56 protein-coding genes, 1 tRNA gene and 1 other RNA gene (2 of these 58 only partly in view) are annotated in these 57671 nt (G+C 44.9%); 15 read left to right on the forward strand and 43 right to left on the reverse strand.

What is annotated here, in order from left to right:
• From EI981_RS19095 to EI981_RS19175, 17 genes are all read right to left on the reverse strand, one after another.
• Positions 1-1083: the 5' portion of a discoidin domain-containing protein gene (locus tag EI981_RS19095; protein WP_127000860.1), read on the reverse strand. 519 nt of this gene lie to the left of the window's left edge; the window shows 1083 of its 1602 coding nt (coding positions 1-1083); its start codon is at positions 1081-1083; its stop codon lies beyond the left edge, outside the window.
• A gap of 68 nt (positions 1084-1151) precedes the next feature.
• Entirely contained in the window at positions 1152-2357 is a 1206-nt protein-coding gene (locus EI981_RS19100; protein WP_127000862.1) for a radical SAM/SPASM domain-containing protein, read from the reverse strand.
• A gap of 31 nt (positions 2358-2388) precedes the next feature.
• Entirely contained in the window at positions 2389-3384 is a 996-nt protein-coding gene (locus tag EI981_RS19105) for an ABC transporter ATP-binding protein (RefSeq protein WP_127000864.1), read from the reverse strand.
• Between the two features lie 21 nt (positions 3385-3405).
• On the reverse strand, positions 3406-4200 hold the full coding sequence (locus EI981_RS19110) for an ABC transporter permease (RefSeq protein ID WP_127000866.1): 795 nt from the start codon (positions 4198-4200) through the stop codon (positions 3406-3408).
• Positions 4201-4207: 7 nt separating this feature from the next.
• Positions 4208-4999: an ABC transporter permease gene (locus EI981_RS19115; RefSeq protein ID WP_127000868.1), complete on the reverse strand. Its 792-nt coding sequence runs from the start codon at positions 4997-4999 to the stop codon at positions 4208-4210.
• Complete coding sequence (locus tag EI981_RS19120; RefSeq protein WP_127000870.1) at positions 4993-6117, reverse strand: nucleotidyltransferase domain-containing protein; 1125 nt, start codon at positions 6115-6117, stop codon at positions 4993-4995. Before EI981_RS19120 ends, EI981_RS19115 begins: the two co-directional genes overlap by 7 nt.
• Before the next feature lie 36 nt (positions 6118-6153).
• Positions 6154-7209 (reverse strand): hypothetical protein, encoded by a 1056-nt coding sequence (locus tag EI981_RS19125; RefSeq protein ID WP_127000872.1) that lies wholly within the window; start codon positions 7207-7209, stop codon positions 6154-6156.
• A 6-nt stretch (positions 7210-7215) separates the two neighbouring features.
• A complete protein-coding gene (locus tag EI981_RS19130; protein WP_227011921.1) occupies positions 7216-8748 on the reverse strand; it encodes a B12-binding domain-containing radical SAM protein in 1533 nt (510 codons plus the stop codon).
• A 26-nt stretch (positions 8749-8774) separates the two neighbouring features.
• Entirely contained in the window at positions 8775-10031 is a 1257-nt protein-coding gene (locus EI981_RS19135; RefSeq protein WP_127000876.1) for a DegT/DnrJ/EryC1/StrS family aminotransferase, read from the reverse strand.
• A gap of 1 nt (position 10032) precedes the next feature.
• Positions 10033-11160, reverse strand: coding sequence for an adenosine deaminase (gene add, locus EI981_RS19140; protein WP_127000878.1), 1128 nt, complete (start codon positions 11158-11160; stop codon positions 10033-10035).
• Positions 11161-11172: 12 nt separating this feature from the next.
• Positions 11173-12093, reverse strand: a complete 921-nt coding sequence (locus tag EI981_RS19145; RefSeq protein ID WP_127000881.1) for a phosphotransferase family protein — start codon at positions 12091-12093, stop codon at positions 11173-11175.
• 21 nt (positions 12094-12114) lie between these two features.
• On the reverse strand, positions 12115-13221 hold the full coding sequence (locus EI981_RS19150; protein WP_162616217.1) for a radical SAM/SPASM domain-containing protein: 1107 nt from the start codon (positions 13219-13221) through the stop codon (positions 12115-12117).
• Positions 13222-13226: 5 nt separating this feature from the next.
• A complete protein-coding gene (locus tag EI981_RS19155) occupies positions 13227-14069 on the reverse strand; it encodes a PHP domain-containing protein (protein ID WP_127000885.1) in 843 nt (280 codons plus the stop codon).
• Entirely contained in the window at positions 14066-14317 is a 252-nt protein-coding gene (locus EI981_RS19160; RefSeq protein ID WP_162616218.1) for an acyl carrier protein, read from the reverse strand. The genes EI981_RS19155 and EI981_RS19160 overlap by 4 nt, the downstream gene beginning before the upstream one ends.
• 61 nt (positions 14318-14378) lie before the next feature.
• Positions 14379-16682 (reverse strand): non-ribosomal peptide synthetase, encoded by a 2304-nt coding sequence (locus tag EI981_RS19165; protein WP_127000889.1) that lies wholly within the window; start codon positions 16680-16682, stop codon positions 14379-14381.
• Between the two features lie 42 nt (positions 16683-16724).
• Positions 16725-18080, reverse strand: a complete 1356-nt coding sequence (locus tag EI981_RS19170; RefSeq protein WP_162616220.1) for a serine hydroxymethyltransferase — start codon at positions 18078-18080, stop codon at positions 16725-16727.
• Between the two features lie 670 nt (positions 18081-18750).
• A tRNA-Leu gene (locus EI981_RS19175) sits at positions 18751-18834 on the reverse strand.
• 225 nt (positions 18835-19059) lie between these two features.
• Between EI981_RS19175 and EI981_RS19180 the strand changes: the two genes are divergently transcribed.
• Entirely contained in the window at positions 19060-19473 is a 414-nt protein-coding gene (locus tag EI981_RS19180; protein WP_127000893.1) for a YhjD family protein, read from the forward strand.
• Positions 19474-19561: 88 nt separating this feature from the next.
• Here the strand turns inward: EI981_RS19180 and EI981_RS19185 are convergent, their stop codons facing one another.
• The 3 genes from EI981_RS19185 to EI981_RS19195 all read right to left on the reverse strand — a co-directional run bounded on the left by EI981_RS19185 (position 19562) and on the right by EI981_RS19195 (position 20923).
• Positions 19562-19777 (reverse strand): hypothetical protein, encoded by a 216-nt coding sequence (locus EI981_RS19185; RefSeq protein WP_127000895.1) that lies wholly within the window; start codon positions 19775-19777, stop codon positions 19562-19564.
• Between the two features lie 157 nt (positions 19778-19934).
• Positions 19935-20261 (reverse strand): hypothetical protein, encoded by a 327-nt coding sequence (locus EI981_RS19190; protein WP_127000897.1) that lies wholly within the window; start codon positions 20259-20261, stop codon positions 19935-19937.
• A gap of 89 nt (positions 20262-20350) precedes the next feature.
• Complete coding sequence (locus EI981_RS19195) at positions 20351-20923, reverse strand: xanthine phosphoribosyltransferase (RefSeq protein ID WP_127000899.1); 573 nt, start codon at positions 20921-20923, stop codon at positions 20351-20353.
• A 300-nt stretch (positions 20924-21223) separates the two neighbouring features.
• Between EI981_RS19195 and EI981_RS19200 the strand changes: the two genes are divergently transcribed.
• The gene (locus tag EI981_RS19200) at positions 21224-22273 is read left to right on the forward strand and encodes a YkvI family membrane protein (protein ID WP_127000901.1); all 1050 of its coding nucleotides are present in this window, start codon (positions 21224-21226) and stop codon (positions 22271-22273) included.
• Positions 22274-22389: 116 nt separating this feature from the next.
• Here EI981_RS19200 and EI981_RS19205 read toward each other — a convergent pair whose 3' ends face one another.
• The gene (locus tag EI981_RS19205) at positions 22390-23511 is read right to left on the reverse strand and encodes a glycosyltransferase family 4 protein (RefSeq protein ID WP_127000903.1); all 1122 of its coding nucleotides are present in this window, start codon (positions 23509-23511) and stop codon (positions 22390-22392) included.
• 524 nt (positions 23512-24035) lie between these two features.
• On the opposite strand from EI981_RS19205, the gene EI981_RS19210 reads away from it, so the two are divergent.
• Positions 24036-25445, forward strand: a complete 1410-nt coding sequence (locus tag EI981_RS19210; protein ID WP_127000905.1) for an RsmB/NOP family class I SAM-dependent RNA methyltransferase — start codon at positions 24036-24038, stop codon at positions 25443-25445.
• A 164-nt stretch (positions 25446-25609) separates the two neighbouring features.
• On the forward strand, positions 25610-25708 hold the full coding sequence (locus EI981_RS19215; protein WP_127000907.1) for a dihydroorotate dehydrogenase: 99 nt from the start codon (positions 25610-25612) through the stop codon (positions 25706-25708).
• A 66-nt stretch (positions 25709-25774) separates the two neighbouring features.
• Here the strand turns inward: EI981_RS19215 and EI981_RS19220 are convergent, their stop codons facing one another.
• The 6 genes from EI981_RS19220 to EI981_RS19245 all read right to left on the reverse strand — a co-directional run bounded on the left by EI981_RS19220 (position 25775) and on the right by EI981_RS19245 (position 31718).
• On the reverse strand, positions 25775-26569 hold the full coding sequence (locus EI981_RS19220; RefSeq protein WP_127000910.1) for a Cof-type HAD-IIB family hydrolase: 795 nt from the start codon (positions 26567-26569) through the stop codon (positions 25775-25777).
• Positions 26570-26816: 247 nt separating this feature from the next.
• Positions 26817-27572 (reverse strand): pseudouridine synthase, encoded by a 756-nt coding sequence (locus EI981_RS19225; RefSeq protein WP_127000912.1) that lies wholly within the window; start codon positions 27570-27572, stop codon positions 26817-26819.
• A 5-nt stretch (positions 27573-27577) separates the two neighbouring features.
• Positions 27578-29134, reverse strand: a complete 1557-nt coding sequence (locus tag EI981_RS19230; protein ID WP_127000914.1) for an RsmF rRNA methyltransferase first C-terminal domain-containing protein — start codon at positions 29132-29134, stop codon at positions 27578-27580.
• Positions 29135-29325: 191 nt separating this feature from the next.
• Positions 29326-29787 (reverse strand): DUF309 domain-containing protein, encoded by a 462-nt coding sequence (locus EI981_RS19235; RefSeq protein ID WP_127000916.1) that lies wholly within the window; start codon positions 29785-29787, stop codon positions 29326-29328.
• The gene (gene yjbM, locus EI981_RS19240) at positions 29777-30595 is read right to left on the reverse strand and encodes a GTP diphosphokinase (RefSeq protein WP_127000918.1); all 819 of its coding nucleotides are present in this window, start codon (positions 30593-30595) and stop codon (positions 29777-29779) included. The genes EI981_RS19235 and yjbM overlap by 11 nt, the downstream gene beginning before the upstream one ends.
• 28 nt (positions 30596-30623) lie before the next feature.
• Positions 30624-31718, reverse strand: a complete 1095-nt coding sequence (locus EI981_RS19245; protein WP_127000920.1) for a quinone-dependent dihydroorotate dehydrogenase — start codon at positions 31716-31718, stop codon at positions 30624-30626.
• Between the two features lie 460 nt (positions 31719-32178).
• On the opposite strand from EI981_RS19245, the gene EI981_RS29285 reads away from it, so the two are divergent.
• Positions 32179-32316 carry a hypothetical protein gene (locus EI981_RS29285; protein ID WP_179015858.1) on the forward strand — a complete coding sequence of 46 codons (138 nt, stop codon included), beginning with the start codon at positions 32179-32181 and terminating at the stop codon, positions 32314-32316.
• An 18-nt stretch (positions 32317-32334) separates the two neighbouring features.
• Here the strand turns inward: EI981_RS29285 and EI981_RS19250 are convergent, their stop codons facing one another.
• The 3 genes from EI981_RS19250 to EI981_RS19260 form a co-directional block, all read right to left on the reverse strand.
• Positions 32335-33798 (reverse strand): L,D-transpeptidase, encoded by a 1464-nt coding sequence (locus EI981_RS19250; protein ID WP_127000922.1) that lies wholly within the window; start codon positions 33796-33798, stop codon positions 32335-32337.
• A 336-nt stretch (positions 33799-34134) separates the two neighbouring features.
• A complete protein-coding gene (locus EI981_RS19255; RefSeq protein ID WP_068780421.1) occupies positions 34135-34377 on the reverse strand; it encodes a ferredoxin in 243 nt (80 codons plus the stop codon).
• A 120-nt stretch (positions 34378-34497) separates the two neighbouring features.
• Entirely contained in the window at positions 34498-35796 is a 1299-nt protein-coding gene (locus EI981_RS19260) for a DNA polymerase IV (RefSeq protein ID WP_127000924.1), read from the reverse strand.
• Positions 35797-35979: 183 nt separating this feature from the next.
• Here EI981_RS19260 and cimA point away from each other — a divergent pair, with 183 nt between their 5' ends.
• Positions 35980-37602, forward strand: coding sequence for a citramalate synthase (cimA, locus tag EI981_RS19265; RefSeq protein WP_127000926.1), 1623 nt, complete (start codon positions 35980-35982; stop codon positions 37600-37602).
• Positions 37603-37736: 134 nt separating this feature from the next.
• Here cimA and EI981_RS19270 read toward each other — a convergent pair whose 3' ends face one another.
• Complete coding sequence (locus EI981_RS19270; protein WP_127000928.1) at positions 37737-38447, reverse strand: MerR family transcriptional regulator; 711 nt, start codon at positions 38445-38447, stop codon at positions 37737-37739.
• 180 nt (positions 38448-38627) lie between these two features.
• Here EI981_RS19270 and EI981_RS19275 point away from each other — a divergent pair, with 180 nt between their 5' ends.
• A complete protein-coding gene (locus EI981_RS19275) occupies positions 38628-39512 on the forward strand; it encodes an alpha/beta fold hydrolase (protein WP_127000930.1) in 885 nt (294 codons plus the stop codon).
• A 131-nt stretch (positions 39513-39643) separates the two neighbouring features.
• On the opposite strand, the gene EI981_RS19280 is transcribed toward EI981_RS19275, so the two are convergent.
• On the reverse strand, positions 39644-40231 hold the full coding sequence (locus EI981_RS19280) for a TlpA family protein disulfide reductase (RefSeq protein ID WP_127004835.1): 588 nt from the start codon (positions 40229-40231) through the stop codon (positions 39644-39646).
• A gap of 471 nt (positions 40232-40702) precedes the next feature.
• Entirely contained in the window at positions 40703-42214 is a 1512-nt protein-coding gene (locus EI981_RS19285; RefSeq protein WP_127000932.1) for an ammonium transporter, read from the reverse strand.
• Positions 42215-42498: 284 nt separating this feature from the next.
• On the opposite strand from EI981_RS19285, the gene EI981_RS19290 reads away from it, so the two are divergent.
• Both EI981_RS19290 and EI981_RS19295 read left to right on the forward strand, forming a co-directional pair.
• The gene (locus EI981_RS19290; RefSeq protein ID WP_127000934.1) at positions 42499-42927 is read left to right on the forward strand and encodes a MerR family transcriptional regulator; all 429 of its coding nucleotides are present in this window, start codon (positions 42499-42501) and stop codon (positions 42925-42927) included.
• Between the two features lie 67 nt (positions 42928-42994).
• Positions 42995-43675: a zinc metallopeptidase gene (locus EI981_RS19295; RefSeq protein ID WP_127000936.1), complete on the forward strand. Its 681-nt coding sequence runs from the start codon at positions 42995-42997 to the stop codon at positions 43673-43675.
• Between the two features lie 87 nt (positions 43676-43762).
• Here the strand turns inward: EI981_RS19295 and EI981_RS19300 are convergent, their stop codons facing one another.
• Together EI981_RS19300 and EI981_RS19305 are read right to left on the reverse strand one after the other, a co-directional pair.
• Positions 43763-44674, reverse strand: a complete 912-nt coding sequence (locus tag EI981_RS19300) for a glutamate biosynthesis transcriptional regulator GltC (RefSeq protein ID WP_127000938.1) — start codon at positions 44672-44674, stop codon at positions 43763-43765.
• Between the two features lie 171 nt (positions 44675-44845).
• Positions 44846-45460: a rhomboid family intramembrane serine protease gene (locus EI981_RS19305; RefSeq protein WP_127000940.1), complete on the reverse strand. Its 615-nt coding sequence runs from the start codon at positions 45458-45460 to the stop codon at positions 44846-44848.
• A gap of 112 nt (positions 45461-45572) precedes the next feature.
• On the opposite strand from EI981_RS19305, the gene tpx reads away from it, so the two are divergent.
• Positions 45573-46094, forward strand: coding sequence for a thiol peroxidase (gene tpx, locus EI981_RS19310; RefSeq protein WP_127000942.1), 522 nt, complete (start codon positions 45573-45575; stop codon positions 46092-46094).
• An 84-nt stretch (positions 46095-46178) separates the two neighbouring features.
• Here the strand turns inward: tpx and EI981_RS19315 are convergent, their stop codons facing one another.
• The 3 genes from EI981_RS19315 to EI981_RS19325 form a co-directional block, all read right to left on the reverse strand.
• Positions 46179-46571: a DUF1499 domain-containing protein gene (locus EI981_RS19315; RefSeq protein WP_127000944.1), complete on the reverse strand. Its 393-nt coding sequence runs from the start codon at positions 46569-46571 to the stop codon at positions 46179-46181.
• A 170-nt stretch (positions 46572-46741) separates the two neighbouring features.
• Positions 46742-46932, reverse strand: a non-coding RNA gene (gene ssrS, locus EI981_RS19320) — 6S RNA.
• Positions 46933-47016: 84 nt separating this feature from the next.
• Positions 47017-47880 (reverse strand): YesL family protein, encoded by an 864-nt coding sequence (locus EI981_RS19325; RefSeq protein ID WP_335926207.1) that lies wholly within the window; start codon positions 47878-47880, stop codon positions 47017-47019.
• Positions 47881-48019: 139 nt separating this feature from the next.
• Here EI981_RS19325 and EI981_RS29290 point away from each other — a divergent pair, with 139 nt between their 5' ends.
• Positions 48020-48151: a sporulation protein YjcZ gene (locus tag EI981_RS29290; protein WP_193556388.1), complete on the forward strand. Its 132-nt coding sequence runs from the start codon at positions 48020-48022 to the stop codon at positions 48149-48151.
• A gap of 71 nt (positions 48152-48222) precedes the next feature.
• Here EI981_RS29290 and cshA read toward each other — a convergent pair whose 3' ends face one another.
• Positions 48223-49800, reverse strand: a complete 1578-nt coding sequence (gene cshA, locus EI981_RS19330) for a degradosome RNA helicase CshA (protein ID WP_127000948.1) — start codon at positions 49798-49800, stop codon at positions 48223-48225.
• A 305-nt stretch (positions 49801-50105) separates the two neighbouring features.
• Between cshA and EI981_RS19335 the strand changes: the two genes are divergently transcribed.
• The 4 genes from EI981_RS19335 (at position 50106) to EI981_RS19350 (ending at position 53294) form a co-directional block, all read left to right on the forward strand.
• Positions 50106-50927, forward strand: a complete 822-nt coding sequence (locus EI981_RS19335) for a YitT family protein (RefSeq protein WP_127000950.1) — start codon at positions 50106-50108, stop codon at positions 50925-50927.
• 185 nt (positions 50928-51112) lie between these two features.
• The gene (locus tag EI981_RS19340) at positions 51113-51307 is read left to right on the forward strand and encodes a hypothetical protein (RefSeq protein ID WP_068780509.1); all 195 of its coding nucleotides are present in this window, start codon (positions 51113-51115) and stop codon (positions 51305-51307) included.
• A gap of 139 nt (positions 51308-51446) precedes the next feature.
• Positions 51447-52820 (forward strand): MATE family efflux transporter, encoded by a 1374-nt coding sequence (locus EI981_RS19345; RefSeq protein ID WP_127000952.1) that lies wholly within the window; start codon positions 51447-51449, stop codon positions 52818-52820.
• A gap of 18 nt (positions 52821-52838) precedes the next feature.
• Positions 52839-53294 (forward strand): peroxiredoxin, encoded by a 456-nt coding sequence (locus EI981_RS19350; protein ID WP_127000954.1) that lies wholly within the window; start codon positions 52839-52841, stop codon positions 53292-53294.
• Between the two features lie 371 nt (positions 53295-53665).
• Here the strand turns inward: EI981_RS19350 and pfkA are convergent, their stop codons facing one another.
• The 4 genes from pfkA to EI981_RS19370 form a co-directional block, all read right to left on the reverse strand.
• Positions 53666-54637: a 6-phosphofructokinase gene (gene pfkA / locus EI981_RS19355; RefSeq protein ID WP_127000956.1), complete on the reverse strand. Its 972-nt coding sequence runs from the start codon at positions 54635-54637 to the stop codon at positions 53666-53668.
• 56 nt (positions 54638-54693) lie between these two features.
• The gene (locus EI981_RS19360; protein ID WP_127000958.1) at positions 54694-55773 is read right to left on the reverse strand and encodes a tetraprenyl-beta-curcumene synthase family protein; all 1080 of its coding nucleotides are present in this window, start codon (positions 55771-55773) and stop codon (positions 54694-54696) included.
• A gap of 580 nt (positions 55774-56353) precedes the next feature.
• The gene (glpX, locus tag EI981_RS19365) at positions 56354-57346 is read right to left on the reverse strand and encodes a class II fructose-bisphosphatase (RefSeq protein WP_127000960.1); all 993 of its coding nucleotides are present in this window, start codon (positions 57344-57346) and stop codon (positions 56354-56356) included.
• Positions 57347-57401: 55 nt separating this feature from the next.
• Positions 57402-57671: the final stretch of a pyruvate, water dikinase regulatory protein gene (locus EI981_RS19370; protein ID WP_127000962.1), read on the reverse strand. It continues 549 nt past the right edge of the window; the window shows 270 of its 819 coding nt (coding positions 550-819); its start codon lies off the right edge, out of view — the gene reads right to left on this strand; its stop codon occupies positions 57402-57404.

Below are 57671 nucleotides of genomic sequence, written 5' to 3' on the forward strand. Positions count from 1 at the left end.
AGTCTTATTCGTTGAAGCAATCCCTATTGAATTAAGTTGAATATTGTACGTATATTGTTCATATTGCTCATCCTCTTTATTATTCCAACTTAACCAAGCGCTTGAATCTGTGATATGATTAACCTGAATATCAATCGGTGGATTTGGATATTTCTTTATTAATTCTCGTTTTTCCCCACTCAAAAATTCATCTCGGATAGCATTCAAAAATTCTAATTCCATCTTTTGAAGATCATTAATTTTTCGGATACTATTAAAAGTATCTTTCTCTGAAACAAACCCTTTTATAGAATATTTTAACATTAATTGCTTAATAATTTCAGCTAGATTAGTAATCTTTTTAATCGAATCTACAAGATATTCAGATAAATTATTATTAATCATGTAAATAAAGGTTAATTCTCTTGAGAGCGCAATCACTCCAAAGAAATAAACAAGTTTCTCTTTTAAGTCGTTTCCTTGGTAAAGTAATGTTTTTAACTCCTCATAAATGCTAAAATCATCATTGATTTTAAGCATTCTAGACTTGAATAGTTGATAATGAGTAGATATGTTCTCTATGGTCGTAGCATCTTTTTCTAATCGATAGTATGTTATAAAGTTACTACTAACTTGATCATATGCTTTTTGTAATATTTCAGATGAGTACTCTTTTTCGAACGGAAAATCATATATTTTAAATACATCCTTGGTATCATCATATGATGTTAAAGTTAGTGTATGTACACCTTCTAAATTACTATTTAATTCAACCATATGTGGTATATTTCTATTTTTTGTTCTGATTTGAACAGTGTAACCGTTCTCTAATAAATTAATAATTTTTTGTTTAATGAATTGGAAGTTATCAGAAAAAACAATCTCCTGTAGTATCCCCATATCTTTATCGAATGGTTTAATATCCCAAGTATATTCCCAAGGTGTTTTATTATCCTGTACAATAGCTTCATAAACAGAATAAACAGGTTCATAAGAACACCAAAATAATGGAGTGATATCAATTTCATTTGCCAAAAATCTAAGTGCATGCGCACTAGAACATGGTAAATAATTATAAAATAAAGATTTTTCTAAAATTGACATTTTGCACCCCTTAATTTACAAGTGGCAAGGGCAACAACGGTCATCCTTGCCACAATGATTTCTAGGATCTAATTCTTCGGTCTACCGATCCACGTACATAAATAATCCCGATGCACCAGATGAACTTTCTCCATTTGAGGGTTATAAGGAAAAGGTACGTTAATTGGGTTATCTTTAGGGCAGAACGGATCTCTAGAAAAGAGACTTCGTTCACCGTTATTATGGAGATTATACAAATAGGCACGTGAAGCACAACCTCCTCCACACAAATTAACAATTTCACACTCTTCGCATCCTAAAATAGCTTCAGGATGGGCATTTCGTCTGCGGAAAGTTTGGAATTGGGGAGATTTAATCAGGTCCAGCAGATCATCCTCAAGCAAATTTCCAACCTTATAATCATGTAAATAGACGCAAGGAGAAATCGGAATCTTTCCATCAGGTGTAATAGAATGAATGCGAAAAGACTTTCTTCCGCAAGGGCATCGTTTGGAATCCTGGTATTGTGTTACTGCAGAAAGTGTAGGCTCCGTCAAATCTAATTGGTCGCATAACTCCATCAATAAAGAAAATCCCTCATAATATTGTTCAGCATTTAAGGCTGTTTTCATATGTTCCGCTTCCACAGGTTTGATCGGATTAATGCGGACGTTGGATCCGTAATATCGCGCTAACTTTACAAGTTCGCGTATTCGATCTTCCGTAAAATTCCAATTCATCGCACACATGACTATTGTAAAATCTTTCTGGTGTTTCTTGCATATTTCCAACGCTTCGATAGCCATAGGGAATATTTTTCCCCCACGGTTATCATTATGTTCACTCTCATATGGTGAATCTAGGCTAATATCAACATCATTTAACATGTGGAACTCTTCAGGATAATACTTCTCCAGATAAGTGGCACTAATGCCAGAAGTGGTCAGCCCCACATCCACACCACGGTTAACCAAGGAACTTACAATATAAGGGAGAAGCGTGTTCTTTGGGTTGGGGCCATTGGTGAACAGCGGTTCATTACCGCCCAAATTTACCGTTTTTGCCCCTAAAAGTGCAATCTGATTGGTAACCCGGTCAATCGTTGCAAGATCGAGATCCTTCCCTTTTTTTCGGGCAGACATCGAATAGCAGTGGCGACAGCGATAAGGGCAATCGTTGCCTAGCGTCCAACCAATATTCTGAATATCGATTTCACACTCGGTCAAGTATTCTTTTTCGGCGGGGCCTACATCTCGTGTATAATGTTCCATTGAATCATATACCATCTGTGCCATAAATAAGCTCTCCCTTCAATCTACGCTTTTTTTATTTTTCAAACATTGGAGATTCACTATATTGCCCTTCATATATCAACTTTACGATATCCTGAATCTGCGGCTCCTGTATTGTCAAATCACGAATTTCATAGTTCTTCATAAATTCAGCTATAATCTGTGCTGGGCTAACCAGCTCTTTATCAAAAGATAGCGTAACGGTCAATCCTTCTTCTTGCTCCAGTGTTACACCATTCATTTCTATGCCCTTAAAACTCTCACTTAGTTCCATGACTAAAATTCTTCGTTTTCCGAAATGAGTTTTCATTTCCTGGACATTTCCGTCATAAATTTTTTTTCCTTTATCAATGACAATCGTCCGTTTACATAATCTTTCGATATCTCCCATATCATGTGTAGTTAATATTACGGTTACGCCTCTCTCTTCATTAATCGTCTTAATGAAATGACGGATTTTTTCCTTCACGACAATATCAAGTCCAATGGTCGGTTCGTCCAGAAATAGGATATTCGGATTATGTAGTAAGGAAGCGGCAAAATCGGCACGCATCCGTTGCCCAAGACTTAACTGTCTGACCGGCTTATGAATAAACTCACCAATTGACAGAATGTCATGATAGAGCTCTAAATTCTTTCGGAAGATTGGATCCGGTACCTTGTAGATGTGCTTAAGCAAATTCAATGAATCCGCTACAGGTAACTCCCACCATAACTGGGTTCTTTGCCCGAATACAACACCAATGTTGCTAGCATGCTGTTTTCTTGACTTATACGGAACAAGGCCGTTCACTATCACCTCTCCGCTGGTGGGCACTAAGATACCAGTCAGTATTTTAATTGTTGTTGATTTACCGGCACCATTCGGGCCAATATACCCTACAATTTCACCTTGCTGGATTGAAAAATCAATTCCGTCCACAGCTCTCTTGGTCTCTTGTACATTCAGAAGTTTATCGCGTATTCCTCTTTTAGAGCTTTGGGCTGACTTAAATTCTTTAATCAAGTGCTTGACTTCTATAAAGTTCATCTTAGCCTCCGACTCCGATTTTTAATTTCCAACACTCTCATATTTCTTGATACCCAACTTGGAGAATCCTATTGTTAATACAAACAAAACCACCCCTAGTATCGGAGTGAAAATATACCAATCAGCGTGCAATTCTTTCTTATCGAGTATGAAAACGGCTGGATAATAATTGATAAATCCCCACGGTAAAATAAAGGTTAAGGTATAACGTACAATTTTTCCGTAAATGGTCAGTGGGTAATTGATAAAATAGCGGAATGTGTAATAAAGCACATTGGCTAGTGAAAAAGATTTTCGCATCCAGAAACTTAGTGTCCCAAAAAATAAGTGAGCAGAACATTGAATTAGAATTGCTCCTATGATACTTAAGATTAAAACAATAGCCTTGTAGAAGCTCCATTCGATATCGCCTGCTACCAAAGATCCAATCAAAAAGAAGCTAGAAACCACGATTTGTCCTATTCCCGTCCAAGCAAACCCCTCCAAAGAAAGACTCACCACGGGGTCAATCGGGCGGACAAGCACCTTGTCAAAGCTGCCGTCATTGATTTTTTTTTCCAAACCAAAAATGTAGCCCCACAAGAATGTTGAAGCTATCCCATATGAGAATAGATGAAGTGCGGTCAGAAATACCAGATCGTTATAATTCCAACCATTAAGGGAGTCAAAACGATTGGTTATCACCCATACTGACATGTAGGTTAAAAAATAGGTTAGGAAGTTTGCAAAGAGACCGGTGATAAAATTCGCCCGATATTGAGCTTCAGCTTTTATCAAATATTTTATATACAGAATGAAGAGCTTAATATAATACACGCAGAATCTACCCCCCTTGCACCACTAGCTTCTTAATGTTCATCCGCCACATGTAAATCACGATAACCATGATCAACCCTGTCCAGCCGAGCAGAAGAATTCCGTTTCTTGCTATCTCGTAATTTGTTATCTTGTTAATCAAAATACTTTGGGGGAACTGATATAATAATTGGAAGGGTAGGTACTGAAAGATACTTCTAAGTGTTCCGGGGAAAAACCAAAGTGGAATAATCCCCCCTCCCAAAATCCGGATTACATCAGCTAGTATGCGAGAAAACCAACCTGCATTAATTAATGAAAAGTGAAGCAGTCCTATCATAAAATGCATAAGCCAGAACAACACAATATTGCAAAGTATGACCGCCATTAGCAACAGCACTTTCCAAAAGTGTAAATCCGGTAAAAAGGGCTTCTGTGTGAGTATGGCCAGCACCAAAACTGGTAGTCCTTTAAGTACAAAATCAGTCAGGGAACTGGCCAAAGATGCGGCCAGGTTGCTTAGACTATAGTTGTAGGGTTTGATTAGCTCCATGGCGATGGAACCGTCTCTGACCTGTTGACCAACAATCCATGCAGCACCGCCATTATACAAGGTCCCAAGAAGAATACCGAAAACCTGGTAAGTGATCATCTCATTTAAAGAAAGCTCTGCAATTTCATTCTGATGAAACAGAGCAGTCCATAAGTAGATCTGAACAAATAGTGAAAAAATATTGCCCAGAATTCCTATAGCAGTGTCTAAACGGTATACAAGTAAATTTTTTATGTTAATCTTGATGACCTCATAATAGACTAACATATCATCCCTCTCCTTTGGATCTCTTCATATTTCATCCACGGATGAAACAGTCGATCGAACAAGGATAACTCCCACTCCAGACGATGGCCGTCCAGACCATAAAAATAATTGATTACTCTAGGATCTACATGCAAAGCATTCATAAAAGCTTCGGGAACATCTGTGTCCAATATGTTTCGCACAGATGCCAACGAAAAGTAAACAGGCTCCTCAAGTTGATGCAACCTGCATAAATCCAGCAATAGTTTCCAGTCCACAGGTAAAGCATTAATAAACTCCCTAATGTCGCAAAAACGATATAAACAAACTTCAGACTTATTGCGCTTCCAATCCTTGTCCCACAGAAAATACACCGCTTCGCTGTAAAAATGGGCACAAAGCTGAAGCAACATATGCTCCGGACTCATGGTATAAACTTTCGATCCTAAGATATCTACAGATTTTGCGTTATTCATAAAAATTTCGGAATCGATCTGGAACCGTTCACGGCTGAGCTTATCCGTCCGCCAGAAAATAGCGTGATTAAGATCAATCATAAAAGCAAAACCAGGGTTATCCGGATTCGGCTTAATAAATTCCACCAGCTCATGGGTGTGCATTTGCCGATATATCTCTTCTTTCCGTTTTACAGGAATGACTTGTTGGGTATCCGGATTATAGCTACCTTGCACATAGCCAAGCCGTAAAAGCGCTTCCTTTATAATGGTGGCATCTTCAAGACGGATCAAATAATCGACATCGCCAAATTCTCTCAAGGTAATATCTTGATATAACAGAGGGGCCAGAGCCGCCCCCTTTAGTAATAAGGCCTTAATCCCAATTTGTGAAAAAGCGTGGTTAACCTTTTGAATTTCTTTGTAAAACGATTGATTGCGGTGTGCAACATCTGCGCACACACTCCTCATGGTTCTCCTTACTGTGCTTTCCAAGCGACTCGTTATTTTTAATTTCTCTAAGTTTCTCCAAACTAGCGGAACCACTCTGTGATGGACACAGTAGTATAAAAATTTCCCTGCATTCATCTCGTCGGTTAAATATCGCTTAATTTCATTTGACTCATCCTCACTAAGCTTCAAAGAACACGCTTTCAAAACCAAAAGAGCTTCTATATCTTTCATAAGTCCTCCTTCCTTTTTGCAAACTGGTCCGCCGTTCTAATCCTTAAACTTTTCAACTTCCCCAGTGATAAGCTTGGCTCCATCATCGAGGGCGTCAAAGGTTTGAAAGAGTCTATAACAAGGTATATTTCGGGAAAGAAGTGTTAGCTGTTCATAAAAGTTATTATTCGGTTCCTGAAAATACTTCCCCAGAAAACCGCAATATTTTTCCGGATATTGTTCCAGATTCTGTTCCAGCAGTTCCAGAGCTTCCCCCGGATTAATCCTTTCTAAATAAGCTTTCTTCCCTTCCCTTCCAATAAATTTCGGAAAGACGATCATGGATAAGGGGACCTCCGGCTCAATTCTTTGTCCTGAGGCGATCGCGATCTCCTTAGGATAAAAGTAAAGTCCGAGCGATTTACGATACTGTTCACCTTCTGTATTGTGTTCAACATGCTCGTTGCTAGGATGCTTCAATTCTTCGATCATCCTTACATAATGAGGATTGACAGCTTGCAAAGCATAAAGCGAATCCTTCCTGATACATAAGGAACGCGGCCAGCCCAGAGCCCTTACCTCCGTTTCTTCTACTAGAAATGTCAGATCATCATTCGAGCAGTAATGGGCTCCGTAGTTTAATAAGGCCAGAATAGAAGAAGTCTTTCCTGACTTTTTCCCTCCTAAATAAGCAACTCCTTTCCTTCCAACCCCTGCTAAACCGCCATGCATAAATAATTTTCCTTGCTCATACAATTGCCACCGAAGCAGGTTTCGGATCATTCTGAGAGTATATAATATTCTCCATTTATGGTCAGATTGATTAATTGCCATAACTCGAGCTTCCCCATTCATAAAAACCCTGGTGCCAGGTCCGTCAGGTGAATCTTCTGTTATCTCCTTTAACTTACATCCATCAGGTACGAGTTCAGGTATTACATATATCGTCCATATAGAGTGGGAAATATTACTAATCTTTGAAACTTTTAGGTAAGGCTCAATTAAATCATATAGCAGGGCCAAATCCCCGTCATTAGCGACAAACTGTACCCTAGCCTCTTCTCTCTCGATCAATAAGAATATCGTTGATATTTCAATCGCTCCTTCCTTCACCTAATATTACATATATATCTTTTTCAAATACAAATCATCGCAAGCTTGGAACAAATCCTCCATATGCTCTTCCATGTTTCCGCTTCGCTTAATAAAGTATTTCAGCTGTATTGATTGAAGGAGCATAATGTAGTGCTGAAGCTCAAACGGTGACAGGTTGGAATGAATATACGGCGGCGGAAAACCGTAGCGGTCGAACCGTTCCCACTCGTTTGTCACAAGAATCAACCCGTATTGATTAGGATTCTTGTAAATCGGTGTTCCTGGGTATGGAATAAAAAGCTTCGTGCTGCCATGATATATAAGCCCCCGTTCAAACAGATCGATAATTCCTTGTGTGGTTTTGGAGATAGTTTCGTGCGTTTCTCCGGGAAATCCGACCACCCAATACGTCGATATAAAAGGTGCCTGCACTTCATTCAACACCTCAATGGAACGAACAAGATCCGAAAAGGACTGCCTCCGGTTCATTCCTAACAAAATCTGGTCGTCGGCACTCTCTGACCCGATCAGAAACTCCTTAAAACCTACTTCTATCATTCGCTTCAAAAGTTCCGGCGAAGCTTGTTTATAGAGCTTGGGACTTACATTAATGCTAAGTTGTATTCCAAGATTCCTTTTCTCCAGCTCATCGCACAACTCGGGAATTAATCGGCGGGCAAGTAAAAAATCGCTGTCAATAAGGTGAATAAACCTCCAGTTGAACACATTGGCGAAGTATTCCAGCTCGTTAACCAAATCCATAACAGTTCGGTAGCGTTGTCTGTTTCCCCAATACTTGCCCTCTACGCAATAATCGCAATTGTTGACGCAGCCTCTTCCGAAATAGGTATATAAAATGAATTTGTCAATATCTTCAAGAGGCAAGAGATGAAAAGCCGGGGGGGGATAATCAGCTAGATTAATAGGGAGTCTGTCGGGATTCTGGTATATCTCTCCGCTTCGCTTAAAGGTAATGCCCTGAACGGAAGCGAAATCGCCCCTTTGGGTATGGACTTCCATCAGCTCGCAAAAAGTGGCTTCTCCTTCACCGCGTACCACTATGTCAACCATGTCAAGATTTGCAACTTCATGATCTAGGTAGGATACGTGTGGCCCACCGATCACTGTTAAAAGCTCGGATTTCAATTGTTTGCTGAACTCCAATATTTGAATAGCCCGGTTGAACTCCGGGGTTACTGCAGTTACACCTACAGCGTATCTTGTTTTATCAAGCTCCGATTTCAGTACATTGCTTAACCAGTTCGGATCGCCATCCGACAAATATTTATTATAATCAAGAGACAAGTATTTAACTGAATAACCGCAGCTCTCTAGTGCTGAAGCAATGCAAAGCAAGCCCATTGAAATAGGGAACTTTTCGAAGTATCTGATAACATTGCCACAGTCCTCCTGACCCTCATTGTTATTAAAGAAATCCGGGGTCTTCTCCCGGGCTATCCGATTTGAATACTTCTCGATCAGCTGACGGGTAATATGAAAACTGGGCAATACATTAACCGGCTCGCTCCACGGACTAATGAGAAGAACATCATACATTTCTGACAACCCCTATCACTCTCCTTTCAGATTAATATTCTGCCGGACTGCTTCGATAGTTCCTGCAATTCCCGCTTGTGCGTATTGATTTTACTCAATGCCTTTACATAGTCATCTAAGTCTGTTTCTTCACCTAAGAGGATCGATGAATGAATAGACTGACCGGTAATCACAATTTCACGATATGCGCGTTGAACATTCGGGCAAGATTGTATGCGGCATTCGTATGCCTTGGAATTATGTTCACTTGAGTAAATAGGATTTTCATATATCGGAAATGGAGCGACATCTTCATGTCCTACAGGTATTCCTTCCGCCAATAGTGCTTTTAGAAAGATACCCTTCGGAATATCGCCAAAATACTCCATAATATATCGGGAGGCAAAAGAGAAGAATCCGTGCTTCGTCATATTGACATTCCAGTCTAGCGGCTTAAACCATTTGAGTTGCAATTGATCGATTGCTTCCGCCAAATAAGTGCCAGCCTTGTTTTTCCGCTCCAGATGTTCCTCAAGCCTAGCTAATTGTACCCGAAGCAAGCCGGCATGAAACTCACTAATGCGAAAGTTATAGCCCAATGAAGGATGATGGTATTTCATACCAAATTCTCTTCCATGATTCCGTAATTCAGCAATCTTGTTTGCCAATCCTGAGTCCTGTGTGATCAACGCCCCGCCTTCGCCTGAAGTGATATTTTTAGTTTCTGCAAAACTGAACATGCCTATATCGCCAAACGTTCCTACCTTACGCCCCTTCCACTCAGCTCCAAGAGCTTGAGCACAGTCCTCAATAACTTTAAGGTTGTAACGATGAGCTAGATCCATAATAAAGTCCATGTCACAGGGATGGCCGCCGATATGTACAGGAACGATTGCCTTCGTTTTAGGGGAAATAGCAGCGGAAATGGAATCATTCCTCATACAATGATCCGTTGGGTTGATGTCCACGAATACCGGAACAGCACCCAGCAACGTTGCGGCAGTAGCTGTTGAAATAAAAGACATAGAGGGAACAATAACCTCGTCCCCCGGGCCTATTCCGACAGCTGTATAGGCGGCCATAAGTGCGCATGTTCCATTGCAAACGGCGATTGCGTGTTCTATACCATGGAATGAGGCAAATTCCTGTTCAAACTTCCAAACTTCCGATCCGTCTTTAATTCCTCCCCAGGATAAACTCGAAAGAACGTCCTTCATTTTCTGAACCTCTTCTGCTGAATATATGGGCCATTTGGCAAATGGTTTGCTTCTTATGGGTTTCCCCCCCAATAGGGCAAGTTCCATATCATTCTCCGTCCTTTCTTACTATTGAATCAAAGTCAGGTACAGATTGGTTCCATTTCTGTTCCAGATAGTTTAAATACTTGCGTTTATCATCTAGCGGGAGAAACGCGCAGGTAAAGCCGTTCTGCATTACCTCATACAATTGCTCAGGGGATAAACCCATTTGGTGCGTGCAAATTATGTATTCGTTCATCAAAGTAGTTTCAAAAAACGTCGGGTCATCAGTGTTAATAGTCACCAATACACCCGCCTCAAGCAGTTTCTTAATAGGATGTTTTTGATAACTTTGTATAATTCCAGTACGAATATTGCTGGTCGGACAAATTTCCAATGGAATGTTATGCTCTGCTAAGTATTCAACCAAAGCAGGGTCTTCTACCGCCCGTACACCATGTCCAATACGATCTACGTCCAAAAAGCGGAGTGCCTCCCATACGCTTTCCGGTCCGCATGCTTCGCCTGCATGGATGGATAAATGCATACCGTATTCCCTAGCAGTCTGGTACACTCTAGTAAATTCTCGGGCTGGGCGTGAGTACTCTCTTCCTCCCAACGTAATTCCGACCACTGATTTAAAATTTAAAGCTTTGATTTTATGCAAAAGTAACAGCGCATGCTCTGAACCATAATCCCGAACGAAATCGATAATCCATTGAACCCGAATCCTATTATCTTCCGCCGCCTCATCCAAGCAATCTCTTATCGCCTCGATGGGAATTCCCTGTCTGATATACTCATTAATAGAAATCGTAATTTCCGCATAAATCACACTTTGACCGATCAAATAGTCGATAACACCCCGTATAAGTAAACGGAAATCATCTATTTCACGAAAATAATATCCTGTCAGGCTAAATGTAGCGATAAAATGTTCAAACCCTTTGTACTGAAAGAAAGAACTAAGATCCTCGTAAGTCCTTGTTTTCCCATTCATAACTGATTTGAGATTAGAAAACTTCCGGTAGTATAAACTTTTCTTTGCTGCAGGTTCTTGCTCCCAAATTCCTATATCGGCATATTTATGGATAAGCCTCGCGAATGTATCCACAGGCATAGCACCGCGAAGATGTACATGCAGCTCGCTTTTTGGTACCTTCTGCAAAAAACCTCTCATCATATAACCACTCATTTCTCTGCATCCCTATTTCTTTAATAAGCGCTCCAGCAACAGGACCGATCGATAGTAATAGTTATTGGCTTTCAAATAAGACCAGCTACAAATATCCACACAAAGAGCAATGAGGTAATAGTCAAGCTTTTCATAAAAGCTCGGACTCAACTCTCTACATTTACTGTAGCTGTTCAGATAGATCATCATATCTTCCTGTTCATAAATATCAAACAGCACACGGGCCAAATCCGATTCTCCATCCGAAGGATAGGCTGACTCGAAATCTATAATGCCAACTACGTTCCATTCCCCTTGCTTGTGTTGAACAAGAATGTTCCGCTCATTAAAATCATTATGGCATAACGAATAACGAATAGGAGCTGTCAGAGTATTCTCCAGCCGAAGCAGCCGTTTTTGGGCAAGGCGGAAAAGGGGTGTTTCTGGGTACTGATTCCTGATCAGCAAATCAGCCCGTTTCCTGTTCTTCATACAGGTATACTCAGAATACGTCAATTGGTCTTCGGGCTTAGACAATCCGGATACCCAATCCCCAAAAAAATCAATCTCGCACATATTATGAAATTCGGCATGGCATTTGGCTATTGCGGATGTAAGCTTGTTGCGGAAGCGACGGTCAATCAGGCTTTCTACATCAATTAAGCTATCTCCCTGAATTTTGGTCATCAGTACCCAGGGAACATCTGCTTGAAATATACCATGGTCGACTATCTTAGGAACCGGGATTGGTACTTTCCTCTCATTCAGAAAAGATAGACTCTTTACTTCCCTTACCCATCTTGCATATTTACCATAGATTTTTAAGATCAATTGGTGAGAGGGCAGCAGATATACCCGATTTCTATCCATATTGTCATGTCCAGCCGAAATATATTCGGAATGTGAACCTGTTAGATGAGTTATTAAATCCTCTACCGTTTGTCTGCTAAACATTTTTCGAAATCAACCCTTGCATTATTTTTTCAGGGCTTGTTCAGAAGATCCACCGATTTTGCCTGTGTTTAGGTTTTTTTTCATAATGGGGCAAACTGGAATATATTCTTCTGTCTTCTTCAAATGGCAACGTGGGTCGGCGCGATTCCAATCTCCTTTGTAGATTTGCGCGTACCCTCTGCAACCTCCTTTACAAGTTCCCATTAAATAACAACTTGTGCATTCTTCTGGGACTCGCCCAACGGCTTTATAAAATGAATCTGTCGTGTATCGCTGTAGTAGAGCCTGCAAATTGTCCTGATGCAGATTACCGATGGGCGGGGCATCATTGCTATAAAATACACAAGGATAAACATCTCCGTTTCCGCGGATCAGAAAATAATCAAAATGTCCGGCAATGTCGTAACATCCCACTCCTCTACCTTTCAAAGTACCTTCAAGACTGATCTCATCGTTAAAAATAAAACCTTTCTCGATGACCACCTGCATTGTAAATATTTCTTTATTCACAATTTCTTGCAAGTGATTCGAAAATCTTTGCCATTCCCTTGCCTCAAAAACATTAGCCTTGGCATCCGTGCCAAAACCAAGCGGGGAACCCAGAAAAATCGAATAAATATGAATTCCCATTCGGTTAAATAGCCTGGCCAACTCTACAATTTCTCTTTCATTATCCTTCCATGCAACACTATTAACTCTCAATGTAAAATCATCCAGCAGCAGGGATGATTCAATAAGCTTCATTGCCTTAGCGTAAACACCCTTTCCACGCACGCGGTTATGATAATCCTCGTAACCGTCGATACTGATCATGAGACTACGTAAACCAGCATCATACAGACGCTGAAGCTTCTCTTGATTCATTATTGATCCGTTTGTGATCAACCGGATATTTAATCCCTGTTTAGCGGCAAACCGAATGATTTCTTCCAAATCAGGTCGCAAGGAAGGCTCTCCACCAGTTAAGTGAAGCTCTTCAAGGCCCAATTTTTTTGCTTCTGAAATAATATCGAATATTTTTTCCAGACTCATAGCCGATGGATGGCGGTTATTGGCTTCAATACTACAAAAGGGACAATGCAGGTTGCATTTTTCCGTTAAATACAAATCAATCTCCGTCAATTTCATAACATTCATCCTTGTCTATACTTTATTAAATCCTCCAAAACTGAATAGGGAATTCTTTGATGGCCACAGGCTTGTCCTAATTGATACTCTGGTCTGTGTCTACCGTGGAAATCACTCCCGCCAGTTATGGCAAGATTATATTTAAGGGCAAGTTGAAGGCAATAATCTTTAAACTGCAAAGAATGATCAGGGTGATAGCACTCGATTCCATCTATTCTGGCTCTTTTTAAGTACAGCACAGTCTGCTCGGTTTCTCTCTCATCAAGCCCCATTCTTCCCGGATGCGCTAGAATTGCTAACCCGCCGGTTTCATGAATTACTGAAATGCATTCTTCTGGAGTTAGCTTTTTGGAAGGTACATACGCAGGTTTGCCGCGACCTAAATAACGGTCAAAGGCTTCCTTTCGGGATTCAACATATTTCCGGGCAATCATATAACGAATCACACCGTTCAATTCTATGTTTCCCTCCCGGGTCTTGACGTCATGTAGCGGAATCTGAATTCCGATCCGCTTCAGCTTCATAATCAATCTGATGAGATTCTGGCTGTTCCATTCCTTTATTTCCTTTAAAATACCTGTCAAAAGGGGATGATTAATATTCAGCCAATAGCCTAGAATATGCATTTCGCATGAATAAACTGCGCTGAACTCAATGCCTGGGATAACCTGCAAGCCCAGCCCAGCTGCTTCTTGCTGAGCTTTCAAAACACCATCTACTGTATCGTGATCTGTTATAGCTATTGCCCGAAGGCCTTGGATAGCAGCGGCCCTTACAACTTCGAAAGGACTTAAAGAACCGTCTGAAACCAGCGTATGAATATGCAGATCAATGTACGTAGGGATCACTTTACCTCCATACTCCTTCCCTTACTTTGATAAATTCGTGCAATGATATTCGCCACTTGATTCACATTCTCATATTTCTCAATAATTAGTTCTGAATCTGGAAACTCAAGGCTAAATTCAGTCTCCAACGCAAGGATTAACTCGATAATAGAAACGGAATCAAAACCGTAATCATTCTGTAGAGATGCGTTAATATCAATACTGTCTGGGCGAGGGGGCTTTATCAATTCATGAATAATATCAGTCACTTTGCGGACAATCTCCTCACGTTTCGCTGTTATCACTCCCCACTTTATTTTTCCTGCGGTTCTATGACTTAGTTGCTGACGCTGAATTCCAAAGCTCTTTAAGATGTTTGCGATTGACTTTCCCATTTGGTGTTGTCGGAATTTGGTCAATGAAACAAGTTTCGGAAGGAACGAAATAGGAGGGCAGTCTCTCGCTCAGGTAAACTCGCAGAAGAACAGGATCAATATGCTCACCTTGCTTTGGTTGAACAAAGCTAATTATTTTCTTCTTCTGAGGCTCATATTCAATAGCCAAAGCAATACAGTCCTCAATTTGAGTGTGCTTCTTGAGCCAGTACTCAATTTCCCCCAATTCAATACGGACACCGTTAATTTTCACCTGATGGTCCAAGCGACCCATCAAAATTATAGTGCCGTCGTCTGTATACTTAACCAAATCTCCAGTCTTGTATATCTTAGTATCAGGCTTCCACGGATTGGGTATAAAACGCTCAGCAGTTAATTCTGGTTTGTTATAGTATCCTTCAGCAACACCAACACCTCCAAGGTATAGTTCTCCCGGAACTCCGATCGGCACAGGTTGAAGCAAATTGTCGAGAATATAGGCACATTGGTTGGCCATAGGTTTGCCATAAGGAATACTTGTCCATTCTGGTTCAACTTTCTCAATACCATAAATTATGGAGTCCATTGAAGCTTCGGTAGCACCGCCAAGGCTTATAATTTGAGAAGAGGGTGCCACACTTTTTATCCTATTGGGGAGTTCTACCGGAATCCAATCTCCGCCGAGCAGTATTACTCTTAACGAAGCCAATTTCATCTTTCGTTGGATAGAGCATTTTGCTAGCAGTTCTAAAAGGACTGGTACTGAGTGCCAGATTGTGATGCCTTTAGCAGCAATCTCCTTCATCCAGTGAATTGGCTGATCCGCAAACTCCGGTTGGGGCAGGACTATGGTGCCTCCCGCTGCAATCATGCCAAATACGTCGTAACAAAACATATCAAAACCAATTGCTGATACGGCCAGCAGGCTATCTTTTTCATCTATAGAGAAACGGGTATTAAAATCGTAAAAGTTATTTACCCGCCCCCGATGATTAAGCATAACTCCTTTGGGATTTCCTGTTGAACCGGAGGTATAGATGATATAACACAAATCTTCTGGTGAAATATCCATTTTCGGATTGATATCAAGAAATTTTTCTAGATTCTCTTTTTCCTCTTTTAGAAGTATAATTTTCATCATGTGATTCCTTGGAAGGAGCGGTACAAACTCCCGCTCTGTGATTAGCAATTGAATATTCGCGTCTTCTAACATATAATGCATTCGTTTGATCGGATAAGCCGGATCAATAGGCACATATGCGCAACCAGCCTTTAATACGGCAAGTAAACTCACAATTATTTCTATCGATTTGTCCAAGTAGATTCCTATTGGCTCATTGGGGTGCTTCTTCAGTTCCAGCAGCTTGTATGCTAAGCGATTAGCTCTTCTATTAAGTTCACCTCTTGAGATCGTTTCTTGACCTTGTCGTACAGCCGGGGCAAAGGGGTTTTCCAGGGCTTTTTCTTCAAATAATTGATGTAAGCATTGATGTGCAGGATAAGTCGCATCAGTGGCATTCCACTTTATCAGCATTAGCTCCTGTTCTTCTAAGCTCATTAGCGGAATCCTGAATATATTCGATGTCGATTGTTTTATGCCGCCTAACCAGATATTCCTTAGATGGTCTGCGATTCGACGAATTGTACTCGTCCTGTATTTCCCTACTTGGTATGTCATCGTCAAATTTATCCTATCTTCATCTTTATAGAATATAAAATGAAGTGAGGGGTGCAGGTCGTTAAGTCCGTCATTCAATATCGGTAACTGTCGATGCCAAGAAAATGCAGTTTCAAACAATAACGTTCCTTTATTCCTGAACTCTTGATATATTTTTTTAAATTGAGGTAGTGTTATACATTTCTCTCTCGTCTTCACAGTTAAATCTTGAATCGTTTGAATTAGCTCCATAAATGTACTCGATTCAGATAAAGGGATTTGCATAAATTTAATGTCCCCTGCGAGATTTTCCACAAAATTAAGGGGCGCGACGCTTATCTGGTGATTTGCGGTGTATCGCGCTATTAGCACTAAATAAGCCGCCAGCAGCGAATCTTCTATACTCAACCCTTTCGTTTGTGCCAGAACTACCAGATCATCATCTATAAATGTAAAATTTTCACTTTTACATGAGGTTGGAAGTGCAGAGACGAAGTCAGTCGGAAATCCATTCGACGGATTTACTTCTAGGACACTCCTCCAGTAATTGGTTACCGATCCGCTCCTCCCATGGTGAAGGTTCGATTTATTATTAATATCCACATTTTTTGTCCCCAATCTTAATAAATTACCAATATGAAATCATTAATAATTAAAAATTGGAAAGCGATTGCACAATTCTCCTACTTGTTCTCTTACGTTCTTGCGGATAGAATCATTTACAGCAACGGTGTCCCATGTATCTCCCGTCATATTCCCTATTACTTTAGAAATAATTTCTGCACAACACATCATTTCTATCTGCCCGAATCCTCTTTGAGCTAAACTGTTAGTGCCCAACCTGATCCCCATAGAAATCGTTGATTTGGAGTTCCGGTTCGGCACATTATTTTTATTCACAATAATTCCACATTGCTCAAGCGCTCTTTCAGCCAAATTCCCCGAAATTCCATTTCGTGTAAGATCAATTAGAACAATATGGGTATCTGTTCCTCCAGTTATGATATCAAATCCCAAAGACATTAATGCTGCCCCCAACACTCTTGAATTATCTAAGATCCGATACATCGTAGTTTTATAATTCTCAGTCTGTGTAAGCTGAAGCGCCATTGCCTTAGCAGCAATCATATTGGGAATTGGAGCCCCCTGGAAAAAAGGAAATACAGCCCTTTGTATATGCTCCGCAAGTGACTTTTTCTTATCGTGTAAAAGCATGCCTGCATCCTTACCAGAGAGGATTAAACCACCTCTAGGTCCAAAAATCTGTTTGTGTGTGCAGGTCGTAATGACATGAGCGTAATCGATTGGTGAAGGGTGTAAACCTGCGATGACTAGACCGGCTATATGTGAGATGTCAGCCAAAAGGTACGCGCCTACTTTATCAGCGATCTCCCTGAATCGCTTGAAGTCAACCTGACGCGGATACGCAGTAGTCCCGCATATAATTAATTTGGGGCGATGCTTTATAGCCAGACTTTCCACTTGATCATAATCAATTAAGAAGTCTTCGCTCAGACTATAACTTACAGCGTTGAAGCAAGTACCTGAATAGGAGATTTTTGCCCCGTGGCTCAAATGTCCACCAGAGGGTAAATCCATACCGAGAATCGTATCTCCGGGATTTAATAGGGAAAAGAGCACAATCTGATTGGCCGAAGATGCTGAATGAGGCTGCACGTTAGCATATTGAGCATGAAAAACTTGCTTCGCCCTTTCTATGGCAGCGTTTTCAATTGCATCAATATTTTCGCATCCGGCATGATATCGTCTTCCCGGATACCCTTCAGCAGTCACATTCCCTGCACTCATGGATTGGCAGATTAATACAGCTGGTGGAACAATGCTGCAAGAGGCCACCATCATGAGTTCGTTCATTTGACGCTTGTGTTCTACGCAAAAAAGAGAATACAACTGGTTATCCAACTCTTTCAGGTCGTCCAATCCGTTAGCGAGCAAATCAATTAAGGTGTGATCGTTTGTAGACCAGTAATTAAATTTCACTCGAATATGTCTCCTCTACAAAATTCAACTTTTATCTACTTGGAATTAAAAGAACATCAAATATCTTTTTACATTACTATTTAAACTTGTATGTAGTTCCATAATTTACTTATAAAATAATATTATGTCTTGTGCTGTAATATATCTCACTTTGTTTTCCAATATACAACAAAAATATTTCTCACTCGAAATAATCAGTTGACTGCCTCCTATATAGAGTAATTATTCCCTAGTCGTTGCGAACCCCTTCTTCATTTTGGACTAAATAACACATATGTAGTTATGAATATTTGTTAGAAATTTCAAATCCTCTGGTTGGAAATTAAGAGCGTTGCATAAATCTTTCGAATATCAATTTTAAAATGATATATTAAAAAAGCCTCGTCTTCAGAAGACGAGGCTTTATGTCAAGTATGCATAACTTTTACTCGGTCACATATCCGATTTATGAAATAACTTTCAAGTCAAAAATAGCGCCTCGAACCCCGACGCTGTAGGTTATCTTGGTCAAAATAATTCCCATTTTCATTATGTTCTATATTCGTCCCCCATACCATTTATATACAGTACTGAAGAGGCAATTAAAAAAACAAAAAACCCTTGATCATCAAGGGTTTTCTTCGTATAGAGCCAAGGGCAATCGAACCCTTGAACTCATTGCTGCCAGTAATGCGGTCGAGAGGACTCGAACCTCCACGGGGGTTAGCCCACACGGACCTGAACCGTGCGCGTCTGCCAATTCCGCCACGACCGCATATTCTAATGTCTATCGCAGATCACTTCGTGTTCCGCAGCGACAAGGTATATAATATCACGGCTAAATTATAGAGTCAACCATTTTAAATAAAATATCATAATCGCTCCCCTTCATTCTATAAGGCTTCTTGATGATACCCTCTGCTTGAAAATCCCATTGTTATTTCTAATTATTTTGGATATAATAAGAACATAAGTTCGTATTTAGGGAGAAGGTGTTCATATGGCCGTACCCGGTATACTTGAAGAGGAGCTTGCCTTGATCAAGAGCGCTCTGCTCTTAAAGTTCGTGCGCCATGTATTCCAGCGGGACGCAAGAATTATTGAACAGAGCGGTGTATTGAAGAGTCCTGAGATCTATGTTGAGATGATCCAGGGAGGAGAACAACGAGCTGCCCTCGTATTATCCGAGATACAAACTGAATTCAATAAGCGTAAGATTAGACTGTACCAGATTCGGCAGGACGAGAACGGAATCTGGGCCGATTATACCTGTCGTGGATATCGCGGGGAGATGAGGATATTATGGGCTGGAATGCGCCATGAGATCAATTCCCGCATGCGGGCCTATCTGGGGGGAGATGCTCCCAAGAGAAGCCGCCTGCAGCCAAGTAGGCGCGCCGCCTCGGACTCCTGATTCCTATTCCCCGCACATACAAATACAACTATCCCAGATGCAGGCTGCGCTCGCCTCTCATCCAGGATAGTTGTCTTATTATCAGCCTTTATTCCTCGAACGAAGGCCGAGGATCCTTAGCGGATTGAATCAAATAATTGCGGTCCAGCTTGACCATATTCCGGTTTGGCCTACGGACCAATACATGGGTCTCATCCCAGGCAACAATAATTCCTCTAACATCATTCTCAGGAAGCGCATCCCTCACCACGCGTACCTTCTGCCCGGACAACCGATACTCATTCAGCTGCTCATCTGTTATCATCGTATTTACTTTTCACTCCTCTCTTCACTCCAATATGCCCCAAATATGCTGAGCAGATCAAAAATCGGAAGAAGCCATCCGAGTGAAGCGGTTCTGCCCAGCTTTATAATTCTTCAAAAAAAGACCCCGCATCAGCTTGCGGAGTCCTCTATCCCTCTTAACGTTGTGCATGCTCCTTGCTGCCGTCGAACCAGAAGTCGAGCACCTTCGAAGACATTACTCTTTGCTCCAAATACCCGACCTGCTGCAAGCTGAATTCCTCTTTCCATGGCATGTCAAGCTCTTCGCACAGTTCAACAATCGTCAGTAGCTTCGACCACGCCACATAGCGCTTATACCAGAAGAATTGGGGATGCTCAAGCATATAGGGATAAAGGTCATCAAACTCTGTATGCTTACAATCGAGAGCCCGTTCAAAAGCAACCTTGGCTTCGGATAATTTCGAAATGAAAAACTCTGTAGGAACTACCGAATCTCTTCCCATCTTATAAGCCTCCTCTCCCTAGTAATCCTCATTATAACGAAAAAACATGAACCTGCAAAGGAGTCATGAAGAAATTGGAATAGCTATATTTATTCAGCGAAAATGACCTGCCCATTCTCTAGAGACTTAATCTTGGCCAGTGTCTCCAAACGGATTCCTTGATCACGAATCGCCTTTGCTCCAGATTGGAAGCACTTCTCCACCACGATTCCTGCACCAACTAGCTTCGCGCCGGAGCGTTCAACAATTTTGATCAGGCCTTTGGCCGCATCGCCATTAGCAATAATATCATCGATGAACAGAACCCGGTCCTGCGCGTTGATCAGATCTCGGGATATCAGAATATCGGTTACGATACCTTTTGTAAAGGATGGAACCCGTTCCTGAAGCATATCTGCTTCCTCCAGTAGCGTTTTCTTGCGGCGGGCAAATACGAGCGGTACCCCCAACGCATACGCCGTCGCGAACGCGATCGAAATGCCTGAGGATTCTACTGTCACGACGCGGGTTACCCCTTCATCGCGAAAACGCTCGGCCAGTTCCCGACCAAGCTCCATCATAAGCTCCGGGTCAACTTGATGGTTCAGCAGCTTGTCCAGCTTCAGCACTTCCTCCGAGACGACTACGCCTTCCTCAATAATCCTTTGTTTTAATTTATCCATCCTATTCTTCCTCCCGAGTCATAGTGTGTGTTCAAAAAGGCCAGTTTTCAGCACCGAGAAGGTTGGATGAAGCTAGGGACGAAAGGAGCGGAGCGTAGGCAAAACCTACGTGAGCACCGGAAGGCCCGGCTGAATTCAAGATTCGATGTCGAATAACCTCTCGAGCTACTTCGTGATCAAAAGTGGACTTTTTGAACAACCTCTCATACCAAATAAGTTTCATTTTACAGTTTGAGTCATGTCCTCTTGAAACACAACATACCTTGTACTATATATAGCACACCCAGCAGGAGGAAGGCCATGAAAAATGCCGTCAAAATTTTGCAGATTGCATTCACTTATATAGGTACTGTCGTCGGCGCCGGCTTTGCAACCGGACAAGAGATACTACAGTTTTTTACTCGCTACGGCAAATTAGGCATCTTAACGATTCTGTTAGCAACCGTTCTGTTTATATGGCTAGGTACAAAAATGATGCTGCTCGCCAACAAGATCCAAGCCGTATCCTATGAAGACCTCAATCGCAAGCTGTTCGGCGAGAAATTCGGACAAGCTCTTAGCCTATTCACACTCATCGTCCTGCTCGGCGTCAATAGTGTCATGCTGGCTGGAGCCGGCTCTGTATTTAACGAGCATCTCGGCCTCAACTATCAGATCGGCCTCTGGATCACGCTCATTAGCACCTATTTGCTATTGGGCAGGGGAATTAGCGGCATCATGAAGCTCAATTCCATCGTCGTTCCCATGATGATCATTCTGTCTCTGGCCATTATTATCAATACAGCAGGGTCCCCGGGCGCAAGCCGATTCTTAACTATGGATACCGACACTGGTCTATTCTCGGCCTGGGCTTCTCCACTCATGTACACCGCCTTCAATCTATCGATGGCCCAAGCTGTGCTCGTTCCAATCGGCAGCCATACACGCGATCGCCGGGCCATCATATGGGGTGGTGTTCTCGGTGGTGCTGGCGTCGGCTTCATGCTCATGGCCGGTCATTTCGCCCTGTCCGCGAACATGCCGGGAATCTCCCAATTTGAAATACCCATGGGCAGCATCGCCCAGCAACTGGGGAGCGTAATCCAGCTCATCTATATCCTGCTGATCTTCATGGAGATCTTCAGCACCTTTGTATCCGATATATACGGTGTTACTCTGCAGCTCAGACAGCGAATAAATGTATCTCCGAGGCTGCTCTCCGTCATGATTCTGTGTCTGTGTTACATCACCAGCCAATTCGGCTTCAGCACATTACTCTCGATCCTATACCCGATGTTCGGCATATTCAGCCTGCTATGGGCGGCGTTGCTAGCGACCTACAACTCTAAGCAGATAACAAACCATAAATGATCTCTAGAATACACCGTATATGCTGACATGTCGGACATCTCTTAATATAGAAAAAATCCACCCCTGCCCCTACAGGGCAAAGGTGGAAGGCCAATTTACATTTTCACGAATTACGGTTATTGATACTCCAAATATAGCTTCTTCAATTCATACACGACCCGGTTCAACGAATAATGCTGCTTGGCATGATCAGAACCTGTACGGGCTAACTCATAGCGGAAGGCCGGGTCAATGATCACCTGCTCCAATGCATCGGCAAGCGCCGATACGTCCCCCACTGGTACCAGCAAGCCATTCGAGCCGCTCTCAATCTGCTCGGAGATTCCTCCGACATCTGTTCCCACCAAGGCCAGACTGCACAGCGCTGCTTCAGCGAATACCGAACCGAATGCTTCCGCCCGCGACGGCAATACAAATACGTCAAAGAAAGGTACAAATTCTTCAGGATGCAAGGTATATCCATAGAAGATCGTCTCATTATATATACCCAACTCCTTGGCCAAATCCTCAAGCTCCTTGCGGATCGGGCCGTCGCCGATAATATGCAGCACATAATTCAATCCCCGCTCTTTGAGCTCCTTGCAGGCCCGGAGAAGGATATCCAACCCCTTAGCGGGAACAAGTCGGCATACTGTGACAAGCTGCGTCACTTCATTCTCATGAGGTACAGGCTTGAAGCGCCGCTCATCGAAACCGTTCGGTATTATGCCGATCTGTTCCGGATGGTCCACATAATCTGTTAAATAACTCTTGAATGAATGAGATACGGTGAACAACCGATCCGTACGCGCTTCAAGCTCTCTATACAATGAAGTCAAGAACCGCTGTTCCAGGCTACCCGCCTTAATCCGTCCGTTCAATAGCAATTCACGCTCATAGCTGGAATGGATGCTCTGCAATACCGGAGTCTCCGGGAAAACTTCCTTCATCGCGAGCCCGGCAATCGGATGATGCGCATGAATCAAATCGTAGGGCTTGTTCAAACGCAGCTTCGTCCACCATATATAGTCCTTGTAGGTTTGTATATATTTTTGCACGATCGGGCTTTCCTCATATTCACACCAGTCAAATGTATGGAAATGGACAGGCTCATGCCCTTTATTTCTAATCCGTTTGGGAAGCGAAAATAATTCCATCTCCCAATGGGGAGAATTAAACCGTTCTTGTAAAGAAGGGATCATCGATGATACGCCTCCAGGCTGCTCTGGAGGAAAAAATAATGCCTGTAGCAGTTTCATAAGGGTTCTCCTTTGCTCTCTATCTTAGAGGTAATTCAAAAAGTCCACTTTTGATAAGAAAACCTCTAACGAGGCCATTCAAGGATGAGCGACCGCGATTCAAAGGTAGGCTTTCTTGCGATATAGAATTTCATCAGCTTTCGCTGATAACGTATAAATTCTATATCTAACACGAAGTAAATCATGAAGCTATTCGACATCGAATCTTGAATTCACCCGGGTCTTCCGGTGCTCACGTACAAACAACGTACGCTCCGCTCCTCAGACCCTAGCTTCATCCAACCTTCTCGGTGCTGAAAACCGTACTTTTTGAACTCTCATTATAATAGGTTGAACAACACTCTATGACGCAGATGAACCGCCAATTCTTATTATGCCATAGGTAGAGTGGAACATCCATTCCCCTTTTTCTATCCAAAGCAACAATTTCCGTCAATACTTACTACAAACAAGCTTTTGAACAGAAGCATCCAGTGTGGTAAACTGCGAAAGGAATATTATTTGATCGAAAAGGAGCAACAAATATGTCAGACCGATCCCTGCCTGCAAATTTCAAGGAACAGATCATTCAGATGCTGGGACAAGAGGAAGGCAACGCCTTTCTGAACAGTTATGAGCAACCACGTACCTATGGACTGCGTATCAATCAACTTAAATTGAAAACAAATGATGCTATAGATGAACTGATCCAAGCCTTCAAGCTAAGACCCGTACCTTGGTGCAGCACGGGCTACTATTATGAGGAAGATACCCGCCCTGGCAAGCACCCTCACCATATGGCAGGGCTCTACTATATCCAAGAGCCGTCCGCTATGTCAGCCGTAGAACTGTTAGACCCACAGCCAGGAGAGACCATTCTCGACCTCGCCGCTGCTCCAGGCGGCAAGACAACCCAAATCGCAGCGAAAATGAATGGACAAGGCCTGCTGATCAGTAACGAAATTCATCCGCAGCGAGCCAAAATATTAGCCGAAAATGTGGAACGGATGGGCATCCGGGGAGCGATCGTTACCCAAGCTACTCCACCCGAATTGTCGGCACGCTTCCCGTTAACCTTTGATCGGATCATGCTTGATGCCCCTTGCTCCGGTGAGGGCATGTTCCGCAAAGATCCTTCCGCCATCGAGGAATGGTCTCCAGCTTCGGTTGCGCTCTGCGCGAACCGACAATGGGACATCCTCCAGGATGCGATCGCCATGCTGAAGCCAGGCGGCACGCTCGCCTATTCCACTTGTACCTTCAATCGGACAGAAAATGAAGAAATGATTGCACGGGTGCTGAATGAATATCCAGAAATGCGCCTTAAAGCCGAGAAAAGAGTATGGCCCCATTTGCGGCAGGGCGAAGGGCATTATGTAGCCGTGCTGGAGCGTGACCAACAAGCAGAAGAACAAGCTGCCTTAGGCAGAACAAATGAGGCAAGAGCCAATAAGAAGCGAGGCAAATCGTCCCGTGCAGGACGTGAATCTAGCAAAGAACTGCTGAACGCTTGGGAAGCCTTTACCACCTGGACCAAGCTTGATTTGCCCGGCTTCCAAGCAGATGGAGGGATACCCGTCCTGTTCGGAGAAGCTCTGTATTTACTGCCCCGCAGTAAAGAATTGAACGTTGATATGGAACTGCTATCCGGGATCAAGGTTCCCCGTGCCGGTCTACACCTTGGCGACTACCGCAAAAATCGCTTCGTGCCGGCCCACGCCCTAGCGATGGCTGCCGAGGCAGAGGACGAAGCCCGCGTAGTAGCCCTGGAGACTAATTCCTCCGAGCTTGCTGCTTATCTACACGGCGAGACCTTAAATGTATCTACAGAGCTTCGCGGCTGGGTAATCGTGGCCGTCAAATGCGGCAGTAGCAGCTATCCGCTTGGATGGAGCAAAGCCAGCGGGGGACAGCTGAAGAATCATCTTCCCAAGGGACTTCGTCTCATGCATTAGTCGTCAGGCACCCTAAGCATTAGATAGGACAAATGATACGCCCAGAGGCTAAGTCCCTGTTTTATGTGAATCATGGTAGAAGTCCATACCATATTCGCTGAATAACATAAAATACCGTATCCCGTGATGAACGGGAACAAGTTAAGGCAAAGGGAGGAATCACGATGGGCGAAGCTTATGGCGGCAATTTATTTACTTCCACAACAACGATTCTTGTTCTGTTCATCCTGCTCGTTATCGTAACTCGTGCATTTTTCATCTAATGTGATGACTAAGACAAAGAGCGGTGAACCTTACGGTTCACCGCTCTTTCTTAACCTGTACGGATTCTATAGACAATACTTCTGCAATGCTAGCTTAACGCCTTCCTCATTATTAGAAGATGTCATAGCATCGGCCACATCCTTGACTTCCTGTGGCGAGTTATCCATAGCAATGCCCAGGCCGGCATATTCCAGCATCGTTAAGTCATTATAATAATTACCGATGGCCAGCACATTCTCCACAGCTATTCCGCGCATTTCTGCCAAATGCTTCAGCGCTGAGCCTTTAGAGGAATCCTTATGCATCAGATCAATGAAATAATCGCCACTGCGAAGTACGTTGAACTCATGTGTCCAGGTACTCCATTCCTCCATAATCTTATCCATCACCGGAATATCTCCAGATAAGGTCATCTTCACAAAGGGATCATCCACCGGACGCTCCGTGAGATCCTTCGGCTCGATCAGAAACTTATGGTACATATCGAGCGCTTCCTGGCTAAGCCCGGATGCTCCCTCTACATATAATCCAAAAGTCGTATTTAGATCATAATGCACATGGTTCTGCTCGCAATATTGAATGTAAGGCTTCAATCCCTCACTGCGCATCTCGAAGTGGTGAATGACCCGTCCATCCTTAACGTTTACTGTAGCCGCGCCATTATGCGTGATCGCATAACCTTCCATTCCCATCTGCTCCATATAAGGAATACAGCTGAGCGGAGCACGACCGGTACATAGCACAAACTCTGCCCCTTGCCCGGCAATCTGCTTAATCACTTCAATAGTTCCCGGTGTCAAGACATGATCATCCGTCAGAAGCGTCCCATCTACGTCCAGCGCTATCAATTTATACTTCATCTCTCACCACTCCTCTTTTTATTTGTAATTCAAAAAGTCCCCCTTTGATCACGAAGTAGCACTGAAAGTTTATTCGACATCGAATCTTGAATTCATCCGGGCCTAAGCAGATGCTTACGAAGTTATGTTTCCTACGGAAACATCTTAGGTGCTCACGTACAAACTACGTACGCTCCGCCCCTCACTCCCTAGTTTCATTCAACCTTCTCGGTGCTGAAATTGGAACTTTTTGAACCCTCTTTATTTTCTATTTCCTAATATTCTTCAACGCCTCCAGCTCGGCTGCAGTCAATTCGCGGAAAGAGCCTAGCGGTAGCGAAGCATCCAACTTCAGCGGCCCCATTGATACCCTCTTTAGATAGGTTACCTTGGAGCCGACGGCCTCGAACATCCGCTTGACCTGATGGAACTTCCCCTCAGAGATCGTCAGAGATATTCGTGATTTAACCGTCCCGTCGTCGTATTCTCCATATTCCAGGATCTCCAGCTGCGCAGGCATCGTCACATAACCGTCATCGAGCTGCACTCCCGCCTGGAACCGGGCAATTTCCGGCTCACCGATACGTCCGATACAATCCGCCAAATAAGTCTTCGGCACATGCTTGCGCGGGGATAGCAGATCATGAGTCAGTCCGCCGTCATTGGTCAGCAGCAGCAGCCCTTCTGTATCTTTATCCAGTCTTCCAACAGGAAAAGGTGCAAATACCTTGAACTCATCCGGAAGCAGATCGATGACGGTCCGATCCCTTAAATCCTCAGTCGCGGAAATGACGCCCGGCGGCTTGTGCATCATGATATATATGAATTCCCGATAGACGATACGTTCTCCGTCAATCTCAATCGCATCCAGTTCAGGATCAGCCTGTGCGCCGCTATCCTTCACAACAGATCCGTTCAATGAAATCCGCCCTTGCTTCACTATCCTCTTCAGATCCGAGCGTGATCCGTATCCTAGATTACCAAGAATCTTATCGATTCTCTGTGTCTTCTTCCCTGTTCCCATAACGTTTAAGTCCACCTCCAACCGGCAGGATACTCATTCTTAAGGATTCCGTCGATCCACTTGCCCCAACCTAATGGGTAGCCCTCTGCCGTGACTAATACGAACCCCTTCGGACCCGAATCTTCTATATAACTAATGCGGGACTGCTGAATTTCTAGCGTCTCACCCTTCAAATATCTAACGGCTTCCCCATCCTGGACGGACAGCTCCAGTATCCGGGAAGCTTCAGCAGGTTTGAGCGCGGTAGCTAACGGATGTGCAGGCGTGAAGCGCCCATTCTTAACCGAACCGATATACCAGCCCGAACGAACCGTCCTCAGACCGTTCAGCCTCTCTTTGGACAGCAGAGAAATATATAGATTTGTCCCGTATAGCATCACCTCGCCGGCAGGCTGCAGCCGAAGCTGCTCATCTCTGAAATGCTCCCAACCCGCCAGCAGCTCGCTATCATTCGTCGCTGGCTTACTCGGTGTATGCGCCCCTTTGGCGCGACCATGTGGCCGTATTTTCCCCTTTTTCACAGGAACGGCATGATCCGCAGATTGTGCATCATGACTGTAAGGCACATACTGAGTCAAGTCCAGCGATGAATCCACTGGCCCCTGATGCTGGAGTATAGCCAGAAAATGGCCTTCCCCATCGACCTGATGCGGCCATAATCGTCCGCAATGGTCTGTCTTGGCAGCCGCCTCCGCTGTGAGCCCTTGACTCATGGTCAAGTCTGCCAAACCTTCCGCCTGAACGAGCCAATCGGCTCGTCCAGGCGCAAAGCCCCCATCTCCGGGCAACGGTATAACTTCATAATCTTCATACTCCTGAAGAAACCCTGCAATAATCGCTTCATTCTCCTCCGGTGAGAAGGTGCAAGTTGAATATACGATCCTCCCGCCAGGAGATAGCATTCTGGCAGCCGTATGCAGAATATCATGCTGCATATTCGTATATTGCTCAAGCGAACGCTTCTCCCACTGTCTAGCCATTTCTTCATCCTTACGAAACATTCCTTCGCCAGAGCAAGGCGCATCAATCAGAATGCGGTTGAAGAACTGTGGGAATCGATCCGCAATCCGCTCAGGCGTCTCATTCAAGACGATCGCGTTGCGGACACCGTTCAACTCAATATTTTTAGCCAATGCCTTGGTCCGTTCTGCACTAATATCATTCGTCACCAGAAGACCTTGACCACTCAGCTTGGCAGCAATCTGCGTCGATTTGCCTCCAGGAGCTGCACATAGATCGAGTACTCGATCCCCCGGATGAACATCTAGCACCTCAACCGGGGCCATCGCACTTGGTTCTTGTATATAATATAATCCTGCATGATAATACGGATGCTTACCTGGCTTCAGGCTCTCTTCCACATAAAAGCCTGTCTTACACCACGGAATGGGCTTAAGCTCGAACGGAGATATTGCGCGGAAAGATTCTACATCGATTTTTAGCGTATTTATGCGAATACCGGCATAACGCGGCTTCTCATAAGAAGCGAGAAACTCTTCATATTCATCCCCAAGTAGTTGCTGCATTTTTGTCGTAAAAGCGATTGGTAATTGTAACCCCATGCTATACCTTCCATCTATATAGACTTGTGAAATAAAAAAGCAAAACTATTGTACCACAAGCCCTTGGTTTTTCGCGAAAGGAAGTTATAAGCATGAAATACATTCATTTATGTAAAAAACCGCTATCGCTATCGCAAAAGCGGCTAATCTCTTCGTATAAACCGGATCTCTACATCCGAATCAGGGCTTGATCAGCCCTGCCGCCGTTGTTCATGCTTCGGTCCCCGCATTGGGCGCCGCCTCTGCGGAATATTGGGGGAAATGTGAGCAGAAGCCAGCTCCACTGCCTCCCTCAGTTCAGGATCTATGATATCAATCGTCAGATCATAATGGGTGAACGGGCTCTGCTTATAAGCCTCCAGCTTGGCCGCATACAGGGCAGCCTCACTGCGCAGCTTACCCAGGTCAATACCCAGACTATCTATAGGATAAGGCTTAAGACGTTCCACCGCGGAAAGCAGCATTTTTCTTGCCCCAATCACGTTTCCGTAGCGGAAATGGAATAAGCCCACCGCAATCTGGAGAAGCCCCTTATAGAGCGGATCGCTCTGCTGAGCCAGCCACAGCTCCTCCATCACTTCATGACACTCAAAGTAATCCCTATCACGATTAAAATAGACCAGGAACGCCAAGTACAACGGCTCATTCTTCATTCGCAGATTCCTCGGCATTCGTCTTGGAACGATGAATCATCGCCTTAACTTCAGTCAGCAAGGCCTTCATTCCTTCCATATCCCGCGCTTCCCATAGCTCATTAAAGCGCTCCTGGGCCGCAATCGCTTCCGAAACCATATGGAAGAAGTACAAGCGATGGATCGCCCCAAGCACAGAGGAGACGATATTGGAATCATCCTCGAAGCTCTTCTGGGCGTCGAGAATTTCCTGACGGATGCTGGACATCTCATTATCAAGGATAAACACCGCCTCGGCCGTCTTTTTCAATCGAACGCGCATTTCCTCAGGCAGCATCTGACGATACTTGTAATTCAAGGAATGTTCGATCGTGGCCCAGAAATTCATGGCCAAGGTTCTGATCTGAATTTCAGCCAACACATTCTTCTGTCCAAGCGAAGTCTGCACTGGATATTCCACGATCATATGGAAGCTGCGGTAGCCGCTCTCCTTATAATTCGTAATATAGTCCTTCTCGTACAGAACCGTCAGGTCTTTCCGCTTCCTGATATATTCCGCCACCCGGCGGATGTCCTCTACGAACTGGCACATAATACGGATGCCGGCGATATCCTCGATCCCCGTCTCCAGATTTTCCATCGGCACATTCAGTCGCTTCGCTTTATCAAGAATACTGGAAATCTTCTTGACCCGACCCGTCACGAATTCAATTGGAGCATACTCTTCGATCTTCTTCAATTCGGACCGCATCGTCTTGAACTTAACCTTCAATTCTTCAACAGCTTGTTCATATGGAAGCAAAAACGTTCCCCAATCTCTACTATCCATTGTTGTGCCTCCTATCTTCAGTAGCCCCTTAACGGTGATCAGCACCTACCGCTTCGGATATATGGGAGAACCCATCCCGCCGCAGCAGTTCCCTTAGGCCACGATGTAGCTTGCGGTTGATCTCGGGGCCTTCATAAATCAGCGCCGTATAAATTTCTACCAGGCTGGCGCCTGCGCGAATCTTCTCATAAGCATCTTCAGCAGTAAATATCCCGCCCGATCCAATAATCGGCAATTTGCCCCCAGTCTGGAGGTAAGCACGAGACACCACTTCCGTCGATCTGGCCCGCAGCGGCTTACCGCTTAAGCCTCCGGTCTCCTTCGCATTGTCATGCGCCAGGCCATCTCGGGATATCGTCGTATTGGTTGCAATCAATCCGGATACACCGCTATTCTGGATCGTATCGATCATGAATTCCAGTTCCTCATCGCTGACATCAGGAGCGATCTTCACCAGAACCGATTTTCTAGTTCCGTAACGCTTCGCCTGCACGTCCATCTCATCCGTCACGGCCTTCAATAAGGAAGCTAGTTCGCTCCCATGCTGCAGATTACGCAGGTTCGGCGTATTCGGTGAACTGATATTGACGACAAAGAAATCCGCCTGCGGATACAGAGTCGTGATGCATTTCTCATAATCCGTATGCGCTTCTTCATTCGGGGTCAGCTTGTTCTTACCGATATTGACCGCGACTGGGATACGCCGTGATTTCAACGCGGCCAGTCTCACCGCCATATCTTCCGCACCACGGTTGTTAAATCCCATACGATTAATCAATGCTTCGTCCGGAGGAAGCCTGAACAGTCTTGGCTGTTCATTGCCAGGCTGCCCTTTTGGGGTTACCGTCCCCACTTCCATAAAGCCAAATCCAATCGAGGAAAACCCTTCTACCGCTTCGGCATTCTTATCAAGTCCGGCGGCCAATCCTATAGGTGAGGGGAAATGAACACCGAATAAATCTGTAGCAAGCTCCGGCACTTCCGGTACACCATACATTCCACGAACAACAGGAACCATTCCTGGTACTTTCGCTACTTTATGTAAACCACCGATCACCAGATGATGTGCCGCCTCTGGGTCCAGCTTAAAAAAAATCGGTTTTCCTAAATTACGGTACAACACGTTTCTGCTTCACTCCGATCATTCGCCCTAGCGCTAACTTTATCTCCTTATCCAGTTTAGCCGTTTCTGCGGCAAAAGAAAAGTTAAGAGTTCCGAACGAGTAGGAAAACAAGCCTATGGAATTTTAGAGAAAATCCCAATAATTGCGTGACCAAATATAGACTTTTTGAACAAGCTCAACATAATAAATGTTAAAAAGTCCGGTTTTCAGCACCGAGAAGGTTGGATGAAGCTAGGGACTGAGGAGCAGAGCGTACGTAGTTTGTACGTGAGCACCTGAGATGTTTCCGAAGGAAACATGACTTCGCAAGCATTCTCTTAGGCCCGGGTGAATTCAAGATTCGATGTCGAATAGCTTCAATGATTTACTTCGTAATCAAAAGTGGACTTTTTAAACAACCTCTATAAAATATAGAGTGTATACTTCTTAAAGCAAATGTAGAAGAGAGGGGATTTGTCCATGTCAAACAAACGCAAGCCACCTACACTGCAGCAGAAAAAGGACGAAGTGAACAAGAAGGCGCTCATCTGGGCCGGTTCGGTAACCGGCGTGCTCATCTTGTTCGTGATCATCGTCCTAGTACTGACCAAGCTTTAAGATACGAGTTTCAAGATTTTATAACAGCCAATGATAAGTACGGTGGGGATTCGTCTGATCCTGACTCCGTTTGAGAACAAACCGTTCCTTCGGTACGCTCTCCAGCTGCGGAAGAATCCCCTTGCCGATCTCGATCTTGGCTCCACGCGGAATCAAATCAAACAACTCCTCGACATCCTTCTTCAACATTCGAATACAACCAAGCGACTCGTCCTTGCCGATGCTATCTGGCTCATTCGTCCCATGGATGGCATAATTCGTATCCGACAGTTGCATCCCGCGGCTGCCGAAGTCCCCGTCATCCTTACCGTTCGGGTTAATCACCTTATCTGAAACCTTGAAGGTTCCTTCCGGAGTCTTATCACCGCCAAGTCCTACCTTATAGCTTCTTAATATTATGTTCCCGCTTACGACTGCCAATAGATGTGCATCCTTGTCAATGACGATGCGCAAAGGCTCCTTGAAATAAAGCGGTTCGCCTCCTGGATTGCTGTTCAGGCGATCCTCGCTTGCAGTCGGATGCTGTTCGCCCTCCTTTTGAGGCTTGCTGCCAGCTTGCTGTTGTAGTGCAAGCACACGCTTGAATTCATGCCTCATTAACGGGTTACTTCCGGCCAGCCAATTATCCGGGAATGGTTGCACCAATTGATCCAGACTCTCCGGCCAGGTGCCTTTTTGCTCCTTGTATGTACGTATCGCCGTGGAGAGAACCGCCAGCGTCTCCTGTCTCTCGATCCATGCCTTGCCTTCCTTCTGTAGCTTGGTCGCATCCGGCGGCGTGCACTGACAAGCCTTCGGATCATACGATTGTACCTTCATCACGCCATCTTGCGGACTCTTGTCCAACTCGTATACGACCGGCATGTCCTTGGTCCAGATTAGCCATTCTGCCTTTTGCTTCATTCCAAGCACAACTACCTTTGAAGCCGACGTCTTTAGTTTATCGCCATATAAATCTTCTAGCGACTCATAAGGATTATCTGTATTACTCTGGTAAGCACTCGCCGTGAACTCTGCTCCCTGGCCCTCACCAGGGCTACCGATGCCCAAATTTCTCTCGTTCTCCGGCCACATCGCTTCGCTGTCCGGACCCGGATTTTTTACAGTGAGCCCCAGATCATCTGCGATGGTGTCTGAATCATCCTGGACAGGAAGATCCAATGCAAATTGTCCCGGCGCATAGGCGGACGATAAATTAAGCAGCAGCAGGAACACAAGTACAATGCCAATCTTACGCACAAGCCCTTTGCGCTTGTCCTTCCGTCTCGATTCCTCATGCAGTTTGTCCTGATATTCCTGCCATAGATCCGCCGGGACCTTGGTTGCCTCAAAGGCTTCATAGACGCTTCCCGCCTGATTATAGCAATACTGGGCCTTCCCTTCTTGCCCAGCGCTTTCATATTCCTTGCCCAGCAAATACCAGGCCATTTTATTATCCGGGTGATTCTTCACATAGCTCTTCAGGTAAGCCGTATTCTTCATGGCTATCCTCCGATATATTAGAGGTTGTTTGAACTCTCACTATAATGTTAGGTTCATCTATTATATATATCGGCATAAGCTTAGATTTTTCTCTATGTACCGGAAGAAAACAGTCTATCGTCCTATTTTTACAGAATCTAGAACTAGATCTACGGACATACTCAACAGGCACTTATTAAAATATGCCCAAAATGCAAACAAGAACCTCCCCTTCCAACCGGAAGGAGAGGTCCTCACTATGAATAGGGATGAATCACTCAAGCAATCTATCGATTAATGAGCTGATATTCCCTGTCTTATGATGCTATTAACAGTCAGTGCTTACCGTTAATTAACTTAACCTTCTTTGTTAAATGGTTCATCCGCTACTTTGATGGAGTCTGTAGGACATCCGTCACAAGCGTCTTGAAGGTCATCAAATAGGTCTTCAGGAATTTCGGTTACACCACGATTGGCGTCGCCTTCATAGATCACTTCGGCCAAGCCTTCGTCATCATAATCGTAAATATCTGGTGCCGTCGCGCCACAAGCGCCGCAAGCGATGCAAGTATCCTTCTCAACCCAAGTAAATTTAGCCATTTTTTCTGCCTCCTGAATAAACGGTACAAGTCCGGTGCTTTGTTATCACCATGACCAATATAATATAAATACCAATCAATTTCAATTCATTTTCCGCATTATTCCATTCGAATACATGAATCATTTATCATCATTTGCTTGATCATTATCCAGAAGAAAGTCGGTCTGTAGCGAAGTACCTCGAACTTTGTGATTACGAATCAGCGCCGAGGGATCATCCGACAGCATTCCCGCTGTCAGCACAGCGCTCTCACCGAATTTATCGCGCAGCATATCCATCGTCTTCGTCAGCGATTCCTTCTTCGGCTGCTGTTCATAATCGAACAGATCTAGCTGTAGCACCGCTTCCTCCTTGGGCAACAGATTCTGCAAAGTTATACCGAGTAGTCTAACTGGCTTCTCTGTGCTCCAGTGCTGCTTGTACAACTTACAGGCTTCTGTATAAACATCCTCCGCTCTCTCCGTCACGGTGTCTAGGCTATGGGATCTTGTTATCGTCTTCATGTCCGGGGTACGTATCGTAATCTGCACCGTCTGAGCCATCAGTTGCTGCCTGCGTAAGCGCCGCGTCACTTGATCCGCTAAATTCAGCAGCACCCGCTGGACATCCTCCATCTCACTAATATCCCGCGGCAGGGTCGTCGTATGCCCGATCGATTTATTCTTCTCCCGCTCATCAATGACCGGCGAGTCGTCATGGCCATTCGCCGCCTGCTTCATCCAGTGTCCAACAACGCCGAAACGTTCTAATAACAGCCGCTCCTCCGCTGCAGCCAGCTGTCCAATCGTATAAATGCGCATCTTCTTCAGCTTTTCTGCCGTCCGCCTACCGATCCCGAACATTTCATCGCACGGCTTATCCCATAGCAATGCTGGCACATCACGTATCCGCAGTACCGTTATGCCATTCGGCTTCTTCATGTCTGAGGCCATTTTGGCCAGCAGCTTGTTAGGTGCAATCCCGATTGAACATGGAAGACCAAGCTCACTGGCAATACGCGATTGAATCGCCTGCGCAATTTCCATCGGTGTACCAAACTGCTTCGAGCCGGTAATATCCAGATAGCACTCATCAATGGATACGGCTTGCAATAGTGGAGTGTAGCTATAAGCGATATTCATAAAAGCTTTGGAGTATTTACGATACAAATGAAAGTTCGGCTGAATCACGATGAGCTCCGGGCACTTCTTCAGCCCTTGACTGACCGTCATCCCCGTAGATACGCCTCTTCGGCGGGCCGCATAGGAGCAAGTAACGATGACTCCCTTGCGCAGTTCCACACTGCCGGCCACAGCGGTCGGGCGATTCCGGTACTTCTCCGGTTCCTCCGCCTCATGCACCGAGCAGTAGAAAGCGTTCATATCGACATGCAGCACAACCCGCCCCTTGGCGGGATAGTATTTATCGACATTATTCAAGCGTTTCCCCTCATTTATATACTAGTAATTTCAGCATACCCTTTTCAGCAAAAAACGGTCAATATAGCGATGAACTTTTAACGAAAATTATATTACATTTAAAATATCAGGATGATATAATTAGAAAATATACCTAAATCGGTGCTTCATTTTTGAGGACTTCCAAAGGGGGATACTTCCATTATGTCAAAAGCTTTAACTATCTTCGACACTACTTTGCGCGACGGTACTCAAGGAGAAGGCATTAGCTTATCCGCAGAGGACAAATTGAAGATTGCCAAGAAGCTGGATCAGCTAGGTGTCCATTACATTGAAGGCGGCATCCCCGGCAGCAATAGTAAGGATATCGAATTTTTCGATCGAGTTAAGGAATTGCGTCTGAACGCGAAGATTACCGCATTCGGCAGTACTCGCCGTAAGAACAGTCTGGCTGAACATGATGCTAATTTACAGCGTCTCATCGACTCTGGTGCCCAGGCGACATCGCTTGTCGGCAAGTCATGGGACTTCCACGTGCATACGGCACTTCAGACTACTCTGGAAGAGAATCTGGCGATGATCTATGATTCTATTGCCTACTTGAAGCAACACGGGCTTGAGGTTATGTTCGATGCCGAGCACTTCTTCGATGGCTATAAGAACAATCCCGAATATGCCGTAGCCGTCATGCGCAAAGCCGAAGAAGCTGGTGCAGATTGGCTGGTCATGTGCGATACGAACGGTGGAACCATGCCTCACGAGGTATCCGACATCGTTGCCGCACTTGGCGGACAGATTACCGGAACCGCAAGACTGGGCATTCATACGCATAACGACTGTGAACTAGCGGTGGCTAACACACTCAGCGCGGTTCGCTCCGGTGCCGAAATGATTCAAGGCACCATGAACGGCTATGGTGAACGTTGTGGTAACGCCAACCTCTGTTCCATTATCCCGAACCTGCAGCTGAAGCTTGGATATCAGGTCCTTGAAGAGAAGCAGCTGGAGCAACTGACGAACACGGCCCGCTACGTAAGCGAGATTGCCAATGTTCATATGCCAGTTAACCAGCCTTATGTAGGCGCAGCCGCCTTTGCTCATAAAGGCGGCATCCATGTATCGGCGATCCTGCGTGATGCTCGTACTTACGAGCATATTGTGCCTGAGACAGTGGGCAATCACCAGCGGGTGCTTGTCTCCGAACTGGCCGGTCAGAGCAACATCTTATCCAAGGCACAGAAGATGGGAATCGAATTCGATCCGGAAAAAGAAAGCACCCGGGAAGTTATTGGGCGGATCAAGGATCTGGAGCATCAAGGCTATCAATTCGAGGGTGCCGACGCTTCGCTCGAGCTAATGCTACGAGAGGCTAACGGAGAGGTGAGGAAGCTGTTCACGTTCGAGTCCTTTAAAATGCTCGTGGAGAAATCGGCCGGAAAACCTGTCGTATCTGAGGCGTTCGTCAAACTGAACATCGATGGCAACTCTATCTATACTGCTGCTGAGGGCAACGGTCCGGTCAATGCGCTGGATAACGCGCTGCGCAAGGCGCTGATCAGCTACTATCCTGGCCTGAACGACGTACATTTATCAGACTATAAGGTTCGTGTCCTTGATGATAAAGAGGCAACCGCCTCGAAGGTTCGCGTCTTGATTGAATCCTCCAACGTGGAGAACTCCTGGAACACAGTCGGTGTCTCCAGCAACGTCATCGAAGCAAGTTGGGAAGCGTTGGTTGACAGCTTCCTGTACGCCCTACTGGGCCAAGACAAACGTGAAGGCTACGAGGAGATCCAATCGGTCGAGAGAGGCCTTGTGAATCACTAATTACTCACTATAAACAAATGAACGTTAAAAAAACCTGCAGAAAAATGCAGGTTTTTTTCTATGCAAGCTTAAGCCCCATTCATAACCTGCAGCGATCCAGAAATTAACGAGGCAATCGTGTGCTTATCCCCTTTTTAGTTAGTTACTTCTTGGTATAAGTTTATATATTTAATTAGTTCTGCGATTCCTTTCAATTGATCCAATAGTTGATGATTCAAATTTTCCAAAGCCAACTGAAAAGAATGTTCGATTTTGTTATAATTTTGTGTATCCAAATCATTTAATAACCCCTTCATATTTTCTATATAATAAACGGTTCTTCTCAAGCTGCTTATGACCAGTATTTTACGAAGTTCAGCTACTGAAAACATTCTATAACCGTTTTCTTTATTTCTTTCTGAGTGGACCAGACCTTCGTATTCCCAATGACGGATAGCTGAAGTATTTACTCCCGCTATTTTTGCAGCCTCTCCAATGCTCATATATTCTGTTAATTTCACATTTTTATATCTAGTAAAATCAGCATTTTGAATCATCATGAGTATTTCTTCGACTCGTCGTTTCTCCACCTGAATATGATATTGCTGTTCATTAACTAACCACAGGGCTTCCTCAAATCTTGCATCCTTACACAATCTCATTACATCGTAAACAACGGGAATGTCAAATCCTTTTAACATGGCTCTAATGGTAGTAAAAGCTTGAACATGTATCCATGTATAGACACGGTGATTACTTTTTGTTCTTGGTACAACAGGAATAAGTTCTTGTTCTTCATATCTTCTCAAGGTTGTGGTGCTGAAATTTAAGGCATTTGCAATTTGTTTAGGGCTAAATGTTTCCATTTATAACTCCTTTTTAAAGTTGAAAACCGGTCTTTTTGAACACAAACTTAATGTAAAACCTTCAAGTGCTACAATAACATATTTTGAAGAAGACCCCCATTTATAAAGTGGAGAACAGGGGGAAACCGAAAGATTGCATGAATGTTATACGATAGTTGTAAATCGTTAGGGGTGATGAAAATGGAGAAAAACATAAAACTTATGGATGAATCAGAGTTAAAGGTTAGTCTAGTCGGAAATCCCGACTCTGCAACAATTATGATTCCGGGTGCAAAAGAATCCGTATATGGAAAAGAGGCTGAAAACCTAAAGTTGTGGGGAGTAGACCCTGAATTAGGAAAACATTTTGTTGAGGGGCTCGTAGACAAGTTTCAGATATTATATTTCGACTACGAAGGACACCGATTTCAACATCCGAGCCCTGACAATCTCACACCTGAGAATATCGCAAAAGATTTCTTGATCATCGCTGATGAAATGAACGTTAAGAAATTTAGCTATTATGGTTACTCTTGGTTAGCTCTAGTTGGGTTACAGTTAGCCATTCGGACAGACAGACTGGAAAGTTTAATGATGGGTGGTTTTCCTCCAATAGACGGTCCATATAAAGAAATGATGGCAGTGACAAATAAAACTTACGAGCAAGCTTTAAATAATCAAAATTCAGCCGTTTACGATGAACAAAACTATATTAGTCCAGAAAAGGTAGATTGGGATAGTATAGAGGTAAAGATCGACACGGATCAAACCAAACAGTTTGTTACCATGTACAAAAACTTAATAGAATTTGATGATAGAGAAATCCAGCATCAATTAGTTACTCCGAGATTGGCATTTGCTGGGGAACAAGACACGATTGTTTATGGTGAAAACTTCGGCAGTGTAACAGTTGATATTAGCGGTATACTTCAGAAAAATAAACAAGAATTAGAATACCTTGGATGGGATATAGAAGTTTTAAAGGGAAGTGGTATGGATCATACCAAGGCTATGCAGCCTGAAGCGGTTCTGTCGTTGATAAAGCCGTGGTTAATTAAAAATTTGAATATAACTTTGCCCGAATAATCGTAATTTCTAACGAAACTGGATATCGTTATTGGAGCTTAAACTCAGTATTTCGCTCCAATAACGATATAGCCAGGATCATGCTAAGTGGAAAAGATGCTTTTATACAAGGCGCTCGCAGTAATGGACTGCTACGAATTCGTCAGCTTCTTCAATTTGGCTTCCAAATCCTTGGCGGAAAGAGAGCCAACGATAACCTCCTGGATGATACCATCTTTCCCGATCAACACATTCGTCGGAAAGGCCACCCCATTAAACTTGCGATAAATCTCTTCCTTCTTATCGAGCAGTACTGGGAAGGTATAACCGTAGTCCTGGACAAACTTCTTGACGTTGTCGAGCTGATCATATAAGGTGACGTTCACAGCGTACACATCCAGTGAATCGCTATATTTCTTTGCCATGGTAACCAAATCCGGCGCCTCTTCTTTGCAAGGATCACACCAGGAAGCCCAGAAGTTCAATAGTAAGGCCTTGTCACGTTCTCCACCCACTGTGTATACCTGACCATCCAGATCTTCCAGAGAGAAAGAAGGTGAAGGTGTCCCAGGCTTAGGCGCCCCCGCGGCGAGCAACTCGGTTAGCGATTGGCTGGACTTAGCCACTGCTTCTTTTTCGCCCTTCTCCCATAATCCTAGTGAGCCTTGGCCCAAATTGACGTACAATACTGCCGCTAATAAGATAAGCAAGCCTGCCAATATCCATTTATGTCGTCTCATGAAATCCATTCCTTTAAAGAGGTAATTCAAAAAGTCCGCTTTTGATAAGAAAACCAGATCGTGGTCAATTCAAGGCTGAGCGACCGCGATTCAAAGGTAGGTTTTCTTGCGATATAGAATTTCATCAGCTCTGCTGATAACGTATAAATTCTATATCTAACACGAAGTGACACTAAGAGCTTATTCGACATCGAATCTTGAATTCACCCGGGCCTAGAGAATGCTTACGAAGTCATGTTTCCTTCGGAAACATCTCAGGTGCTCACGTACAAACTACGTACGCTGTGCTCCTCAGTCCCTAGCTTCATCCAACTGAAGCGTTTCGAAGAAACGCACATCGGAAGCATAAGCTTCGGTGCTGAAAACCGAACTTTTTGAACTCGCAATAAAAATTTATCTTCTTATTTAGCTATTGTACCCTGATTCGGAGAATTGTTACAGCTCGAAAGCGAAAATATGCAGGATGTAAATTCAATCAAGTACAGATGCCTTATAACCTCCGTCCCCCGATTTAGCTTTATCGCTCATTCCATAGTTACTTAGTCGATCTTGCCCATCATCCCGCTGTAGATGCGTATGCGTCTTTTCCTGCCCCATTATTTGTACAGATCGCTGATTAAGAAAATCCATCCCTACCGGATAGCCATATGCGCCGTGTTCGCTCATATCAAGCCCCATCATCTCTTCTTCCTCCGTTACGCGGAGCCCCATGAATAGCTTCATCCCACCAAGCACGAGAAAAGACAGTACAAGCACAAATACAAATGTGCCAATCACACCTAGCAACTGCACGCCCAATTGTCCCAAGCCACCGCCATAGAACAGACCAGCAGATCCAACCCCAGTTGTCTCCGCCAGCTCGGGTGTCGCGAATAATCCGGTGGAAATGGCGCCCCAAATCCCAGCGATTCCATGAACGGAGAAGGCGCAGATTGGGTCGTCAAGGCCGATATGCTCGAACCATCTAGCCGTGAAGAAAGTAATAACTCCCGCAAGCGCCCCAATAAGGAGAGCAGCCCAAGCTTCCACAAAAGCACAAGAGCCGGTAATCGCCACCAACGCAGCTAATACACCATTTAGCATACTTGGGATATCCGCCTTGCCCAGCACGGCCCAGGAGGCAAGCAATGCAGCTACAGCACCTGCCGCCGCGGCCAGATTCGTAGTCATTAATACGAAGCCAAAAAATCCATCCCCTAGTGGTGTTAACGCACTGCCAGGGTTAAAGCCAAACCAGCCGATCCAGAGTATAATCACACCGAGCACTGTCAACACCTGGTTATGCCCTGAAATACTGTTCGGCTTGCCATCCTTATTGTACTTACCGAGGCGCGGTTTCAGTAGTATGATCGCCACCAGAGCCGCTGTCGCACCTGTAAGGTGAACAACTGTTGAACCGGCATAATCCTGCATTCCCAGTTGTCCTAGCCAGCCGCCGCCCCATACCCAATGGGCTACAATCGGGTAGATTACGACCATGAATATCGTCCCGAATATCATATATACACTTAGCTTTGCTCTCTCCGCCATTCCTCCACAGGCAATCGCCAACGATACCGCTGCGAATGCCATCTGGAACAGAAACATTAAGTTCAACGGGACCCCAATCCCGGAGAAGACGCTAAATGAACCGATATCTCCCTCGCCCCCGAACAGAAAGCCGGTTGTTCCGAGAAAGCCGTTGCCGTCTCCAAACGCAAAACCAAATCCAAGTGCCCACCAGGTGATCACAGCGATTCCCAATGTCAGAACTGTCTTGCCCGCCACATGCCCTGCATTCTTCATTCTTAACGATCCAGCTTCCAGCAGTGCGAATCCTGCTTGCATGAAAAAGACGAGCATCGCCGCCAAAAATACGAAAACCGAGTTTAATCCAACCTGTAAAACCGCACCACCAACCTCTCCCTCTGCAGCATATGCAGAAACCGGGAACGCCAAGGCAGCGATGATTCCCGACAGACCATAGACCCATTTTCTTCTCATAAACAACCAGCTCCCTAAGTGTTATATTTCCTAACACAAATATAATAATTAAGCTGATTATATGATCTAGATTATGCATAAAACAATGCCAAATCGGCAATTACTTAAATACTCACAAGAATACTTAACATAACATGTTATATTATATGTACATTGTTATCTTCGTCTACTATCATTTGTAAAGCGTAACGTTTGACTGTATAGTTGCATATCGAGTATCATAAACCTATATATAGAGACCACATACTGACATTACTTGGAGAGAGGGTGAATCTATTGGGGATATGAAGTTGTATCGTATTGGAGAACTGGCCAAAGCTGCGAATATTAGCGAGAGAACAATAGATTATTACACCAAACTTGGCCTGATCGGGCCGGAGACACGTACACAGAAGAATTACCGTTTGTACAGTTCTGAAACCTTGAACAGACTCGAACGTATTAATCAGATGAAGCAAGAAAAATATACGTTAGAGGAAATTCGCGAAAAGCTCGATCAATGGAGCACGGTTAGCGGTGAGGAGCAGGTTAACGAGAAGCTGAGCTCCCTGGAGATACGCATGCAGCAGCTTGAACGGGAAGTCAAGGAGCTTGAACCGTTGATTTCCAATCTTAAACCGAACCAAGCCCGGCGGGCATTCACGAACCTGATGCCGCAAAGTCTCGCTTGCATTGAGGCGATCCAGATTCTGATGAATCACAATCCTTTTTAATTAGAACTGGCAGAATCCTTTCCTTTATCGGACACAATCTATTCTACAGACTTTGGAGGAATGATCAATGTATTCTAACATCATGCTAATTCCTATTTTACTCGCCTTCGGCCTCTCACTATGGGCCCAATTCCGGGTAAAGGGTACGTTCAATAAATACTCACAGGTTCCGAATATGTACGGATTAACCGGGCATGATGCGGCAAGACGCATGCTGGATGCTAACGGACTGTATGATATTCCGATTGAGCCAGTGCGCGGAGCGTTAACTGACCACTATGATCCGATTCATAAGGTCGTACGCCTATCCGAACCCGTATACTACGAGAATTCGATCTCAGCAGTATCGGTTGCCTGCCACGAAGTGGGTCATGCCATCCAACATAAAGAAGCTTACCCAATGCTCGTGCTGCGCCATCGCATGTTCCCGTTTGTGAATTTCGCATCCGGGGTAGCGCCGTTCCTGCTCTTGGCAGGATTCCTATTCGGAGCATTTAATCTGATCGGTCTTGGCATCATCTTCTTCTCGGCAGCGGTATTGTTCCAGCTGGTTACATTGCCTGTCGAATTCAATGCCAGCAACCGGGCACGCAAGATCATGCTGACCCAGGGCTTCGTCACTAACGAAGAAGAACGCGGGGTTGCCAACGTCTTAAACGCCGCTGCATTGACTTATGTCGCCGCTGCCCTAATCTCTGTGCTTGAATTGCTTCGCTATATTTTGATTTTCACGAGCAACCGTGACTAAATAAGTAATAACTTCATGTAAACTAAAATGCACCCCCTGATGAAGGAGGTGCATTTTTCATTAACCGTTAAGCTAGCACTCGCCGAGTCATTGACTCGGCGGAGTATCAATTTGAAGCCCAAAGTACTCAAGCAGGAACGCTCTGAATGATTGTGCAACCAGTGGGAGCTTCTCATCTGTCCGATAAATCAAGCCAATTGTCCTCGTTACTTTTGGATGAGAGATGCGTACTCGGCTCGGCTGCAACAAGAAGCTCTGATACAACGCCATTTCCGGCAGCAAGCTTACTCCCATTCCTGCGGCAACAAGACCGCGGATCGTATCTGTCTCTTCTCCCTCGAACGCTACCTTCGGCGTGAAGCCTGCTTCCAGACAAGCATGCCATACGATAGGACGCAGAGAGTAACCGTTTCCAAAAAGAATAAAATTATCATCTTTCAGCTGGTTCAATGTTATGCTCTGTTCCCCAGCCAAAAGATGTCCGGGCGGTAGAATCGCCACCAATTCCTCGGTCAATACAATATTTCCAACCACCTGATCATGATTCTCCGGAAATGGAGAGATAAAGGCCAAGTCAACCTCTCCAGAGACCACGTCGCGGATTAATGTAGGATACGTTCCTTGTCTGAAGCGGAATTTAACATTAGGATACAATTTACGAAATTCCGAGACGATGCTAGGTATGAAATGAATTCCGAGACTGTTCGGAAATCCAAGGCGGATCTCGCCTAGCTCCGGATCAAGAAGCTCATGAACCTCCATGACCGCCCGCTCTAAATCCTTCAGAATTGTCTCTACCCTGCTGCAGAACAATTGCCCTACCGCCGTGAGATGCAGGTTCCTGCCCTTCTGCATGAACAAGTTGACGCCCAGCTCTTGCTCCAGCTGATGAATCTGCCTGCTTACCGCCGACTGCGCCACATGTAGCTCCTCAGCCGCTTGCGTGACATGCTCTTTTTTCGCCACTTTTACAAAATACTGCAGTTGTCTTAATTCCACAGAATCTGATCGCTCCATTTCACTTCTGTTCGATATCCTTTGAAATCAGGACCATTGGCGTACCGGATTATAGTTCTATTGGATGTCAAAGCAAAATGTTAACGCTTAATCTGTTAACTAAGTCACCTATAGATCAGTACTTCTTTAATTTACCATGTACTTTCTATTGGTTCAATGATTCTTTATGAATCTGCTGAGAATAGCGTACAATACGAAGCCGCCAAGCAAGCCGCCGAAGTGAGCCACCCAGTTAATCTGCGTAACGACAAGTGAATAGACGACCCCGACCATAAGCAAGCTGTACAGCGTCTTACGGGAGCTCTCATCTATCAGGTTGCGCTGCAGCAGGGCAATGAATAAAAACGCACCATAGACTCCATAGACAGCCCCGGAAGCTCCAACAGATAGATGTAAGCCCGATGAGCGGTGATACACCGCCAAGCTAATGATATTGCCAATGACTCCACTGAAGATATAGAGCAATAAATATTTAAAATGCCCCATCAGTCGCTCCAAAGGCGGCGCGAAGACCAGAATCGCGAAGCAGTTCGACACTAAATGCATCAATCCAGAGTGCAGGAACATCGCTGTGAACAATCTCCACCATTCTGCATCGAACGGCGGAACATTGGTTACAGCGCCGAGCCTAAGTAGAGTGTATCCATTCGTCGATCCGCCATTAAGCAACTCGACGATAAACATCACGATATTAGCGGCTAGAAGCAGACTTGTAACCGGATAATAGCGCAGATAACTTCTCCAATCTTCGTATCGTATAAAGATCATATCGTTTCCTCCTTGTACTCCACCCTTTATTTTTATAAGTTGGACAATCTCTTTTTAAAACGATTATAATTAAAATTAGAAACTTTATCTAATTAATAGGAGGAGAAGACAAATGACACAAGAACGTACTAACGTAGCTACATTTAAAGGCAACCCCATTACTTTGATTGGACCTGAATTAAAGGTCGGGGATAAGGCTCCCGATTTCCGGTTAAATAAAAACCTGCTTGAAGAAGCCACCCTTGCCGATTACGACGGCAAAATCAAGCTGATCAGTGTCGTACCCTCCCTGGATACAGGCGTATGTGATGCTCAAACAAGACGCTTCAACCAAGAAGCCGCTGAGCTTGGGGAAGATGTAATCATTCTTACCATCAGCGCTGACCTTCCGTTTGCACAAGCCCGCTGGTGCGGAGCTGCCGGAGTAGATCGCGTAGTAACCCTGTCTGACTACAAAGACAATTCCTTCGGTAAAGCTTACGGCGTCCTGATCAAGGAATTCGCACTGGACCATCGTGCTGTCTTCGTTCTTGACAAGGATAACACGATCCGCTATGTTCAAGTACTTAACGAAATGGGCGAGCATCCGAACTATGAAGAGCCGATCGCGGCTGTGAAGCAGCTGCTTGCTTAACTCTCAGGACCATACATGTAATGACAAGAAAAGCGAGTAAGGAGGAAAACCTCCCTGCTCGCTTTTTTGTCCCCGTTCTGTCAATTACGCTGTTACTTTATAGGCAGCCAGCTTCTTGTCCAGTACGGCGAACAAATGAAGGACATTGCGGTAGTTCGCCCCCAGATCCCCCATCGAACCTCGGGTTGCAGAATAGACGTCGACAGCTGTACGGACAGGACCCGTGGATACAATAGATACGGTAATATCCATAACCCGTCCGAATTTGGTGCGCTTCTCCAGGGTAATCTCCCCTACGTTAGGGACCTCATGCAGCACTTTATATCCGGGAATTTTCTTCAAAGTTGAGCTTATTTCTTCCCAGGCTTTTTCCCTGGATAATTGATAATATCTCGTCTTTAATTCAGGTGTCTTCGCACGATCACTTGTTCCTTCGTAGCTGCGAAAAATCCCGACTAATGTTCTTTTTAGCGACAACCTGCTCTTCCTCCTTCATAATAGCGGCAAGAAATAGTAAGTATAATTTATATTATAGTGTAACATCGATTGAAGAACAAACAAAGTCGAATCCAGGAAGAAGACAAATAAAAAAGGCACCTCGAGGACTCTTTTTCACAAAAAATCCTTCAAAGTGCCGCATCCATTATACAAGACCCGCCTATGCCGTCCGATTATCGTGTCTCGAACCTGCTCTTAGCAGGTGGGTGACCGCAACGACGCTTTTGAAGTCCCCTCATCCGCTGGATAGGGCCTTTCAGCTGCGGCGTAATATGAGTCTCCCGAGACTTTGTCATTGGTTCAAAACAACAATTAACCGAAACGTACATCGCAGGACGTATTAACATTATAGAACTTCTTAATTCAATTGTAAACTCGACATTATTAGCAAATCGACAGATCAGCTTGTCCGAGGATAAAAGAATTAGTTCTTCTCTTTGTCCTCTCCTTCAGTCAACTCAGCAACTACCGATTCAGCATCCTCACTCGCTTCGCCATCGGTTTGCTGCGTGCCTTCTTCCTCCACCTGACGAAGCCTCTCCACCTTCTCCTGCACTTTCGTGTAGGCGATGTTAAAGTTGAAGTAGGCCATCCAAGCGATCAATGTGGCAAAGCCAAAAGGAATCAGCCAGGTGAACTTCAAGGTAATGAACCCAATCACCACTGCAGTAAGGAACGTGGACAGTGTGCGGAAAGGTCTGAGAACCGTGAGCAAAATAGCATTCTTAATTAACATTTTAACTTTCATATGAAAATGAGCTACTAAGGAGAAGAAATTAAATAAGGACAACAAGATGAAAAATAGCAGCACCATCATCACGATGCCCAGAATCTGCATATTCTTAAATTCCTTCATATACACTTCGTAATCCACATACATGATGACGATCAGGAGCGTGTAGAAGATGCCTCCCAGCATACTTTGCTTGTAATTATCCTTATAACTTCTGAAGAACAGCTTAGTAATGCTAAGATCAGTCTCTCCCAATACCCATTTCCGGGTTACCGAGAATAAAGCTGCAGTCGCAGGAAAAAGTGTAAACGGTGCCAAAACCACCATAGGCATGTAAATTTCAAAGGGTATAGGCATGTTTGTCGAAGCAACGTAATTAAGCCCGAGAAATAAGAGCAATAGGATCGGCGAAGAACATAGCACCCAATATAAATTGCTGCCGGCAATTCGCATAATCCATTCAGTAATTTTGTATAATCCACCCATTAAACCTTTGGTTTCCAAAAAATCTCCCTCCATCAGTAACAGAATCTGTCTATATTTATAATAATACATGATTCATGACCGACTATCCAGCGCCTATTTTGTATATACCTAGGTAAGAGTCTAGACTAGTTCACCCACCCAGCATAAGATATACCGTACTTCAAAACTTAGGCGAGAACATCTTCTAAATAAAAAGGAGGTTATTCTAATGTCTGGTGTTGTTGGTGGATTCGGGAGTTGTGGGAGTTGTGGTAGTTGTGGCGGTGGATGGACATCTACAGGTACGATCTTAGTATTGTTCATTCTGCTCGTGATTGTAAGCCGGACCTTTTTTCTGTAATTATAACAGCAAAAGAAGACGAAGATTGCCTTCGTCTTCTTTGTTATTCCAAACGATTCGTTAACTTAAAATTACTTATCGGAGAAGCTGCCACCATTCTTTGGTCTGCGCTCGCCGTTATTGTAACTAGAACGCGGCTTACGATCGGATGAACCACCGCGATAGGAATCGCGTCCACCCTCCTTGTTGTAGCCGCCTTTGTAGCCACCGCGATTTCCGCCTTCGCGATTTCCACCCTCGCGGTTATCGCGACGGTAGCCACCACGGTTACCGTAGCCGGAAGGCTTACGTCCGCTGGAACGGATGTCAGGATTACGACGCTTCACACGAATCGGCTCTTCCGGAGTCAATTCGATGGACGCCTTATCACTCTTCTCGCCCGTAATGAGCTTGAATGCTGCGGCAAGTAAATTGACAGAGTCGTATTGCTCCAGCAATTGAATCGCAATGCCTTTATATTCTCTAAGTTCTCCTTCTTCAACGATCTCAAGGATTCGCTCAGCTGCAATCCGTTGCTTACCTTCAATTGCTTCAGCAAGTGTAGGCAATGGCTTGCGGGTAATCTTATGACGAGTAATCCGCTCGATGAAGTGCAAATGGTCAATCTCCCGTGGAGTTACAAAGGACCAAGCTGTCCCTTCTTTACCCGCACGGCCGGTCCGGCCAATACGGTGTACATAGCTCTCCGGATCCTGCGGCAAGTCAAAGTTGACAACGTGCGTTACGCCGGATACGTCCAGGCCGCGAGCAGCCACGTCGGTAGCAACGAGCACGTCGATGCTTCCGTCACGGAATTTACGCATGACATTGTCACGTTGATTCTGCGACAAGTCGCCATGCAGGCCGTCTGCAGAGTAACCCCGTTTTTGCAAAGCTTCAGACAACTCGTCGACACGACGCTTAGTACGTCCAAATACGATCGCAAGCTCAGGTGACTCCATATCGAGTAAACGGGAAAGGGCATCAAATTTCTGACGTTCATTAACCTCAATATAGGCTTGATCAATAAGCGGGGCGCTTACCTGTTTAGGAATTACAGATACATGCTCAGGATTTTTCAAAAATTGCTGCGCCAGTTTTTGGATATTTGAAGGCATAGTCGCGGAAAATAACATTGTCTGACGTTCTTCGGGGACAAGCTTCAGGATCGATTGGATATCTTCCATGAAGCCCATATCGAGCATTTCATCGGCTTCATCCAGTACAACAGTCTGTACATCGTCGAGCTTAATCGTCTTACGATTGATATGGTCCAGCAAGCGTCCTGGGGTACCGATGATGATCTGTGGCTTCTTCTTCAGCGCACGGATCTGACGAACAATATCCTGTCCGCCATAAATGGCCAATGAACGGGTTCCCTTGAAGCGGGCAAGCTTGCCGATTTCTTCTGCAACCTGGATAGCTAATTCACGGGTAGGTGTCATAATGAGAGCTACGATATGCTCTTCATCTTTCGAGATTTTATTGATAAGCGGCAAACCAAAAGCTGCAGTCTTTCCTGTCCCTGTTTGTGCTTGTCCGATCATGTCTCTACCGGTCATCGCAATCGGGATCGATTTAGCTTGAATCGGGGTCGCTTCCTCAAATCCAAGCTCCGTTATAGCTTGTAATACTTTAGGCTCTAGGCCAAATTCTGAAAATGTGTTCAAATTGTCCTCAAACTCCTTCTTATACAGTGGACATTCCACCTTCTTAACTGTATTCTTAAGTAGCGTTTAATCTGTTTATAGACTGTCCAGTCAGCCCGAAAAATTTACATAGGCTCTGGATCTGAATAAGCATCTGACGACAAATCAACCTGAATTCTACAGGCCATTTCACCAAAATATATGGACCATCAAAGTGAAAGTGATCCCTACTCAAGAATATCTAAAACATTATAACATAAATCATTTCAAAAATACCAGTAGAATGCAGGTGGGTATACTATTTATTATTTAAGGGAGGATTTTTAGTGTTAAAGGAAATTAGGAACTGTGTTATCATCTTGATCGGGGCGGCGTTTATCGCCTCAGGCTTCAATCTGTTCCTCGTTCCACAACAACTTCTAAGCGGAGGAGTATCCGGATTGGCTATGCTGACAGGGTACTTCACGCCATTTAGCATAAATACGATGTACCTCGCCTATAACGTCCCTCTGTTAATTATTGGGCTTTTTCTGCTGGGCAGACGGTTTATCGGTCTAAGCATCCTGTCCGTTGCCGGAGTTACGCTGATGATGGCGCTCATTCCAGAGAGAGCTCTGGCCTCCGATACGCTGCTCTCGGCCGTCTTTGGCGGTGTGCTCGTCGGCATCGGAAGCGGTATTTCCTTCCGCGTTGGCGGTTCCTCCGGCGGCTTCGATATTATCGGCTCGGCCGTCACGCGCTACCGCGATTTCCCAGTCGGAACGATCCTCGTCTTCATGAACGGTGTCGTGATTCTGGCTATGGGTTACCTGAAAGGCAACTGGAATTTGGCCCTTGCCTCGATGGTTTCCATTTATTTGACCGGCAAAGTACTAGATATGATTCATGTTAGCCATAATAAAGTTACGCTGTTCATCGTAACTGATAAGACCGAGGAGCTATTGAAGCAGCTTCTGGCTCGTCCGCGTGGGGTTACGAAGATTAAGACTGAAGGAGCCTTCTCCCATAAGGAGAAGGATATGCTTATGACCGTTACGACCATGTACGAGCTTACTGAGCTAAAAGAAGTCATCAAACAGACCGATCCTGCCGCTTTCGTTAATATTGTAGAAACGACAGGCGTAATGGGCTCTTTCCGCAGACGCTGACAGACACAGGTCTTCCGCTCACGCCGTTCCAATTTTGCAGCGATGTGCTATAATAATGTCAAACGGTTCCTTAGATAATCTTATAAATATTTCTGCCTCCGCTTTACCTGATTTCACAAGCTCGTGCTTTTCCGATTTTGAATGATTCGTAACCAGAATGATTCTAGGAGGAAAGGGTGATTGAAGTGGAAATGGAAACGGTAAAACTGGCACAAATTGTTAGAAAATGGTTTCCGGATATGCTGCCTTTTTTGGATCAAAAGGAGCTTAACTCCATGATCATCCTCCGCGATGGTCTGACCATTTTGGAACCGGAAGATGCGATGGAGATTATCCAGTACAGCATCTGTGAGCATCAAAATTCGGCATTTCTTCATTAAAATGAATGTAACTGCATCACCAAGCCGTTTCTTTTGCTTGATAGCAGAGGAAACGGTTTTTTTGCGCTTTCAACAACATATAGAAATTACCATTTATAACCTTACTTAGTGCTTGCTGCCATGAAATGGAGTCTTGAGAATGAAGGAAACTTATACATTAAAGCAAAAATACATGCAGTTCCTGCATATTCTTCTCCCGATTCTAGTTACGCAGATTACGATGTCATTAATGACCTTCTTCGATACAATTATGTCCGGTCATGCCAGTCCAGCCGACCTGGCGGGAACCGCCATCGGCGCAAGTCTTTGGGTTCCAGTCCAGACCGGCTTAAGCGGCGTACTGATGGGGATCACTCCAATCGTATCTCAGCTCATCGGGGGAGGCAAACCGGACAAGGTTGGCTACAATGTCATGCAAGCCCTGTGGCTTGCAGCCGCGGTCGGAATCGTGGTTCTTATTATCGGGGGATTTCTAATTTCTCCTATATTGAATAAAATGGGATTAGAACCCAAGGTGCATCATGTCGCATTTTATTATCTCGTATCGATATCAACCGGTATACTGCCCTTATTTGGCTACATTGTCATCCGTTCATTTATCGATGCATTGGGACAAACCCGTGTGTCCATGGTTATATCCCTGATCTCCCTGCCCTTGAATATCGGTGCTGGATATTTGCTCATCTTTGGACGGCTCGGTTTTCCGCGATTGGGCGGGATTGGTTCGGGGATAGCCTCGGCCTTTACTTATTGGTGCATCTTCCTGATCGCTCTTTGGATTGCGCATAAGGCGCAGCCGTTCGCTTCATACCGAGTATTCGGCAAGCTGCACCGTATTTCACTGGAGAAGTGGAAGGAACTGATGAAGCTCGGCATACCGATTGGCTTCTCGATGTTCTTTGAGACAGCGGTCTTTGCGGCGGTTACATTATTAATGAGCCGCTTCGATACGTTGACGATCGCCGCCCATCAAGCGGCTAACAACTTTGCTTCTACCTTGTATATGCTTCCTTTGAGCATCTGTCTGGCGCTTACTATCCTGGTCGGCTTCGAGACGGGTGCGGCCCGGCTCAAGGATGCCAAGCAATACGCTGTCATCGGGATCAGCACCGCGATTGGATTATCGCTTATTACCGCCATGCTGTTAATGGTGTTCCGCAACGGTGTCGCAGGACTGTACTCCAGTGATAAGGCTGTTATTACCCTGATTACTCATTTTCTGGTCTACGCTGTATTCTTCCAGATTTCCGATGCCATTGCCACACCTACTCAAGGAGCATTGCGCGGATATAAGGATGTGAATCCAGCATTCTGGATCAGTCTGCTGGCCTATTGGATCATCGGATTGCCGCTTGGAATCGTTCTGGCCAAGTATACAACTCTCGGCCCATACGGCTACTGGATCGGACTGATCTCCGGACTGGCTGCCGCAGCCGTGCTTCTGCTTCATCGTCTCTATGTCGTACAGCGAAGAATTGCACAACGAATGATACAGGTCGAACAATCACATTGATCATAAGGAGTGTTCTTTATGCTGAAACCGGGTGAACAAGCCCCCCTCTTCCAGGCCGACAGTACACAAGGCACCATCAATCTTACCAATTTGCTTGGACAGAAGCCGATTGTACTTATTTTCTATCCGATGGACGAGACGCCGGGATGTACAAAACAGCTCTGTGCCGTACGTGATGCCGAATCAGAGTATGCCGAGAGAGGAGCCGCAGTACTAGGTGTGAATACCGCCTCCAAAGACAGCCACGAGAAATTTGCTGCCAAGCAAGGCTACCGCTTCCCGCTCGTGGTGGACGAAGGCGGGGCCATCCGCCGTCTCTATGGAGTAGGCAAGTCGCTCGGCTTCCTGACCCAGCAGCGAAGCGTATTCGTCATTGACCTGGAAGGCAGAATCGCCTTAGCGGAGAAGGGCCTTCCCTCCACCGAGGATATTCTGGCCGCCATCGATTCACTTCTACAGAAAAAGCCTGAATAGGTTAGGTTTACTTCTACTGCGCAAGTAGCAGCCGATTTTTTAGCAAATTGGAAAACTAGTTGAAATGATCCGATTTGGGCAGGTCGATTTCCATTTGCCAACTCTAACGAAACTGTGACAAGTTATTAGCCCGAAAATGCGGCCCTTTTTACTCTAACGAAACTCCATATCGTTATTTAGGCGAAACAAGGGTCTAACTCTGTAAATTTTGCTAAATAACGATATCCTGTTTCGTTAGATTTTTTTATAGTCCATTTTGCCTCGAATAACGATTGTCAGTTTCGTTAGAAGCGGAAATAAGCAAAAACACGAGATTCCGTATAAGGAACCTCGTGTTTTTTTACTTAAGTAGCTTATAAGCTCTGTACCTCTTATTGAGACAAGCGGGAAGCCAATTCATACATTTTCATATCAAACGGCTTCTTGGTCGCTACAACTTTCTCGATGTCAGTCAGTACCATCTCGCCGCCGATCATGCCGCAGGCCTTGTTCGATTCGCCAGCAATCAGGCTGCGTACAGCGAAATCACCGAGTCTGCTCGCCAGGTTGCGGTCGAATGGCGTCGGGCATCCGCCACGTTGAATATGTCCAAGTACTGTTGCACGTGGCTCCAAGGATGGCTGACGTTTCTTGATCGCTTCAACCACTTCTTCGCCTTTGCCCACTCCTTCAGCAACGATAACGATACTATGTCTCTTGCCGTTGTCAAAGTTCTGTCTCATACGGTCAGCCACTTCGTTCAAGTCGAACGGTACTTCAGGAACGAGAATCGTCTCAGCGCCAGAAGCCAGACCAGAATAGAGAGCGATGTCGCCAGAATGACGACCCATAACTTCAACTACCGAAGCACGTTCATGGGAAGACATCGTGTCACGCAGTTTGTTGACAGCATCAACGACAATCCCTACCGCAGTATCAAAGCCGATGGTATAGTCGGTGAACGAAATATCATTATCGATCGTCCCTGGCAAGCCCATCGTCTTAATGCCCAGCTTGCTCAGCTTCTCAGCACCTTGATAGGAGCCGTCGCCGCCGATAACGACCAGGCCGTCGATTCCGCGATCGCGTAAAATTTGCGCACCCTTCTGTTGACCTTCAGGCGTTCTGAATTCCAGACAGCGCGCCGATTGAAGAATGGTGCCACCGCGTTGAATGATATCACCGACGCTGCGAATGTCCATGGAGAAAATATCATTATTCAAGAGGCCTTGGTACCCTCTTTGAACTCCGAATACCTCTACACCATAATACAATCCACTGCGTACAACGGCGCGTACTGCCGCGTTCATGCCCTGGGAATCTCCACCACTAGTAAGGACTGCGATTTTTTTAACTGCTGACATGATGATTTCCTCCTAATAATTAATAAAACTTTAAATAACCTCTCTAATGCGTAAAATTACAGGCGTTTGCGGATCCACTTACTATTGGCGAAGAAGAACAGCCTCATCAGTGGGCTCCTTTTCATCAAACGCTTAGAAACATCATAGATTTCCTGCTGCTGGCTTACCTTAGGATCTGATAAATACAGCGCCAGCAATCCTTCGATAATCATTCGATGAAATGACGATGCAGGAAGCTTCTTAATGTCATGGCGAGCACCTTCTACAATGTAGGCTATCCGCTCCAGCATTATTTCCTTGCTGTCATAGTAACTGCAGAAATTCAGATCCCCGCCAATCTCATCTTCCTCCTGATCAATCAAATAATCAAGCATAATATGTAGACCACAAACATGCGGGAAGTAAGCATCGCGAATCGTCTCAGCGCTGCCTCGATCCAACTCCTCGTTACTCGCTGCCAGAAAAAGCATAAATACCCCTAATGTCGAGCCAGTGGCTGCAGCAAATTCATTCCACTGTAAATGAGGGGTACGTTCCTTGTGTTGATCCCACCACTGGATAAGGGCATCTTCACGAAGACTCGGCTTAATATGCTTGTAAACCTGAAGGTCGGTATATAGCCCGACAAGATCCTGGATATAGGGCTTAGCCGCATAATATCCCGGCAGTAAAGCGATATTGTCCCGGCAAGTCTGGACAAGCTGGTGCAAATACCCTCCATCGTCCTTCTCTTCACGCAAAGCATAATAATCTTCAAGCTCAGTCCCCGGATTCACTGCGTCCAGCATGCTTTGATGCAATAAACGAAAATCATCAGCATTCATTGAAGTACTTCGATCACATAAATTATCTAAATAATCGCTGATCGTTTGAAAAGCAACAATCAATGGAATTAAAATATGTCGTTTCGGCAAATTCGCCGCTGCATATACTGCCCCACCCTGACAATGAAATTCCTTTGTCTGAATGCTGGCCAGCGCCTGCTTCCTCAGCTCTGGATCAGGAATCTCCCCTGCGACCTTCCTCCAACCTTCCAATTCCTTACGCACATCCGGAAGTATAAACTTATACACCCGGCTCATCAGCCTTAACGGCTCGCGCGGGAACTGGTTACGGTCCTGCTCAAGTTCAATCAATGGCCTGCCTCCACAACGTTGATAGATCTAACACGGTCCATCTGCATACTGAAAACCATTCTAATTATAATATGTTCCATCTTATTGTACAAATAAACTAAATCACATACTTCAACTTTTAGATAAATTTCGTGCTATACCATAAATTAGCAATCACAGACTAAATTCGTCTCCTCATAGGAGTTCAAAAAGTCACTATCCTATGATGTCGCAAGTTCACGAGGAGCTTGGCGCGGTCCGTTGCATGTTTTTTTTAACGAAACTACAGATCGTTATTTTCAAAAAAACATCGGCAAAAATTTTTTAACGAAACACCATACCGTTATTCCGAAGAAATTCGCACTTTCAACCTTTAATTTCCTCAAATAGCGATACTGAGTTTCGTTAGAATTCGGAACTGCCTTTTTTGCCACAAATAGCGATACCTAGTTTCGTTAGAGGTTCTGAGTTCCAATTTGAACAAAAAAAATCGGAGGAACCTGACTAGAACTAGTCAAGCTCCTCCGCAAATAAACGGAGTTTAAAACAAAATAACAATTACATTGGAAAAGATACTTCGGCCGGAACCGGCCGCTTGTTGCTACATGGCTTCAGCATGTCTGAAGCCCACACCCAAATCAATGCCCTTGCTTGGCAGGTAATGAATGCTGCGGATATACCGGATCGTACGGCTCTGCGCCCGCATTATAACCGAATGAGTCTCGGCCCGATCATTGCCGATAAATCGTACCCCGGTCAGAAATTCACCGGTACTTACGCCGGTTGCCGCGAAGATCACATCGCCAGAACCGACCATATCCTCCATGTGCAGGACCCGCAGCGGATCGTCCAGCCCCATCATATGACAACGTTGAAGCTCGAACGGTCCCTGCGGCAGGAGTCGACCCTGCATCTCCCCACCAAGACATTTGAGAGCTGCAGCAGCCAGCACCCCTTCGGGCGCACCGCCGGAGCCCATGTACAGATCCACTTCATTATCAGGCAACGCAGTAGCTATCGCTCCGGCTATATCGCCATGATCGAGCAGCTTCACACGTACGCCTGCCTGACGCAGACTGTTGATCAAACCTTGATGACGTTCACGGTCTAGTACCATAATCTTAAGCTCGGATATCGCCTTGCCCGTAACCTGGCTGGCTTTCTGCAAGGTAACATCTACTGGATCTTCAAGACTTAGCTTGCCGGCCAACTGCGGACCACAAGCCAGCTTCTCCATATAAATGTCGGGAGCATGCAGCAGGCATCCTCTATCCGCAATTGCGATAACCGATTGTGCATTCTCCAGACCGCGGGCGACAACCTCAGTCCCCTCCAGCGGATCAACCGCCACATCTACGGAAGGTCCTTGCTTGTTCCCGACCTTCTCGCCGATATAGAGCATAGGTGCATCATCCATCTCACCTTCACCGATGACCACCGTCCCGTCAATCGATACGGAATCGAACATGGAACGAATAGCTGTGGTAGCAGCCTGATCAGCAGCATTCTTATCGCCTCTACCGATGAAACACGCGGAGGATAGAGCCCCCATTTCAGTTACACGTACAATCTCCAAAGCTAATTCCCGTTCCATTTGATTTCCCCCCAGTTAATAACGATTTAATATGATTCCTCTGCTAATTCCCTACTTAATCTTCCGGTGAATCCGGAATATGACCCATAATAATTCCAGCCGTCTCTTCAATTGCTTTGTTCGTAATGTCAATGACCGGGCAGCCTAGCTTGGCGTACAGTGTCATCGCATATTCTGTCTCTTCGCGAATCCGCTCAAGACTAGCGTATTGGGAGCCCTCAGGCAGCCCCAACATCTTGAGCCGCTCAGAACGGATCTTCAACATATACTCCGGCTTCATCGTCAATCCAATCACCCGGTTAGAAGGAAGACTAAGCAGTTCCTG

Source organism: Paenibacillus lutimineralis (genome assembly GCF_003991425.1).
Classification (GTDB): Bacteria; Bacillota; Bacilli; order Paenibacillales; family Paenibacillaceae; genus Fontibacillus; species Fontibacillus lutimineralis.

What these genes read in the sequence shown, in the direction of transcription:
- EI981_RS19100 (WP_127000862.1), bottom strand. Translation starts at nt 2,357, where the DNA reads ATGGCACAGATGGTATATGATTCAATGGAACATTATACACGAGATGTA.
- EI981_RS19105 (WP_127000864.1), bottom strand. Translation starts at nt 3,384, where the DNA reads ATGAACTTTATAGAAGTCAAGCACTTGATTAAAGAATTTAAGTCAGCC.
- EI981_RS19115 (WP_127000868.1), bottom strand. Translation starts at nt 4,999, where the DNA reads ATGTTAGTCTATTATGAGGTCATCAAGATTAACATAAAAAATTTACTT.
- EI981_RS19120 (WP_127000870.1), bottom strand. Translation starts at nt 6,117, where the DNA reads ATGAAAGATATAGAAGCTCTTTTGGTTTTGAAAGCGTGTTCTTTGAAG.
- EI981_RS19130 (WP_227011921.1), bottom strand. Translation starts at nt 8,748, where the DNA reads ATGTATGATGTTCTTCTCATTAGTCCGTGGAGCGAGCCGGTTAATGTA.
- EI981_RS19135 (WP_127000876.1), bottom strand. Translation starts at nt 10,031, where the DNA reads ATGGAACTTGCCCTATTGGGGGGGAAACCCATAAGAAGCAAACCATTT.
- add (WP_127000878.1), bottom strand. Translation starts at nt 11,160, where the DNA reads ATGAGTGGTTATATGATGAGAGGTTTTTTGCAGAAGGTACCAAAAAGC.
- EI981_RS19145 (WP_127000881.1), bottom strand. Translation starts at nt 12,093, where the DNA reads ATGTTTAGCAGACAAACGGTAGAGGATTTAATAACTCATCTAACAGGT.
- EI981_RS19150 (WP_162616217.1), bottom strand. Translation starts at nt 13,221, where the DNA reads ATGAAATTGACGGAGATTGATTTGTATTTAACGGAAAAATGCAACCTG.
- EI981_RS19180 (WP_127000893.1), top strand. Translation starts at nt 19,060, where the DNA reads ATGGCCGTACCCGGTATACTTGAAGAGGAGCTTGCCTTGATCAAGAGC.
- EI981_RS19185 (WP_127000895.1), bottom strand. Translation starts at nt 19,777, where the DNA reads ATGATAACAGATGAGCAGCTGAATGAGTATCGGTTGTCCGGGCAGAAG.
- EI981_RS19190 (WP_127000897.1), bottom strand. Translation starts at nt 20,261, where the DNA reads ATGGGAAGAGATTCGGTAGTTCCTACAGAGTTTTTCATTTCGAAATTA.
- EI981_RS19195 (WP_127000899.1), bottom strand. Translation starts at nt 20,923, where the DNA reads ATGGATAAATTAAAACAAAGGATTATTGAGGAAGGCGTAGTCGTCTCG.
- EI981_RS19200 (WP_127000901.1), top strand. Translation starts at nt 21,224, where the DNA reads ATGAAAAATGCCGTCAAAATTTTGCAGATTGCATTCACTTATATAGGT.
- EI981_RS19205 (WP_127000903.1), bottom strand. Translation starts at nt 23,511, where the DNA reads ATGAAACTGCTACAGGCATTATTTTTTCCTCCAGAGCAGCCTGGAGGC.
- EI981_RS19210 (WP_127000905.1), top strand. Translation starts at nt 24,036, where the DNA reads ATGTCAGACCGATCCCTGCCTGCAAATTTCAAGGAACAGATCATTCAG.
- EI981_RS19215 (WP_127000907.1), top strand. Translation starts at nt 25,610, where the DNA reads ATGGGCGAAGCTTATGGCGGCAATTTATTTACTTCCACAACAACGATT.
- EI981_RS19220 (WP_127000910.1), bottom strand. Translation starts at nt 26,569, where the DNA reads ATGAAGTATAAATTGATAGCGCTGGACGTAGATGGGACGCTTCTGACG.
- EI981_RS19225 (WP_127000912.1), bottom strand. Translation starts at nt 27,572, where the DNA reads ATGGGAACAGGGAAGAAGACACAGAGAATCGATAAGATTCTTGGTAAT.
- EI981_RS19230 (WP_127000914.1), bottom strand. Translation starts at nt 29,134, where the DNA reads ATGGGGTTACAATTACCAATCGCTTTTACGACAAAAATGCAGCAACTA.
- EI981_RS19235 (WP_127000916.1), bottom strand. Translation starts at nt 29,787, where the DNA reads ATGAAGAATGAGCCGTTGTACTTGGCGTTCCTGGTCTATTTTAATCGT.
- yjbM (WP_127000918.1), bottom strand. Translation starts at nt 30,595, where the DNA reads ATGGATAGTAGAGATTGGGGAACGTTTTTGCTTCCATATGAACAAGCT.
- EI981_RS29285 (WP_179015858.1), top strand. Translation starts at nt 32,179, where the DNA reads ATGTCAAACAAACGCAAGCCACCTACACTGCAGCAGAAAAAGGACGAA.
- EI981_RS19250 (WP_127000922.1), bottom strand. Translation starts at nt 33,798, where the DNA reads ATGAAGAATACGGCTTACCTGAAGAGCTATGTGAAGAATCACCCGGAT.
- EI981_RS19255 (WP_068780421.1), bottom strand. Translation starts at nt 34,377, where the DNA reads ATGGCTAAATTTACTTGGGTTGAGAAGGATACTTGCATCGCTTGCGGC.
- cimA (WP_127000926.1), top strand. Translation starts at nt 35,980, where the DNA reads ATGTCAAAAGCTTTAACTATCTTCGACACTACTTTGCGCGACGGTACT.
- EI981_RS19270 (WP_127000928.1), bottom strand. Translation starts at nt 38,447, where the DNA reads ATGGAAACATTTAGCCCTAAACAAATTGCAAATGCCTTAAATTTCAGC.
- EI981_RS19275 (WP_127000930.1), top strand. Translation starts at nt 38,628, where the DNA reads ATGGAGAAAAACATAAAACTTATGGATGAATCAGAGTTAAAGGTTAGT.
- EI981_RS19280 (WP_127004835.1), bottom strand. Translation starts at nt 40,231, where the DNA reads ATGAGACGACATAAATGGATATTGGCAGGCTTGCTTATCTTATTAGCG.
- EI981_RS19285 (WP_127000932.1), bottom strand. Translation starts at nt 42,214, where the DNA reads ATGAGAAGAAAATGGGTCTATGGTCTGTCGGGAATCATCGCTGCCTTG.
- EI981_RS19290 (WP_127000934.1), top strand. Translation starts at nt 42,499, where the DNA reads ATGAAGTTGTATCGTATTGGAGAACTGGCCAAAGCTGCGAATATTAGC.
- EI981_RS19295 (WP_127000936.1), top strand. Translation starts at nt 42,995, where the DNA reads ATGTATTCTAACATCATGCTAATTCCTATTTTACTCGCCTTCGGCCTC.
- EI981_RS19305 (WP_127000940.1), bottom strand. Translation starts at nt 45,460, where the DNA reads ATGATCTTTATACGATACGAAGATTGGAGAAGTTATCTGCGCTATTAT.
- tpx (WP_127000942.1), top strand. Translation starts at nt 45,573, where the DNA reads ATGACACAAGAACGTACTAACGTAGCTACATTTAAAGGCAACCCCATT.
- EI981_RS19325 (WP_335926207.1), bottom strand. Translation starts at nt 47,880, where the DNA reads ATGTATTATTATAAATATAGACAGATTCTGTTACTGATGGAGGGAGAT.
- EI981_RS29290 (WP_193556388.1), top strand. Translation starts at nt 48,020, where the DNA reads ATGTCTGGTGTTGTTGGTGGATTCGGGAGTTGTGGGAGTTGTGGTAGT.
- EI981_RS19345 (WP_127000952.1), top strand. Translation starts at nt 51,447, where the DNA reads ATGAAGGAAACTTATACATTAAAGCAAAAATACATGCAGTTCCTGCAT.
- EI981_RS19350 (WP_127000954.1), top strand. Translation starts at nt 52,839, where the DNA reads ATGCTGAAACCGGGTGAACAAGCCCCCCTCTTCCAGGCCGACAGTACA.
- pfkA (WP_127000956.1), bottom strand. Translation starts at nt 54,637, where the DNA reads ATGTCAGCAGTTAAAAAAATCGCAGTCCTTACTAGTGGTGGAGATTCC.
- glpX (WP_127000960.1), bottom strand. Translation starts at nt 57,346, where the DNA reads ATGGAACGGGAATTAGCTTTGGAGATTGTACGTGTAACTGAAATGGGG.